Annotated in this window: 46 protein-coding genes (1 of these 46 running past the window's edge); 23 read left to right on the plus strand and 23 right to left on the minus strand. The window is 63.7% G+C overall.

The window, feature by feature from the left end:
* The 3 genes from FRC96_RS22115 to FRC96_RS11560 form a co-directional block, all read left to right on the plus strand.
* Positions 1-432 (plus strand): hypothetical protein (locus tag FRC96_RS22115; protein ID WP_230470169.1); only part of this gene is annotated, 432 nt, incomplete at its 5' end.
* Positions 433-546: 114 nt separating this feature from the next.
* A complete protein-coding gene (locus tag FRC96_RS11555; protein WP_146974650.1) occupies positions 547-1,938 on the plus strand; it encodes a sigma 54-interacting transcriptional regulator in 1,392 nt (463 codons plus the stop codon).
* A gap of 52 nt (positions 1,939-1,990) precedes the next feature.
* Entirely contained in the window at positions 1,991-2,716 is a 726-nt protein-coding gene (locus tag FRC96_RS11560) for a polyprenol monophosphomannose synthase (RefSeq protein ID WP_146974651.1), read from the plus strand.
* Between the two features lie 62 nt (positions 2,717-2,778).
* On the opposite strand, the gene FRC96_RS11565 is transcribed toward FRC96_RS11560, so the two are convergent.
* The 3 genes from FRC96_RS11565 to FRC96_RS11575 form a co-directional block, all read right to left on the minus strand.
* Positions 2,779-4,344 (minus strand): aldehyde dehydrogenase family protein, encoded by a 1,566-nt coding sequence (locus FRC96_RS11565; RefSeq protein WP_146974652.1) that lies wholly within the window; start codon positions 4,342-4,344, stop codon positions 2,779-2,781.
* Positions 4,345-4,477: 133 nt separating this feature from the next.
* Positions 4,478-6,079, minus strand: a complete 1,602-nt coding sequence (locus FRC96_RS11570) for a vWA domain-containing protein (protein ID WP_146974653.1) — start codon at positions 6,077-6,079, stop codon at positions 4,478-4,480.
* A 58-nt stretch (positions 6,080-6,137) separates the two neighbouring features.
* Complete coding sequence (locus FRC96_RS11575) at positions 6,138-6,824, minus strand: hypothetical protein (RefSeq protein ID WP_146974654.1); 687 nt, start codon at positions 6,822-6,824, stop codon at positions 6,138-6,140.
* Positions 6,825-7,204: 380 nt separating this feature from the next.
* Between FRC96_RS11575 and cheB the strand changes: the two genes are divergently transcribed.
* The 3 genes from cheB to FRC96_RS11590 all read left to right on the plus strand — a co-directional run bounded on the left by cheB (position 7,205) and on the right by FRC96_RS11590 (position 11,429).
* A complete protein-coding gene (gene cheB / locus FRC96_RS11580) occupies positions 7,205-8,275 on the plus strand; it encodes a chemotaxis-specific protein-glutamate methyltransferase CheB (RefSeq protein WP_146974655.1) in 1,071 nt (356 codons plus the stop codon).
* Positions 8,272-9,672, plus strand: coding sequence for a CheR family methyltransferase (locus FRC96_RS11585; RefSeq protein WP_146974656.1), 1,401 nt, complete (start codon positions 8,272-8,274; stop codon positions 9,670-9,672). Before cheB ends, FRC96_RS11585 begins: the two co-directional genes overlap by 4 nt.
* A gap of 314 nt (positions 9,673-9,986) precedes the next feature.
* Positions 9,987-11,429 carry a hypothetical protein gene (locus FRC96_RS11590; RefSeq protein ID WP_146974657.1) on the plus strand — a complete coding sequence of 481 codons (1,443 nt, stop codon included), beginning with the start codon at positions 9,987-9,989 and terminating at the stop codon, positions 11,427-11,429.
* A 90-nt stretch (positions 11,430-11,519) separates the two neighbouring features.
* On the opposite strand, the gene FRC96_RS22120 is transcribed toward FRC96_RS11590, so the two are convergent.
* A complete protein-coding gene (locus FRC96_RS22120) occupies positions 11,520-13,565 on the minus strand; it encodes a hypothetical protein (protein ID WP_230470170.1) in 2,046 nt (681 codons plus the stop codon).
* A gap of 180 nt (positions 13,566-13,745) precedes the next feature.
* A complete protein-coding gene (locus tag FRC96_RS11600; protein WP_230470171.1) occupies positions 13,746-14,105 on the minus strand; it encodes a PEGA domain-containing protein in 360 nt (119 codons plus the stop codon).
* 278 nt (positions 14,106-14,383) lie between these two features.
* Between FRC96_RS11600 and FRC96_RS11605 the strand changes: the two genes are divergently transcribed.
* Positions 14,384-14,794 (plus strand): TraR/DksA family transcriptional regulator, encoded by a 411-nt coding sequence (locus FRC96_RS11605; protein WP_146974659.1) that lies wholly within the window; start codon positions 14,384-14,386, stop codon positions 14,792-14,794.
* Positions 14,795-14,878: 84 nt separating this feature from the next.
* Here FRC96_RS11605 and FRC96_RS11610 read toward each other — a convergent pair whose 3' ends face one another.
* Complete coding sequence (locus FRC96_RS11610) at positions 14,879-15,679, minus strand: GNAT family N-acetyltransferase (protein ID WP_146974660.1); 801 nt, start codon at positions 15,677-15,679, stop codon at positions 14,879-14,881.
* Positions 15,680-16,024: 345 nt separating this feature from the next.
* Between FRC96_RS11610 and FRC96_RS11615 the strand changes: the two genes are divergently transcribed.
* A complete protein-coding gene (locus tag FRC96_RS11615; protein WP_146974661.1) occupies positions 16,025-18,508 on the plus strand; it encodes an ATP-dependent helicase in 2,484 nt (827 codons plus the stop codon).
* 501 nt (positions 18,509-19,009) lie between these two features.
* Here the strand turns inward: FRC96_RS11615 and FRC96_RS11620 are convergent.
* The gene (locus FRC96_RS11620; protein ID WP_146974662.1) at positions 19,010-20,029 is read right to left on the minus strand and encodes an isocitrate/isopropylmalate dehydrogenase family protein; all 1,020 of its coding nucleotides are present in this window, start codon (positions 20,027-20,029) and stop codon (positions 19,010-19,012) included.
* Between the two features lie 365 nt (positions 20,030-20,394).
* On the opposite strand from FRC96_RS11620, the gene FRC96_RS11625 reads away from it, so the two are divergent.
* Both FRC96_RS11625 and FRC96_RS11630 read left to right on the plus strand, forming a co-directional pair.
* Entirely contained in the window at positions 20,395-20,907 is a 513-nt protein-coding gene (locus FRC96_RS11625) for a hypothetical protein (RefSeq protein ID WP_146974663.1), read from the plus strand.
* 353 nt (positions 20,908-21,260) lie between these two features.
* A complete protein-coding gene (locus FRC96_RS11630; RefSeq protein ID WP_146974664.1) occupies positions 21,261-22,838 on the plus strand; it encodes a tetratricopeptide repeat protein in 1,578 nt (525 codons plus the stop codon).
* A gap of 97 nt (positions 22,839-22,935) precedes the next feature.
* Here FRC96_RS11630 and FRC96_RS11635 read toward each other — a convergent pair whose 3' ends face one another.
* A complete protein-coding gene (locus FRC96_RS11635; protein WP_230467689.1) occupies positions 22,936-23,733 on the minus strand; it encodes a M48 family metallopeptidase in 798 nt (265 codons plus the stop codon).
* A gap of 217 nt (positions 23,734-23,950) precedes the next feature.
* Here FRC96_RS11635 and FRC96_RS22125 point away from each other — a divergent pair, with 217 nt between their 5' ends.
* The 7 genes from FRC96_RS22125 (at position 23,951) to FRC96_RS11665 (ending at position 34,179) form a co-directional block, all read left to right on the plus strand.
* Positions 23,951-24,109, plus strand: a complete 159-nt coding sequence (locus FRC96_RS22125; protein ID WP_230470172.1) for a hypothetical protein — start codon at positions 23,951-23,953, stop codon at positions 24,107-24,109.
* Positions 24,110-24,391: 282 nt separating this feature from the next.
* The gene (locus FRC96_RS11640) at positions 24,392-24,814 is read left to right on the plus strand and encodes a BlaI/MecI/CopY family transcriptional regulator (protein WP_146974666.1); all 423 of its coding nucleotides are present in this window, start codon (positions 24,392-24,394) and stop codon (positions 24,812-24,814) included.
* Positions 24,807-25,811 carry a M56 family metallopeptidase gene (locus tag FRC96_RS11645; protein ID WP_146974667.1) on the plus strand — a complete coding sequence of 335 codons (1,005 nt, stop codon included), beginning with the start codon at positions 24,807-24,809 and terminating at the stop codon, positions 25,809-25,811. Before FRC96_RS11640 ends, FRC96_RS11645 begins: the two co-directional genes overlap by 8 nt.
* Before the next feature lie 12 nt (positions 25,812-25,823).
* Positions 25,824-27,209: a TolC family protein gene (locus tag FRC96_RS11650; RefSeq protein ID WP_146974668.1), complete on the plus strand. Its 1,386-nt coding sequence runs from the start codon at positions 25,824-25,826 to the stop codon at positions 27,207-27,209.
* Positions 27,210-27,247: 38 nt separating this feature from the next.
* A complete protein-coding gene (locus tag FRC96_RS11655; protein ID WP_230470173.1) occupies positions 27,248-28,492 on the plus strand; it encodes an efflux RND transporter periplasmic adaptor subunit in 1,245 nt (414 codons plus the stop codon).
* A gap of 7 nt (positions 28,493-28,499) precedes the next feature.
* The gene (locus FRC96_RS11660) at positions 28,500-31,670 is read left to right on the plus strand and encodes an efflux RND transporter permease subunit (RefSeq protein ID WP_146974670.1); all 3,171 of its coding nucleotides are present in this window, start codon (positions 28,500-28,502) and stop codon (positions 31,668-31,670) included.
* A 25-nt stretch (positions 31,671-31,695) separates the two neighbouring features.
* Positions 31,696-34,179 carry a heavy metal translocating P-type ATPase gene (locus tag FRC96_RS11665; protein WP_146974671.1) on the plus strand — a complete coding sequence of 828 codons (2,484 nt, stop codon included), beginning with the start codon at positions 31,696-31,698 and terminating at the stop codon, positions 34,177-34,179.
* A gap of 133 nt (positions 34,180-34,312) precedes the next feature.
* Here the strand turns inward: FRC96_RS11665 and ettA are convergent, their stop codons facing one another.
* Positions 34,313-35,986, minus strand: coding sequence for an energy-dependent translational throttle protein EttA (gene ettA, locus FRC96_RS11670; protein ID WP_146974672.1), 1,674 nt, complete (start codon positions 35,984-35,986; stop codon positions 34,313-34,315).
* Between the two features lie 135 nt (positions 35,987-36,121).
* On the minus strand, positions 36,122-37,321 hold the full coding sequence (locus FRC96_RS11675; RefSeq protein WP_146974673.1) for a cyclic nucleotide-binding domain-containing protein: 1,200 nt from the start codon (positions 37,319-37,321) through the stop codon (positions 36,122-36,124).
* 97 nt (positions 37,322-37,418) lie between these two features.
* On the opposite strand from FRC96_RS11675, the gene FRC96_RS11680 reads away from it, so the two are divergent.
* Entirely contained in the window at positions 37,419-38,018 is a 600-nt protein-coding gene (locus FRC96_RS11680; protein ID WP_146974674.1) for an HAD-IA family hydrolase, read from the plus strand.
* Here FRC96_RS11680 and FRC96_RS11685 read toward each other — a convergent pair.
* Positions 38,009-39,712, minus strand: coding sequence for a sigma 54-interacting transcriptional regulator (locus tag FRC96_RS11685; protein ID WP_146974675.1), 1,704 nt, complete (start codon positions 39,710-39,712; stop codon positions 38,009-38,011). The genes FRC96_RS11680 and FRC96_RS11685 overlap by 10 nt on opposite strands.
* Positions 39,713-39,758: 46 nt before the next feature.
* Complete coding sequence (locus tag FRC96_RS11690; RefSeq protein ID WP_146974676.1) at positions 39,759-41,201, minus strand: hypothetical protein; 1,443 nt, start codon at positions 41,199-41,201, stop codon at positions 39,759-39,761.
* 191 nt (positions 41,202-41,392) lie between these two features.
* Here FRC96_RS11690 and FRC96_RS11695 point away from each other — a divergent pair, with 191 nt between their 5' ends.
* The 5 genes from FRC96_RS11695 (at position 41,393) to FRC96_RS11720 (ending at position 43,808) form a co-directional block, all read left to right on the plus strand.
* Positions 41,393-41,803: a hypothetical protein gene (locus FRC96_RS11695; RefSeq protein ID WP_146974677.1), complete on the plus strand. Its 411-nt coding sequence runs from the start codon at positions 41,393-41,395 to the stop codon at positions 41,801-41,803.
* A 200-nt stretch (positions 41,804-42,003) separates the two neighbouring features.
* Positions 42,004-42,447, plus strand: coding sequence for a phage holin family protein (locus FRC96_RS11700; RefSeq protein ID WP_230470174.1), 444 nt, complete (start codon positions 42,004-42,006; stop codon positions 42,445-42,447).
* 322 nt (positions 42,448-42,769) lie between these two features.
* The gene (locus FRC96_RS11710; RefSeq protein ID WP_146974680.1) at positions 42,770-43,036 is read left to right on the plus strand and encodes a hypothetical protein; all 267 of its coding nucleotides are present in this window, start codon (positions 42,770-42,772) and stop codon (positions 43,034-43,036) included.
* Positions 43,037-43,088: 52 nt separating this feature from the next.
* Positions 43,089-43,397, plus strand: a complete 309-nt coding sequence (locus FRC96_RS11715) for a hypothetical protein (RefSeq protein ID WP_146974681.1) — start codon at positions 43,089-43,091, stop codon at positions 43,395-43,397.
* Positions 43,398-43,460: 63 nt separating this feature from the next.
* A complete protein-coding gene (locus FRC96_RS11720) occupies positions 43,461-43,808 on the plus strand; it encodes a YtxH domain-containing protein (protein ID WP_146974682.1) in 348 nt (115 codons plus the stop codon).
* A 104-nt stretch (positions 43,809-43,912) separates the two neighbouring features.
* Here the strand turns inward: FRC96_RS11720 and FRC96_RS11725 are convergent, their stop codons facing one another.
* The 11 genes from FRC96_RS11725 to FRC96_RS11775 all read right to left on the minus strand — a co-directional run.
* Positions 43,913-45,379, minus strand: coding sequence for a serine/threonine protein kinase (locus FRC96_RS11725; protein ID WP_230470175.1), 1,467 nt, complete (start codon positions 45,377-45,379; stop codon positions 43,913-43,915).
* A gap of 281 nt (positions 45,380-45,660) precedes the next feature.
* Positions 45,661-46,263, minus strand: coding sequence for a polysaccharide biosynthesis/export family protein (locus tag FRC96_RS11730; RefSeq protein ID WP_230470176.1), 603 nt, complete (start codon positions 46,261-46,263; stop codon positions 45,661-45,663).
* A 79-nt stretch (positions 46,264-46,342) separates the two neighbouring features.
* On the minus strand, positions 46,343-47,602 hold the full coding sequence (locus tag FRC96_RS11735) for a hypothetical protein (protein ID WP_146974685.1): 1,260 nt from the start codon (positions 47,600-47,602) through the stop codon (positions 46,343-46,345).
* A gap of 112 nt (positions 47,603-47,714) precedes the next feature.
* Positions 47,715-48,314 carry a hypothetical protein gene (locus FRC96_RS11740; RefSeq protein ID WP_146974686.1) on the minus strand — a complete coding sequence of 200 codons (600 nt, stop codon included), beginning with the start codon at positions 48,312-48,314 and terminating at the stop codon, positions 47,715-47,717.
* A 195-nt stretch (positions 48,315-48,509) separates the two neighbouring features.
* Complete coding sequence (locus FRC96_RS11745; RefSeq protein WP_146974687.1) at positions 48,510-49,904, minus strand: AgmX/PglI C-terminal domain-containing protein; 1,395 nt, start codon at positions 49,902-49,904, stop codon at positions 48,510-48,512.
* A 179-nt stretch (positions 49,905-50,083) separates the two neighbouring features.
* Positions 50,084-50,695 carry an ExbD/TolR family protein gene (locus FRC96_RS11750; protein WP_146974688.1) on the minus strand — a complete coding sequence of 204 codons (612 nt, stop codon included), beginning with the start codon at positions 50,693-50,695 and terminating at the stop codon, positions 50,084-50,086.
* A gap of 55 nt (positions 50,696-50,750) precedes the next feature.
* Positions 50,751-51,413, minus strand: a complete 663-nt coding sequence (locus FRC96_RS11755; protein WP_146974689.1) for an ExbD/TolR family protein — start codon at positions 51,411-51,413, stop codon at positions 50,751-50,753.
* A 118-nt stretch (positions 51,414-51,531) separates the two neighbouring features.
* Positions 51,532-52,173 (minus strand): MotA/TolQ/ExbB proton channel family protein, encoded by a 642-nt coding sequence (locus FRC96_RS11760; RefSeq protein WP_146974690.1) that lies wholly within the window; start codon positions 52,171-52,173, stop codon positions 51,532-51,534.
* Positions 52,174-52,435: 262 nt separating this feature from the next.
* Complete coding sequence (locus FRC96_RS11765; RefSeq protein WP_146974691.1) at positions 52,436-52,684, minus strand: hypothetical protein; 249 nt, start codon at positions 52,682-52,684, stop codon at positions 52,436-52,438.
* Positions 52,677-54,008: a tetratricopeptide repeat protein gene (locus tag FRC96_RS11770; protein ID WP_146974692.1), complete on the minus strand. Its 1,332-nt coding sequence runs from the start codon at positions 54,006-54,008 to the stop codon at positions 52,677-52,679. The genes FRC96_RS11765 and FRC96_RS11770 overlap by 8 nt, the downstream gene beginning before the upstream one ends.
* Positions 54,005-57,671, minus strand: partial view of a tetratricopeptide repeat protein gene (locus FRC96_RS11775; protein WP_146974693.1) — the 3' portion only. The gene runs 80 nt beyond the window's last position; 3,667 of the gene's 3,747 nt are visible here — the last part of the coding sequence; the start codon falls outside the window, past its right edge; it ends in the stop codon at positions 54,005-54,007. Before FRC96_RS11775 ends, FRC96_RS11770 begins: the two co-directional genes overlap by 4 nt.

Genomic DNA, 57,671 nt, shown 5'->3' on the forward strand with positions numbered 1-57,671 from the left:
GTGCGCCTGGTGCCCTCGCCAGCGCGGGCCGAGCTCTCGCTCAACGGGCGCGCGCTGGGCCCGGGCGCCCGTCAGGTGCAACTGCCCCGCGGCCGCACCGCCATCATTGAGGCCCGCGCGCCCGGCTACACCCCGCTTCGCCTGGAGCTCAACCCCGCCTCCATCCAGGGCGATGAGCTCGCGCTGAACCTCGAAGAGAGCCCCCGCGGATGCCTTAACTTCCGGGCGATCTACCCCGCACATAACGAGATCGCCATCGACGGCACCTGGCTCTCCGGGCGTCATATGACGCTGCGCAACCATCCATTGAGCGCCGGCCCGCACACCCTCACCGTGCGCAACCCCGAGGCCGGTCGCGAGGAGCGCTTCGAGGTGACCATTGAGCCCGGCGAAGACTGCGCCCACCTGGTCGTCTGGGACGAAGAGCGCTGAGCGCAGCACACCCACAAGAAGAGCGCCGGCTGGCTTGTGACGCGACGCCCCCCTCGCTATGGTAGCGGCCCTCTGGAACCGATTTTCGACACCACGTCTCCCGGATCTATTGCTATGAGCGACGCAACACGCACCATCTTTCTGGACGACGGCGCCGAGCAGCTCGAACTGCAGCGCTTCCGCGTTGAAGTCATCGAGGGCCCCGACAAGGGCCTCTCCCGCGCCTTTGAGCGCGCCGAACTTCTGATCGGAAGCTCGCCGGACTGCGACATCTCGCTCAACGACCCGGCGGTGAGCCGCGTGCACGCGGCGATCGTCGTCGATGAGAGCGGCTACCGCCTGGTCGACCGCGGCTCCAAAAACGGCACCTTTGTCGAGGGGCTGCGCACCGTCGACATCTTCCTGGCCGACCGCGTGCGTTTTCAGCTCGGCGACACCACCCTGCAGTTCTGCCTGACCGACGAGAAGGTGGAGGTGCGCTTCTCGGGCAGCGACCGCTTTGGCAACATGCTCGGCAAGAGCCGCGCGATGCGTGAGATCTTCTCGATCCTCGAGCGCGTCTCCCCCACCGACGCCACCGTGCTCATCGAAGGGGAGTCGGGCACCGGCAAAGAGCTCGTCGCCGAGGCGATTCACCTGAACAGCCCTCGCAAAGACGGCCCCTTTATCGTGCTCGACTGCTCGGCCATCGCCCGTGAGCTCATCGAGTCGGAGCTCTTCGGCCACGTCAAAGGGGCGTTCACCGGCGCCACCGGCTCGCGCAAAGGCGCCTTTGAGGCCGCCCGCGGCGGCACCCTCTTCCTGGATGAGCTCGGAGAGCTCGCCGTCGACCTGCAGCCCAAACTCCTGCGGGCGCTGGAGAAGCGCGAGATCAAACCGGTCGGTAGCAACCAGAGCGTCAAGACCGACGTGCGCATCGTCGCGGCCACCAACCGCAACCTCTTAAGCGAGGTTAAAGAGGGCAACTTCCGCGAAGACCTCTACTACCGCTTCGCGGTGATTCGGGTGAACCTGCCCCCCTTGCGCGATCGCCCCGATGACATCCCGCTTCTGGTCGAGCATTTTCTGCGTCAGGCCAACGAGATGACCGGCCGCGACGACGTCGACATCGCCTACAAGACGATGGAGAAGCTCAAGCGCCACCGCTGGCCGGGCAACGTGCGCGAGCTCAAGAACTTCATCGAGCGCGCCGTGCTCCTGACCCAGGGCGACGCCATTGAGACCCGCTACCTCAACGCCGGCGAACCCTCCGCCACCGAGGTGCCCGAGGCCATCGAGGAGTCCAGCCTGCCCATGGTGGAGACGGCGCTCCAGGAGAACCTCCCCTTTAAAGACGCCAAGAACCGGCTGATTGAACATTTCGAGAAAGAGTACTGGGGGCGTCTGCTTGAGCGCACCGGAGGCAACGTCTCCAAGGCCGCCCGCATCGCCGGGGTGCACCGCAAGAGCGTCGAGTACATCCTCAAGAAGCTGGATCTGACCCGCGAAGATCTCGGCATCTCCTGAATACCGTTGTTGAGCCTCGCCCCGCGTTTCCCCCTATGCTTTGAGCTGGTTGATGTCTGAAGTCTCACCGACGCCTGCGCGCGACACTCTGATCTGCATCCCCACCTACAACGAGGCCGGCAACATCGGGCCGATCACCGAGGCCATCTTAAGCCGCTGCCCCGAGGTGCACATCCTCGTGATCGACGATGGCTCCCCGGACGGCACCGGCGAGCTGGCCGACGCGTTGGCCGCGGGCGACGAGCGCATTCATGTGATGCACCGTACGGCCAAAGAGGGGCTGGGCCGCGCCTACATCGCCGGCTTTGAGTGGGCGCTGGCCGAGGGCTTTGAGAAGATCGTCGAGATGGACGCCGACTTCAGCCACCGCCCCGAAGATCTGCCGGAGCTGCTCAAGCAGCTCGACCACTTTGATGTCGCCATCGGCTCGCGCTACGTGGCCGGCGGCGCCACACAGGACTGGGGCCTCTTCCGTCGGCTGCTCTCACGCGGCGGCGGCTTCTACGCGCGTCTTGTGCTCGGCGTGGACATCCGCGACCTGACCGCGGGCTTTGTGGGCTGGCGACGCAGGGTGCTCGAGACCATCGATCTCGATCGCATTGAGGCCTCGGGCTACGTCTTCCAGATCGAGCTCAAATACCGCGCGCACCAGAAGGGCTTTCGCATCGTGGAGGTCCCCATCATCTTCCCCGACCGCCAGGTGGGCGACTCCAAGATGACGCCGGATATCGCGGCCGAGGCGCTCACGCGCGTCTGGAAGATCCGCCTCAAACGCTGAGTATGCCGCAAAAAAAAAGACCTGCCCCCGGCAGGTCTTTTTTTCGTACTACCGCTGTGACCTTAGCCGCGGCGCTTCGTGATCTTGTGCATCTCAAAAAAGTTCGTCAGCGCGCGCACCATCTTGCCGCCCATCAGGTTGCGGAAGGTGCCCAGCATCGCCTCATATTTTGGCGCGTAGGGGTACCAGAAGGGCTCCACATCGAGCAGGCCGCGGTCCACCATAATGGCCTTCTGGTTCATGAAGGCGTAGAGGCCCTCCGGCCCGTGGTAGCGCCCGAAGCCGCTTCGTTTGACCCCGCCGAAGGGAAGCGCCGGGTTGCCTACCGAGAGCACCACATCGTTGACCGAGCATTGCCCTGACTCCATGCGGCTGGCCAGCTCAAGGCCGCGGGAGACATCGCGCGTCCACACGCTGCCGGTCAGGCCGTACTGGTGGTCATTGGCCATGCGCAGGGCCTCTTCTTCGTCCGGCACGCGAATCACCGGGAGCACCGGCCCGAAGGTCTCTTCGCGGTAGATCTCCATCTCTTCGGTGACGTCGAGCACCAGCGTGGGCTCAAAAAACTGCCCGGGGCCCTCCATGGGGCGACCGCCCATGGCGATGGTGGCGCCGCGCTCCCGCGCGTCATTGAGGTGACGCACCACCGTGCCCATCTGCGCGCTGAAGGTCAGCGGTCCCATATCGGAGCCCTCATCAGGGCCGCCCACGCGCATCCGCTCGATCTCGGCGCGCACCAGCGCCAGAAACGCATCGTAGACCGCGTCGACCACAAAGAGTCGCTCCACCGAGATGCACATCTGGCCGCAGTTCAAAAAGCCGCCCCAGACCGCCGCGCGCGCCGCGCGCTCTAAGTTGGCGTCGTGGCAGACGATCATGGCGTCCTTGCCGCCCAGCTCCAGCTCCACCGGGATGGGCTTCTCGGCGGCCGCCGCCATCACCTTGCGCCCGGTGGCCACCGAGCCCGTAAAGAAGATCTTGTCGATGTCGGCCTTGCACAGCGCCGCGCCCGTCGATCCATCGCCCTGCACCACCGAGACCACGCCCTTCGGGAAGCCCGCGCGCTCAAAAATCTCGCGCATCAGCTCACCCGTAAGCGGCGTGACCTCCGAGGGCTTGAGCACCACGGTGTTGCCCGCCACCAGCGCCGAGAGCACCGGGATCATCGAGAGCTGAAAGGGGAAGTTCCACGGGGAGATCACCCCGATCACGCCCATGGGCGAGTGCTCGACGTAGCTGGTCTTGGTGGGGAAGAAGAGCTGTCGGGAGAGCTTCTGGCGCTTGAGCGTCTTCGGCGCTTCTTTTTTGTAATAATCGATGAAGAGCGGGATCGCCATCAACTCGGTGAGCAACGAGTCGAGCAGCGGTTTGCCGGTGTCATCGCTGATGATCTTCGCAAAGGCCTCACCCTCGGCGCTGACGATGTCGCGGAGGCGATCGAGGTAAGCAAAACGCTGGTCGAGCGAGAGGTCGCGCCAGGCCGGAAACGCCTCGCGGGCCGCCTTTACGGCGAGGTTCACGTCGGCCGGGGAGGTGATGGGAAAGTTTCCCAGGTGCGAACCGTCGACCGGGCTAAACTTCTCGATCACATCGGCGGAGACTTCGGCGCTGGAGGCTTGAGCAGACATAGGCGGGTCCTGAAAACGACGTCGAAAACGAAGGGGGTGAAGGCGCGCCCACACCCCGCAAGAGGTCGAGCAAGCGCGCGAGACAATAAGCACCGGGGCGGCCTCGTCCAGCACGGTGAGGCGGCCTCAACACTCAGGGTAGAAGTATGGCCGGGCGGCTGTCGGCGCTCACCCGTGACTCCAGGGCCGGTCGCAGGCGATCGCCCAGGTGCGCCGGGCCCACCCGCGCCGAGAAGACCCCGCTGAGCCGACCAAAGCCCGGCCCCTGCAGCGCGTCGAGCGTAGGCAGCGTACCCTCCACCGACCAGGTCGACTGGAGGGCGGGCGCCAGCACGTTCCAGGCCCCCACCATAGCGTCGAGGTCAGCGGCGTAAACGTACTGACCGCCGCTGGCACAGGCGAGCTCCGCGTACTCCTGTACGGGCCCCACCCGACCCTCGGCGTCGCGCTCGGGAAGGCAATACGACGCGTCGGTCTGCGTCACCGCCCCGCCGGCGTCGTCGGCGTAGAGGGTGGCCGGGCGGCAGCGCTCATGGGGCTGGCAGCTCGCCTCGCTCTCACAGGTCGGGGCGCTGCAGCTCGCGTCCTCGCGGCAGGCCTGGTTGCCGCCCCACTGGCTGGGAAGATCGCGCAGCAGCGAGGCATCGAGCGCCGGGTCCAGGTGCACGATCATCAGGCGCACTCCGGTGGCCTCCAGGCGCGCGCGCACCGCCTCGGCATCGGCCCCGGCGTCGTAGACCTGGTTGGGGCTGTCGGTGAAGACGACGAGCATCTTCTCGGCCTCGTCATACGCCTCAAGCCCCAAATCGCGATCGAGCACCCGCAGGATCGCCTGATAGACATTGGCCTCCCGCGGAATCAACGTGGGAAGCTCGGCCAGTCGCTCGGTGAGGCTGTCGAGGTCGCGGGTCAGGTAATTCGTGAGTTCGCCGCCCTCACTGGGGGTCAGCGGCCGGGTCTGCGCGCCCACGTCACCGCCGTAAAACCAGAGGCTCACCGCGGCGTTCTCACCGCTAAAGCGCCCGCCCAGGGCGATCAAAAAGTCCTGGATCATCTGCCGGTGACGAAGGCCGGTGTCGGTGGCCCGCGCCGCGTTGGCGCTGAGCGCCTGCGCGCCGCTCGCGTCGTAGAGCGCGCCCACCGAGACGGGCAGCCGCCCGTCGAAGCTGGCGGTGTTCTGAATGAGCACGCTCAACGCGAGCTCCTTTGAGCCCTCGCGCCCCAGGCTCCACTCCTGACGCACACTGCCGGGAGCAAAGCTCACGCGGGTCGCCGCGGCGCAATACCGTTCGCCATCACCCACCTCAGCGGCGGTGCAAAGCAGCCCCTCCGGGCACTCCTGCGAGCTCTCACACCCCGGACCTGAGCGGGCCAGATAGGCCGCATCCAGGCTCAGCTGCCCGGCGCGAAGGGTCTCATTGGGCCAGATCATCTGCCCGTCGATGAGATCCCCGGCGGCGACTGCGGGCCCCTCCTGACTGAAGATCACAAAGGGGAAACGCGCCTTCCTGCTCCCTTCACAGCTCAGGGGCTGCGGGGGCAGAAGTCGCAGCGCGCTCGGGCTCAACGCCAGCCCGGGCTCGCGCGCCACATCGGGCTCCGCGCTGGCATCGTCACGGAGCCCGGCGTCATCCTGCGGCGCGGGGGCACCGTCATCATCGCCGCAGCCGGCGATCACCAGGGCCGCCCCCAGCCCCAGCGCGCAACGTATCCATCGGTCGAACGAGCGAGTCATGGCCGCACCTTAACGCAGGCGTTGAAAAACCTCCCCGGGGGCGACGTATGAGGCCGCCTCACAACCTGAGGAAGATGATCACAATCAGAAGAATCGTGGCGAAGAGGGCCACAAAGATCCACATCGAGAGGCGCGACTGCGGCGCGGCCTCCAGGCTCTCTAAGAGCGCCATATTGCGCTGAAAGCGCCGACGCGAGTAGTCCAGCCGCGGGAAGGTGTAATAGAGCGCGTCGGCGTCTTCATCGACGGTGACCTCGATATAACCTTCGGCCCCGAAGTCATTGAGCAAGCTCTGAACTTTGGCCGAGGGAAGATCGGTGCGGCTGGTCAGATATCCCAGCTCTACGCGCGGATCACGCGCGGCCGAGGCGATGCGCAGAAGCTCGTGCTGCTCGCGGACCTTTTTGACCCAGTCGGTGTCCTGCTTGAGGCTGGCGACCGCTCGCATAAACGCCGGCGCCTTCTCCAGATGGGCCTGCTCCTCGATGTCCAGCGGCCCGGGCAGAAAGCGCTCCGGGCGGGCGATCTCGTAGGCGGCGAGTTTGTCGAGCTGAACGCGCTCGACCCCGTCGAGCTCTTCGATGCCTTCGAGCACCCGGGCGATGCTGTCGACGTCCATCGGGAAATAGGTCGTCACGCCCAGCACGGTCACCGGAGCCTCGTCGCGCCTGGCGAGCTCGGCGGCGACCTCCGAGATCAGCTGAATGCCTTCGGGTACCGAGCGCAAGCGTTGACTGTCAGCCATAAACGAGATCCATCGGGGGAAATCCATATGCCGCCGCCCGCAAAGGGCGGGGGCCAGAGGCGGCGCAATCTAACGATCTCTTATCGAGTCGACAACCACCGTTGTCCTCCGGCACTTCAAGCCCGAAGTCGGGCGGATCATACGCCAGCGCTCCGGCCCTGTCATCCAACCCGAAGGGGGGGAGCCCGCACGCCCCCGCCCACTGCATCTTGCCCGCGCCCCGGCGCTCTGCCGACGCCGGGGTGAGGCCGAGGCATGCCCCGGCTTGGTGATTCACGTAGCCGGAATGAGCGGGTATAGTCACACGTCTTTTAGCGCGGCGTTGACGTTGCGCATTGCAGCATGCGCCTAAACGCCCCATCAAATTCCCAAGAGTTTTCATGAGCTTACGCATCGTCATCGCAGAAGACAGCGCGATCTTCGCCGAGGTCCTGGTCGACGTGCTCCGCGCCGAGCCGGGCATCGAGATTGTGGCCATGACCGATAACGGCGTCGATGTGGTCAACCTCTGCGAGGAGCATCGCCCCGACCTGGTGCTGATGGACATCCATATGCCGCGCCAGGATGGGCTTGCGGCCACCGAGGCGATCATGGCGCGCTGCCCGACGCCGATCCTGGTGGTGACCGCGGATCCCCACCGCGGCGGGGTCGACCTCTCGTTTAAGGCGCTCTCGGCCGGGGCGCTCGACCTGATGCCCAAGCCGCAGCGTCTGCCCTTCCCGGAGGTGGAGCGCGAGGCCCTTCTGCGCAAGATTCGGCTGCTCTCCCAGATTCCGGTGGTGCGCCATGTGCGTGGACGAAAGCGCCAGCGTGTCGAGGGGCCTCGGCGCGTCGACCCGGGCAGCGACGCCCCCGCAGCCAACCGTCCGGTCGCGGTGGTCGGGGTGGTCGCCTCGACCGGGGGCCCCAAGGCGCTGGCCCGCATTGTGGGCCAACTTCCTGCCGACTTCCCGGCAGCCGTTGTGGTCGTACAGCACATCACCCACGGCTTCTCCACCCACCTGGCCCACTGGCTCGACAACCACAGCCCGCTCAAAGTCGTCGAAGCCTATGATGGCACCGAGCTCAAACGCGGCCACCTCTACATCGCGCCCACCGAGCGCCACATGATGCTGGAGCCCGAGCTCAAACTCAGCGTCACCGAAGGCCCCCCGGTCGGCGGCCACTGCCCCAGCGGCAATCGCCTGCTCACGAGCCTGGCGCGCCACGCCGCCCCCCGGGCCATCGGTGTGATCTTAAGCGGCATGGGCGATGACGGCACCGTCGGCCTCACCGCCCTGCACCACACCGGCTGCACCACGCTGGCCCAGGATGAGGCCAGCTCGGTGGTCTACGGGATGCCCCGCTCGGCCATCGCCCACGGGGTGGTCGATAAAGTAGTGGAGCTCGATCAGATCGCCGAGGCGCTCATCCGCGAGGTCGACGCCATCGAAGATCGGGAGTCGCGATGAACCAGGGCCGCTTTCAACGGCGCCAGGTCATCACCCAGGCCTGCGAGCTCTTCGAGCGCTGGACCGGCTTCGCCCTGCGCGGAGCTGCGCCCACCCGCATCGCCGAGACCTTCGCGCGCCGGGCCGAGGCGCTCGGCTACGACGACCCCCTCACCTATGTGGAGGCCCTCCAGGATCTCTCCTCGACGGCCGCCGAGCCCCAGCGCCTGGTGAACCTGATTACCAACGGGCTCACCGCCTTCTGGCGCGATGAGCCGCAGCTGCTGGCCCTGCGCTCGATACTGCGCAACCTCGGCGCCTCCGCCACCCTGGAGCGCCCCCTGCAGATCTGGTGCGCCGGCGTCTCCACCGGCGAAGAGGCCTACACCGTCGCCATGATCGCCAGCGAAGAGAACATCCCGGCCGACGTCCTGGGCACCGACGTCAACACCGAGTTCTTAAGCGTGGCCCGCCGTGGACACTACGGCACCTGGAGCCTGCGGCGTCTCGATGAGACGCGCCGCGACACTTTCCTGCGACCGATCGATGAGCACACCTATGCCATCGCTCATCCCGACCTGGAGAGGGTGCGCTTTGACCATCACAACCTCTTGCACACCGCGCCGCGCTCGCGCCGCGCCGACATGCGCTGGGACGTGATCTTATGCCGCAACGTCCTGATCTATTTCACCCCGCGGGCCTCCGCCACCGTGGTCGGACATCTGGCCGACGCGCTGGCCTTCGACGGCTATCTGATGCTCGGCTCCTCCGAACAGATCCACGTGGAGCAGCTCAACACCGAAGGCCCTCGCCTGCGCGCGACTCGCCACGGCGAAGGTTTTTTGTACCGCCGTTACGAGACCAAACCCGGTCAGACCATCGAGCCGGGCGCCTGGACGCTCAGCGAGAGCGCCCTCGACGAGCTTCTCGAGCCCCCCGCCCCCGAGTACAGCGGGCTCGATGAGACCACCAGCGACGTCGGCCTCAACGACACCGTCGTCGATCTTCTTGAGACCGCCGGCGAACATATGCGCCATGGCGAGCTTCGCCTGGCGATGGCCTGCCTGGAGGCCGCCACCAGCTACGATCCTTTTGTGGTCGAGGGCCACTGCCTGCTCGGTCAGGTGCTCGATCAGCTCGACGCCGGCCACTCCGCCCTCAAAGCCTACCAGAAGGCCCTCTTTCTGGAGCCTTTTCACTGGGTGGCCGCCTGGGGCGCGGCGCGCATCTACGAGAACTTCGGCGAAGACGACGCCGCGCGCCGCGCCTGGCGCCAGACGCTGGAGGGCCTGGCCGCAAAACCCGATCCGCTGCGCCACTCCCGGGTCATCCCGCGGCTGACCGGCCCCCTCGACGACGCCCGGCAGCATGCCCATCAAGAGGCACATCGCGCCCTCTCGGTGGTCAGCGTGTTGTAACTTTTCTCGCCAATGATGGAATGACTTCGCCCCCTGAGCAGTTATTTAATTACCTCGGCAACGAGGTCGGAGCTTGCGCCGCCTGTCCGCGATCTCAGGCGATGCGGCTCTAACGCATGGCACCTCCTTTCGGCCAACAGCGCCCTGTCGGGATGACAGGGCGCTGTTGGCTTTTCTTGCCTCGCCATACCAGCACATGCCCGAGCAAGACCCGCCTCCCTTTGACAAGCTCCGGCGCGAAAGGCAGAGAAGGCCCGGGGCGCGCGCTGCGCTCGCCACTCACCTCTCCTCACTTTTTGACCCGCGGAGGCTCCATGTCGGACGCCCTTTCCCCGATCTTCTCCACGCTGCTCCAAGGCACGCCCCCGACGCTCTCGCCCGAAGAGCTCACGACGCTGCTGGAGAGCCCCCAGGATGGCCCGGTGCTCGCCGCGCTCCTACTGACCCACACGCCTCTTCGCGACGCCTGCGGCAAAGCCCTGAACGCCCTCGACGCCAACCGTCCCGACACCCCGGCGTGGATCTGGGCGCTGTATGCCTCCATCGAAGATCCCACCCACGAAGACGCCATCGACGCCGCCCTGGCCGATGAGAACCTCGCCCCGGCCGTCGCCCGCGCGCTCTTTCTGGCCGGCGCCGACTGGTACCACGACGCGCTTGTCGAGCTCCTCGACGAGAGCGACACCGGCCTGGCCGCAGCCGCCCTGCTCGCCGCCGTCGACCCCGAGGAGCTCCTTGAAGCCCTCGAAGAGCTCGCCAGCCCCGAGGAGCTCATCACCGTGGCCCGCGCCTCGGCGCTGGCCCACGCCCCGGAGCTCTTCGACGCCATCGTCGAGTGGCGCCAGGAGCTCCATGACGAGCTCAGCCTGGAGCACCGCGCCGCCATCGACGGCGCGCTCGCTGCGCTCGCGCCTCATCGCTTCGCTCGCCAGCTGATGCTCGGCGAGCTGGAGCGCACCTGGCTGGGCGACGATCGCGCCGTGGCCGACTTCCTGAGCTGCTATGGCCTGACCTCCTGGGTCCACACCCTGGCGGTGATGCGCACGGTGCGCGACCGCGACGGCTTCGACATGGCCGCAGCCCTGGCTACCAGCGCCGCCCTTCTGGCCTGGGAGAGCGAAGAGCTCGAAGACGACGAACTTCTCCTCGACGCCCCCGCCCTCATCGACCGCTACCCCGCTGAGCTCGCCTTTCAACTCGCGCTGGGCGAAGACGACAACCTCCCCGAGCTCCTCGTCGAAGTCGGCCAGCATGAGTCGTTGCTCGACCGCGGCCTGGCTTCTCCCGGTATCAGCGGGCTGCCGCTGAGCGCGGCGGTCGACGATCGCTTAAGCCCCGAGCATATCGCCCGCGGCCTGGAGCGCTTCGCCCCCGACCGCGCCGCCTCCATCGAAGAGCGCGTCGCCCTTGTGCACACGCTCATCGAGATCCGCCAGGCCACCGAGCTCGACGAATTGGAAGCGACGACCGCCCGGGAGCTTATCGCGCCCTTCGCCGCGCACCCGGACGACGCGGTGCGCCAGCTCATCGCCAGCTTCAACGACCCGGCCGCCTTCGCCTCGGCCGACGACTGGGGCTGCCGCGGGCTGGCGCACCTGCTCCAGCAGTTCGCCCCCGGCGATGATGAGGCCCACCTCCGCGCCCTGGCCCACGCCTGGTTCACCGGCCCCATCGCCCGCGCCACCATCGCCCGCGACGCCTTCGCCGGCGCCCTCTTCAACGCCACCGGCTTCGCCCGCCCCGACTCCATGATCTGAGGCGAACGGCGCTACCCACATCCGCAAGACACAAAAAAACGGCCCCGAACCCGGGGCCGTTTTTTTATGCTCGAAGAAGCGATCAACGCATCACTGCGCCCCGGCGCTCCCGGGCTTGGAGTTCACCTGGAAGTGACGGTAGGAGACCGACACGTAGTTGATCGGTGCGTCTTCCGGATCGTCATCGCTGGGACGGAAGTCCCCGAAGAACGCGATCGAGTTGGTCGACGCAAAGTAGTCAAACCCGTTGATCCGGCTGCGCGGCACCCACTGCCCGTCCTTAAAGACGCGCAGCGAGCTTGAGAGCGGCACATCCGAGAGCACGTAGTTCGCCGCCCGACCGGTCGCCGCGATGATGATGTCGTTGATCGTCTCCTCAATATTCGGCGACCCCAGCGAGTAATAATTGCCGCCGGTGGCCGTCGCCACCTGACGGTAAGCCTCACCATCGTTGGTCACGATCGAGAAGATCGTGGTGCGCCCGTTAAAGTATCCGATGAAGTCACTCATCAACGCCTGGCCCTGTGGCGAGCTCAAGGAGGTGTTCTGGAAGGTCTGCGCCTCCTCATCGCTCATCATCACGGTCACCACCTCGGCGTTGGGCCGAATACGCTCCTCGGCCGGCGCCAGGTTGCTGCTCATAAACTCCAGCCCGCTGCGCGCGTTTTGAATGCCGTACTCCGCGCCACCGGCGCTGGTGCCGCACCCCTGACAGTCCACAACCCACTCCTCGATCTCGTCGAGAAAGCTGGACTGATCGCGGTGCCAGGCCGGCGGGCTACGCAGCTTGCCCTCCCCACCCTCCCACATATTGGTCACACCCAGGCGGTAATCGAGCGGCGTATTGCGCAACTCCGCAAAGAAGCCCTCGGCCACCTCACGCACGTCTTCAAAATGTGGATCCATGGATCCCGACTGGTCGAGCACCCACAGAAACTCAACCTGGGGGATCTCATCGGCCGGCGGAAAACGCGTGCAGCGCAGCACGTCGTTGGCCGTCGCCGTGGCCAGCGCGGTGGTATTGGTCAGATCATCCATGCGGAACTTCGTCTTATCCTGAAGCTCGTACTTGTCGGCCGGCGCCAGCGCCACCAGCGTGATGAGCTGACCGTCGCGAAGCACCGTCGTCAGGTAGACGCGGTAGTCGGTGTAGGTGTTGCCGCTGGTGGCCGGAAGCCCGCTGATGTCCGCGCTGCCAAAGGGTGCCGCGGCCACCAGCAACGCGTCGCGCATCGCCCGTGCCGAGCGCAGCTGCGGCGAACGGATCAGATAACGGCTCACCGCCGCGGTGTGGTAATCGTGGGTATTAAACTCACCACCGATCACCTCCTGCACGAGCGTCCCCACCCCGCTAATGAGCTGACGTTTGGACTGCACCGCCTGCACCGCCGAGCTGACGCCATCGGGGGCCTGCGCGAGCACAAAGCCCGCGATCTCATTGGCCGGGTCGTCGTAGACCGCCGCCGCGTGGCGGTTCTCCACACTCGCCCCGGCGATCGTCAGGTTGGTGTAGTTCGAGTAAGCCGGCGGAAGCCCCAGCCCCCAGTTCCCCACCCCGTTCACAAAGAACTCGGTTGGCTCACTGGCCGGCTCGTCACACGCGCTGATCACCCAGAGGTCGCCATCGGAGCAGGCCGTCGGATCGGGATAGTACTGCGGCGGGAACGAGCAGGCGTTCAGCGGATCGAGCTCCAGAAGCTCCTCCTCATCGTCGTTGACCCCGTCGCTGTCACTGTCTGCCGAACACGGATCGGTTCCCAGCTGCAGCTCCTCCAGGTCGCTGAGCGTGTCGCCGTCGCTGTCGTGGTCGAACTCGTCGGTGCAGAGCTCCCGCTCCTCGCAATCGGAGAGCCCGTCCTGGTCGGCATCGCGCTCCCAGCCCTCCCCTTGAGGATCGCAGTAGCCGACCTCGTCGGCGTCTGGCTCTACATCCGGGGCAACGTCAGGCTCTTCCACGTCCGAATCGTCGCCGTCGGGCTCGTCCGTATCCACATCGCCCGCATCCCCGGTGTCGGGAAGCTCCACATCGCTGTCGGGAAGTTGGCCTTCGCCGTCCGGATCGGAGCAGGCCGGCGAGAGCGCGACAAGCGCCAGCGCAAACGTCAGATACGTCAACCGCTTTGAGATCGTGATCATAGAACTTCCGCGTGCTGGAGGGCTGCGAAGAGGAGTGCAGCAGGAGGGAGAATGCAGGAGGGAGCCCGTTACAGGCCAGAAGAGTGCTACCAGAAACCTTCAATCTTTTCAAAAGGATCGAGGGCTCTGAAGGCGCCGCGCAGGGAGCGGCATTCCGGCGTGGGAAGCCGGCCGGAAGACTTAGAGAGGAAAGTTCACCGAGGGCTCCGGTGTAAACGCCGCGCGCGCCGGCGCTTCGATCGGACTCAAGCGCACCACCACGTCCGAGGGGTAGCGACCAAAAAAGACCAGCGGCCACATCGTCCCCAGCGTGCACACACACGTCACCCAGCTCTCGGAGTTGGCCGACGCCTCAAGCTCCACCACCCGCGGGTGATACCCTTCCATCGAAAGTTGATAGGTCCGTGTGCTGAACACCCAGGGCAGATCGCGAATCTGGACCGGCGTCTGACCGGCATAGCGCTCCCCATCAAGAATCAGCGTGGCACCGGCCGGCTGCGACTCCACAAGCGTCGTCGACGCGCACGCGCTGGTCATCATCACCAACGCCATAAGCCCAGTCTGTAGTACCCGCTTCGGCATACCAGCCCTCATCGACAATCAGGTTCATCGCGGGCGCGCCGAGCCTCCAGCCGCCCTCAAACGCCGGCATCGTGGCATGATTCGACGCCCGCTTCAACTTCCTCCCTCCGCGCCACCCGCCGCTGGGATCCCGAGCATCTTTGCAGTACGCTCACCGCGTCTGCTGCCTATATTCGGCCTGAGCTGGACGGCCGCCGCTCCTGGCGCCGCCCCAACGACGTAACGACGAGGTCACCATGAGCCAAAACGACGACTACTCCGAAGCGTTCCTCGAAGAGATGCGCCTTGCGCTGGAGGCCCAGCGCCAGGATCTGGTGCGCAGCAACAACCTCACCCGCAACGAGCTGCGCGATAACGACCGCGAACCCCGCGACTCCATCGACGAGTCCACCGACGAGCAGGGCAACGCCACCGAGCTGCGCCTTCAGGACCGCGAGCGCAACCTCCTCAACAAGGTCAACGACGCCATCTACCGCCTCGACACCGGCGAGTATGGCTACTGCGATGAGTGCGGCGAGCCCATCGGCAAACCTCGCCTTCGGGCCAGACCGATGGCCGAGCTCTGCATCGAATGCAAAGAAGACCAGGAGCGCGAAGAGCGCCGCCAGCACGCCGCACGCCCCGGTATGTTCTCGGCCATCGAATAGGGCTGCCTGACCGGACGCCTCAACGAAAAAAGCCACCTCTCGCAACACGAGAGGTGGCTTTTTTGATGACCGGGGCGCCGCGCCTCAGGCGCCGGCGCGCTCGGCCGCCTTCGACCACCGCCCTTCATAGAAGCGGTTGTTGGCCCGAAACCCGAAGTTCTCGTACATGCGAATCGCCGGGGCGTTCTCCACCTGCACGTTCAGCGCCACCAGAGAGACCCGCTCAAAGAGCTCCTCCAGCAGCCGCGCGGTGCACGCCGTTGCCAGGCCCTGCCCCCGGCGCCCGGAGTGCGTCACCAGGTTGCCGATCACCGCGATATCATGCGCCTCGCTGACGACATGCACCCCGGCGATGCTCACCAGATCCCCCTCCTCATCGCGGATCCCGAAATAGAGCCCGGTCTCCAGCTGGTAGGGCTCAAAGAAGTTGTCGGGATAATGCTCATAGAGCGCCATGATCTGGGCCGTGTCGCGATGTCCAAGCCGCTCCACCCGTTCATCGCGCCCCCCCGGCTCAAAATGCTCCCGCTCAAGCCCCATGCGAATCATGGCCTCGGCCTGCCCCACCTCGAAGATCGAGGTCAGATCGGCCATCTGCGTCTCGAGCACATGAAAATGAAAGCGCTCCGGCACCACCTCGTAGCAGGCACTGAGAAAGTCCGGCAGATCTTCGCCACGCCCGCTGGTAAAGACCACCGGAAGACTCAGCCCACGGTAGACCAGCATCAAGTTAGCGATTTCGCCCCGCTCATCGCGTGAGCCGTACCAGCGACAGAACTGAAAATAGGAAGGATCGAGATTTCCCAGCAGGTAGGCATTTGCCAGTCGATCCTGAACCAGAAACTCTCGCAGCTCGTCGCGCTCAGTCAGCTCTTCGACAGCCATGGGGGGCACCTCGGTTGCACGCCCGCCCCGCCGCGCTCCATCGGGGAGCGGGCCGGGGTTGCGGGCGAAAAAAATCGCGGCGCGTGTCGCCTCTCAAGGCGCTCGCCGCGTCCGTGGTCGCACGCACACCGTCAGCCACAAAGGCGGGTGATTGTCGACGACCAGACTCAAGTTTACGTGGGGCGCCCGACGACGACAACTCGCCGCGAGCGCTTCAGTGGGGAGCTTTCCCCCGGGTAAACATAAGCGCCGCGGCGTTGCATTCCCGCGCGCCTTGCCAATCCTCAGGTCAGAGGTCATAACACCAACGGAACAAATTTGCAGCCCCTAAGTTCTCTGGATGTGATGACAATGACTCAGGACTGGCTCCAACATCTCAACCCCGATCAGCGCCAGGCCGTCACCCACCCGGCCGGCCCCCTCCTGGTGCTCGCCGGCGCCGGCAGCGGTAAGACACGCGTGCTCACCCACCGCATCGCTTTTTTGATCGCCGAGCAGGGGGTCGCGCCGCATCAGATCGTGGCGATGACCTTCACCAATAAGGCCGCTCAGGAGATGCGCGAGCGCGTCGACCAGCTCCTCGACGGTCAGGGTCAGGCAGGCCAGGTCACCATCAGCACCTTCCACAGCCTGGGCGCGCGCATCCTGCGTCGCCACGCGCCGGCCGCCGGCCTGGAGTGGAACTTCTCGATCTACGACGACGCCGACCAGCGCCGCCTGATCACGCGCATCCTCGATGAGGCCGGCGATGAGCGCGCACGCGCCGACGTGCGCCGCCTGCAGAGCTATATCGACGCCTGCAAAAACCGCGGCTGGACGCCCACCCAGGCCCACGAAAACGCCCACGACGCCCGCGCCGAGGCCGACGCCGAGCTTTATGCCAACTACCAGCGCGCCCTCCAACAGGCCGGCGCCGTCGATTTTGGCGACCTCATCCTGGGCGTGCTCGTGCTCTTTCGCGAACATCCCGAGCTCGCCAGGCAGTACAGCAGACGCTGGCAGCACGTGCTCGTCGACGAGTTTCAGGACACCAACCCCGCCCAGTATGAGCTGCTCGACCACCTGACCGTCGCGCATAACAACCTGACGGTGGTCGGCGACGACGACCAGGCCATCTACCGCTGGCGCGGCGCCACCGTGGCCAACATCTTAGGTTTTGAAGACGCCAACGAAAAAGCGGCGCGCGTCAAGCTGGAGCAGAACTACCGCTCCACCTCCGTGATCCTGGAGGCCGCCAACGACGTCATCGCCCGCAACGATCGCCGCCACGCCAAAAAACTCTGGACCGAGCGCCAGGGCGGCGAGCCGATCGTGGCGTTCACCGGCGCCGACGATCGGGAGGAGGCGGCCTATGTGGCCGAGACGATCTTCGACATGGCCCGCCAGGGCGGCGACTTCGACGATGTGGCGATCTTCTACCGCACCAACGCCCAGGGTCGCCTCTTCGAGGAGCAGCTTCGGCAGTGGGGCATCCCCTACCGCATCATCGGGGGCTTAAGTTTTTACGCCCGCGAAGAGATCAAAGATCTGCTGGCGTACCTGCGCTGCGCGCTTAATCCCCGCGACGACGTGGCCACCGCGCGCGTGATCAACACCCCGCGCCGCGGCGTCGGAAAGACCACCCTTGAGAAGTTAGCCGCGGCCACCTCGGTGCCCGGCGTCGAGAGCCTGCAGGGCGCGCTGCTGCTCGCGCTCGAAGATCGCCCCGCCCAGAACGACCTTTTTGCCGCGCGCCGCCCCCGGCCTTCCAACCCCACCGAGCGCCTGCTCATTGAGACCGTCGAAGAGCTCAGCGGCGTCTCTCGCCGGGGCATTGAGGACTTCTGGACGATCCTGGAGGCGACCCGCGACGATCTTCTGCATTACGACGAGCTCACCCCGGTGCTGGAGCGCCTCATTGAGCGCATCTCCTACTTCGAGCACCTGGAGCGCACCGACTCCGAGAGCGCCGAAGATCGCACCCGCAACGTCGGCGAGCTCTTGAGCGCGATTGAGGAGTTCGAGCAGGATCCGAACAGCGACGCGCTCATCGCCTCGGTGCAGGAGGCGATGCCCGACGACCTCGACGACCTCCTGACCACCGCCCCGGCCTCCCTACGGCTGCGCGCGTTTCTGGACCGCTCCGCCCTGGTGCAGTCCACCGACGGCGACAACGGCCCCGGCCAGGCGGTGACCATGATGACCATCCACGGTTCCAAGGGCCTGGAGTTCCCCACGGTCTTTGTCGCCGGCCTCGAAGAAGAGACCTTCCCCAGCCTGCGCGACCCCGGCGACTCCGAGGAGCTCGCCGAGGAGCGCCGCCTGGCCTATGTGGCCATCACCCGCGCCGAAGATCGCCTCTACATGACCAACGCGCGCCGCCGGCGCGTCTACGGGCAGTTCAAAGACACCGAGCCCAGCCGATTCTTGCTCGACATCGATCCGAGCCGGCTGATCATCGATCCGCGCAGCGCCGCAAAAGAGCTCGATTACGCGCGCGACCGCCGAAAACGTCTGGGCGCGCCCCACGGCGAGTTTCCCGAGCCGCAGGTCCCCTCCCAGGGTGCGGCGGCCTACGACTTCAACCAGGCCCCGGCCTCCGACGATCACCTCGCCCAGGACACCCCGGACTGGGAGTCGAACTTCTCGCAGAGCCCGCAGGAGTGGGACGTCACCCACACCCCGGCAGGCGACGACAAGCTCGTCGGCGTCACCGTCAGCCACACCCGCTTTGGCATCGGCGAGGTCGTAAGCGTCTCCGGCTCCGGCGACAAGGCGCGCCTGACGGTCGACTTTCCCGCCGTGGGCCAGCAAACCGTGATCCGCAAGTTCTTGAAAGTGCTGGGATAACCGCCCTCACGAACCGACCCACGGTCAACTTTGCGACCGACCCACGGTCACCTTTGCGACCGACCCACGGTCAACTTTGCGACCGACCCACGGTCACCTTTCTAATCGACCCACGGTCACCTTTGCGACCGACCCACGGTCACCTTTGCGACCGACCCACGGTCACCTTTGCGACCGACCCACGGTCACCTTTCTAATCGACCCACGGTCAACTTTGCGACCGACCCACGGTCACCGATCGATGAGGACTGACGTCATAAAAAACGCCCACCCGGAGCTCCGGGTGGGCGTTTTCTATACCTTCAAAAGCCGCGTCACAGAGGCGACCTTCGCACTTCGTACCGCGTCACAGAGGCGACCTGCGCACTTCGTACCGCGGCACAGAGGCGACCTTCGCACTTCGTACCGCGTCACAGAGGCGACCTTCGTACTCCCTACCGCCTCACACACACGACCCAACCCGGCGACCTCGCGCAACCAACATCGCCGAGCCCGGAGGCCTTAGCCTTCCTGAATCGCCGAGATCAGCGCCTGGGTGTAGGCCTTGGTGTTGGCCGTGCCGCCCAGATCGCCGGTGCGCGTCGAGGGGCTGGCCAGCGCCTTGGTGATCGCCTTCTCCAGCAACTTCCCTTCCGAGACGTAGCCCAGGTGGCCGAGCATCATGCCCGCCGAGCGCATCAGCGCGGTCGGGTTGGCGATGCCCTGCCCGGCGATATCCGGCGCGGTGCCGTGCACGGCTTCAAACATCGCCGCGCCCTCACCGATATTGGCGCCCGGGGTCAGTCCCAGCCCGCCGATCAGGCCGGCGGCCAGGTCCGAGAGGATGTCGCCAAAGAGGTTCTCGGTGACGATCACATCGAAACGCTCCGGACGAATCACCATCTGCATGCAGCAGTTGTCGACGATCATGTCTTCAAACTCGATGTCGTCGTACTCACGCGCAATCGTCTGACCGACCTCCAGCAGAAGCCCGTTGGACTCCTTGAGGATGTTGGCCTTGTGCACCAGCGTGACCTTCGAGCGGCCCTCGCGACGCGCATATTCAAACGCGTAGCGCACGATGCGCTCACAGGCCCAGCGCGTGATCAGGATGATCGTCTCGGCCGCCGCGCGGTTCGGCGGAATCACGTGCTCGATGCCCGCATAGGCACCCTCGGTGTTCTCACGCACGATCACCATATCCACGTTGGTGTCGGAGAAGCGCGTGGTCATCGCCGGCGAGATCTTGGCCGGACGCACGTTGGCGTACATGTCGAAGTGCTTGCGGATCGCCACGTTGATGCTGCGGAAACCGGTGCCGATCGGCGTCTCCAGCGGCCCTTTCAACACGCACTGGTTGCGGGCAATACTCAGGAGCGTCTCTTCGGGGAGCGGAGTGCCCAGATCCTTGTAGGCCCCGGAGCCGGCGCGCACCTCTTCCCACTCCAGATCGACCCCGAGGGCCTCGATCACCGAGACCGTCGCATCGACGATCTCCGGTCCAATCCCGTCACCGCGAATCAGGGACACTTTACGGCTCATGACAACTCCCTTGACGTGATCGCCGCGTTCTCTACGCGGCGTCATTGACCTTATTCGATAGCTTCATCGCGCGCGCCTGATGCGTCACAGCGCCTTTTTAAGGGGCGCGCGGCGGCGACACCATAGAAGAGCCCTGCCATCGGGGTCAATAGCCCCGAAAAAGCGCGCCCCGCGCGAACTTACCCCGGGCTCCCACACCCTCGCTCCTGCGGCATCCGAGCCGACCATGCGGCACGGAGTTTTTGGTGATGTGCGTCTCGGAATTACATTCATAGTATGAATAGTGATCTCGGCTCAATTCGGGGGGGGACCGGTTCGCGGTGCGCCCCGTGCGCCGACTTCTCACGCCGCAAAGGAGGTCCACCATGGCATGGTCCTGGGCACCCCGATGGCTGGTGATGCTGAGCCTGGTAGCGCTGGCCATCACCGCGTTCTCCGCACACGCACGCGCCGCCGAGCCGGCGAAACCCGATAAAACATCTGAGGCGCAGATCCAGCTGGTTGAAGACCGCGTCATCGAAGAACGTGAAAGCCAGACCCAGCCCAACGAAGGCACGCAACAGAGCGAACAAAAGACGATCATCACCGAGCCCGAGTCACCCAACTACATGGGCGTACTCGCCAGAAACGCCTTTCTGGGCGGCGTCACCGGCGGTCTGGTCGGCACCGGCGTCTACCTGCTCTCGGGCCGGGAATACTCCCCCTGGACCATCGCCTACTTCGCCGGCGGCGGCATCCTCGTCGGCACCGCAGCAGGTGCCGTCGAACTCATCGTACGCGAGGAGCGCAACGCCGACGCCCTGGCCGCCCGCCGCTACATGCTGGAGCGCGAACTTCCCAAAACGGTGCGCGTGCCCCTCTTACGCATCCAATTCTGAGACGCGCCAGGCACACGCCTGACCACGATCTTCTCGCCGGGCCGGGTCGCGCTCGCGCCACATCTCGGGCCCCGCCCCGTGCCGACCCGCCCGGCGCGTCGCCCTTGCTGACGTTGGAGGTACCCATGGCAACAACTTCTCTGGTTCGACTGCTCATCTCGCTGGTCCTGCTGCTCACCCTCGCGCTCACCTCGATCTGGACCTGGGCGCTACCCTCCTGATGGGGCGCCTCTCAACCTGGCGGCCGCAGCGATGGTTGTTTTGAGCCTCACATCGGGTTAGATCCGCGCGAAGATACGCCAACGCGCCCCCTCCCCGGGGCACTCACTGCGCCTGATCCCCCGAGCCCTTCGATGACCAAGCTTCCCATTGACGCCATCGCCCAACTCATTGAGACCGCCCAGCAGGAGCACGCGCTCAGCGACCGCGCCCTGGTCGCCGCCATCCAGCTCTTCTCGCGCACCGGCGATCTTCCGGCCGCCGCGAAAGAAGAAGAGAAGGTGGCCCGCGCCGTGCTCGCGGCCTCCTGGCTGCTCTTTGTGGCCGCGCCCCGCCGCGCCCCCCGCGCCTTTGTGACCGCGTCGATGCACCTGGAGCTTGTCAGCGCCGATGAGCGCGACTTCGACGCGATCTTTCCAGAACTTCGGGCGCTGCTCGCCGAAGACGCCCCGGCGCTTGATGAGACCTCGGGCGAAGCCTGGCTGAGCGCCTTTAGTAAGGCGGCCGACACCGACATCGACCTCCACGCCGATCTCGACACGCTGCAGTCCCGGGTCGATGCGCCGCTGGCCGTACTCCGAGAGCACCACGAAGCCTTCACCGCCTTTGTCAGCACCCAGATGGACGCCATCGTCGCCGGCTTCGACGAAGGCGTGCGCCGCGGCGAGCTCAGCGCGCTCGACGCCATCGACCTCCCGGAAGGCTTTGATCGCGACGACCCGAACGCCCTTCGCAACCTGGCCGATGAGCGCATGCAGCTTGGCGACGTCCAGTCGGCCGAGGCCCTGCTCTCCCGCTTCGTCGAGCTCAACCCCGAGGACATCGACGCGCTCGTCGAGCGAGGCATCGCCCGCGGCGCCCTCGAAGATCTGCGCGGCGCCCAGGACGACTTCGATCGCGCCCTTAAGCTCGACCCGACCTCGGTGGCCGCTCGCATCAACCGCGCGCTCACCCACCACGCGCTCGGCCAGGTCGAAGCCGCCATCGCCGACTACGACGCCGCCCTCGAACAGGTCGACGACGACGCCGACCTCTGGACCAACCGCGCCGTCGCCCGCTTTGCCAGCAACAACTTCTCCGGAGCCATGGCCGACCTCAACCGCGCGCTGGAGCTCAACGACCGCCACCTCATCGCCCTCTTTCAGCGCGGCAACGTGCGCCGGGTGCTAGGCGAGCTGGGCTACGCGCTGCAAGACTACGAGAAGGCCATTCAGATCAAGCCCGACTTCGTCGACGTCTACGCCGCCCGCGGCTACCTCTACCTCCAGCTCGAGGAGCCCCAGAAAGCCGCCGCCGACTTCGGGCTCGCCATCGGTTTTGAGCCCTCCGAGCCGATGCACTACTACAACCGCGCCCACGCCCGCCTGCTCGACCAGGACTTCAAAGGCGCCATCGCCGACTACGACGCCGCCCTGGAGCTCGCCCCCGACGATGTCGAAGCACTGGCCAACCGCGGCGGCGCCCGCATGATCGACGGCGACCTGGAAGGCGCCATTGAGGATTGGGAGCGCGCCATCGAGATCGATCCCTACTACCCCACGCCCTACCTCAAGCGCGCCGCGATGTGGATCGCTGCCGAAGAAAACGAACAGGCCGCAAGCGACCTGGCCGCCGCCCTGGAGTGCGCCCCCGAGAACTGGGAGCACCGAAAGGACGTGCAGGAAACCCTCGACGAGATCCTCGCCGAGCTGGGCTTCGACGCGCCTAACTGAGCCGGGTAAACGCCTCAGTCACAGCTCGCCACCCGCAAAAAAGCCGCCCGAAGGGGCGGCTTTTTTGATCAGCAAAACGCGTCGTACGCAGACGCCATCAGAACTTCGGCTTCATCGCCTGAAACGCCTCTCGCCCATCGCGGGTCGGCGTCTGCGGCAGCTGAGCGATGAGCGCTTCGATGCGCTCAATGCGATCATCGGCGTGAGGGTGGGTGAGCAAAAACTCGGGAAGCTGCGGCCCGTCGCCCTCGAGCTTTCTGAAGAAGGTCACAAAGCCGTGCGGGTCGTAATCCATACGCACCATATAACGCAGCCCCCACTCATCGGCGTCGCGCTCATGATCACGGCTGTACTTGAGCATAAAGCCCTGGGCGGCCACCGCCCCCACCAGCTGACCGAGCAGCCCGGGGTTCTGCCCCAGCGCGAGCTGCGCCAGCGCGTCGATGCCATAGGCCGTCACAAGACGCTGCGCGATATGGCGGCGCGTCACATGCGCCACCTCATGGGAGAGCACCGCCACAAGCTCCGACTCGCTCTCCATCGCCCGCAAGAGCCCGGAGTAGACGTAGATACCGCCGCCCGGGATCGCAAACGCGTTGATCTGCGAGGGGTCGTCGACCACCTTAAACCTGAACGCCAGCCCGCTTGGGCGGTTGGGCACCGCGCGCACCACCTGCTCACCGAGCTGCTGCACATAGCGCTGCACCTCGGCGTCCGGGTGCATCGTAAGCTCCTTCTCCAGCTCATCGGCCATCTGGCGGCCCATGGCCACCTCATCGCTGATCGGTACCAGCGCATCGGCCGCCGCCCGCCCCGGGGTGGTCGCACAACCCAGCGCGTTCACGCCCGACCCCAGCGTGAGCACCATCAACACCATCGTCATCCATCGTCGCATTGCTTCCTCCAGCCTCATCGAAGCCCGCTCCCGGGCCACACAGTCATTTAAAGACGCATCAAGCGCGTATAGATTTAATCAAGCAACGCGCGCCGACAACCTCGAAGGCCACTGGCCGTGGAATGCCGCCGCGTCTACCCTGCGTTTCTTACTCGCAACCCCGAGGTGCGCTTCCTCACACCGAGACGCGCCTCAACGCCCAACTTCGGAGAGAGCTATGTGTCTGATCTGCGTAGAGTTCGCAAAAGAACGCATGACCCCGCTTGAAGCCCGCCGCGCCCTTGGCGAGATGATCGAGGGCATGGAGCCCGAACACGTCGCCGAGGTCGAGGCGATGCTCACCGAGGCCGAAGAGGCTCAGGAAGACGAGGACTAGCCTCACCACACCTTACGGATCTTCATCCGGTGAACCTCCAGTCGCCAAAAAGCGCCGCGAAAGCGGCGCTTTTTTGTCGCACAAGCGTAAGAGCGTTGACGGGTGCAACGTCTTTCCCGTGAGTAGATTCTGTCCCTGCGCTGGTGAGCGTGCCCTCGATTGCAAGCGAACAGACGGACGCCCATCTACTACCGTCAATCGTATTTGACATCTACTATCGCCGCTCGTAAGATATGGGGCGGCACAGGTGACCGCCCCTCGTACCCTGATCTGGAGTTCATCGTGAAAGGCATCCGAATTCGACCCGAGCAACAGGGGCTTCGCACCTCGCTCTTCGACCTCGAAGCCGAGATTATGGAGATCGTCTGGGACGAAGGCTGGGAAGAATTCGCTGTAGCGGACGTCCACCGAATCCTCGAGACCCAGCGCGAGATCGCATACACGACGGTCATGACGACCATAAGCCGACTCTACGACAAAGACCTTTTAACGCGCCGCAAAGAAGGACGACGCTACCTCTACACCGCGATCATGAGCCGTACCGAGTTCATTGAGGCGATGACGCGAGAAGTATTGGAGAGCCTTCCACCGGTTGGACAGAAAGCGGCCATTGCTCTTCTCGTGGAGCGGGTCGCCCAGGCTGACCACGATGAGCTCGACCGCCTCGAAGCCTTGATCCGCAAGCGGAGAAAACACGATGAATGAAGTGTATTTCCCGCTGGCGGCAGTAGCGACGACCTTCTTTGTTGTGATCCCGTTGTTAACGCTCCTCTGCCGTGGAGCGCTGGCCTGGAGCCGTCGACGCACGTCGTCCTGGGCGAATTTTGGCTCCGAGACAACCTTTGGCTGGCTCGTTGCGCCAACTCTTCTGCCGATTTTATGGCTGACCTCGTCTGCATTGCATCAGAGTGAACCGGGCATCGCCGCAGATCCCTGTCTGATGGATCATGTGGCAACGACCTGTGTCGACACGTTTATGCTTCTGGGATTCATGCTGGCAGGCATCGTTTTGACCGTCGGCCTGCGGCTCTGGCGAGAGTGGCCACAAACACCGTTGCACCGCCTCGGTGATGCGCATGAACTGAGCCAACGCATTGGCTTGATCGCCAGAAACGATGCGTATTTGCGCTCGCTTCGCATCGCCGTAGTCGAACACTCCACCGAGCCCATTTTCACGCTCGGGCTCTTGCGGCCCATCGTCGTGATGGATGCGTGCTTTGTCAGAGACGCGGACGCCTCGATGTTGCGGGCCGCGCTCCTGCACGAGTATGCGCACATCACCGGGCTCGATACTCTGCGCAGCTTCATGATCAGGCTGTGTCTGAGCGTTAATCCAGCGGGATCGTTGCTCCAGGCAGACTTCGCTCGTTGGCGCAGCGCTCGAGAGGCGCTCTGCGATACAGAGGCCGTTCATCACGGCGGAGAACCCCTGGCGCTTGCCGAGAGCATCGTCAAGGCCGCCCGATTTCGCTGTGGCGCGCTGCTCCCAAACGCCGCTGCCTTATGCGGTGACAATGCGATCGCGCTTCGACTCCGAGTCACACTTCTACTCGACGGACCGCCTGCACCTGTAAAGACGTTGGGACATATCATCCTCCTGCTTACGGCCCTCGCCATCTTCGGCGTGCCTCATCTGGAGGGCTTCGGCCTGCTCGAACACTTCCACTTCGAAGTGGAGCGCGTGCTCCATCTCCACCAGTGACCTGAGGTTTGAATGCTCGACCTTTCTTTCGCGAAAAAAGTTGCGCGCCTTACTACTATCGCCGGTAGTACTTTACTCTTTTCGTGCGCCACAATCGACGCCGAAACCCAACTCCCTGAGCCCGGCAAATTCGCCCCGGCCGAGCTTACCCGGCCCTACGTACCGACCGGTGAGCCCGTTGATCCGTCTGCGGCCTCCGCGATGACACTTGAGGAGCTGCTCGTCTTCGCCGACAGCGAATCGCCGGCAATCCAAACCGTGTTGGCCCGCATGGGCATCGCTGATGCGCAGGTGAGCGGAGCGAAGATCCTTTTCCCGGACAATCCCGAGTTGAGTTTTGGTGTGGGGCAACGCCGCGCGGCTGGCGCGAGCGCTTTTGAGTTTGAAGCCTCCATTCAGCAGCGCCTCGAAATCGCCGGCGAACCCGGTCTTCGACTTGACGCTGCTCGGGACCAACAGAAGCTGCGAGAAGCCGATGTCCAAGAGGTTCGTTGGAGCGTGCATGTCGAGGTGCACAGACTCTTTGTGGATATTCTGCTTGTTCGCGAGCGACTGGAACAAGCCGAGCGCTTCGTCGAATTTGCCGAGTCCATGCGAGATATCGCCGCGCGCCAGGTCGAAGCGGGAGAGTCATCGCCACTGATCCTGCTCGTGGCCGAAGCGGACCTGGCGCAGACGCGCGAGGCCGTAATCGAAGCCAGACGCTCGCTGGAGGGGCTCACCACTCGCCTTGCCGCCGTGATCGGGTGGCCGCAACTCGAACTCCCCCCTGTTGAGGGCACACTGCCACCGCTCCGTGCCGCACCGAATCCCTCCGACTTACTCACGTTGATGGCCGAGCATCATCCGGAGCTCCGCACACGCGAGCTTGCGGTGCTCGCCGAGCAAAGTCGTCTGGCGCTCGAGCATCGCGAAGCCTGGCCCGAGCCCACGCTCGGACTTTCGTTCGGTCGCGAGGCCGCACTCGGCCCGGAGGCGGGCACCAACCTGTGGCTCATTAACATGAGCCTTCCCCTTCCCTTCTGGCGCAGAAATCAGGAGGGGCGAGCTCTGGCTCAAGCCAGACTTCAGATCGCCGACAGCGAGCGCGCTGCCACCGCAGCGAGATTGCGCGCGGAGCTGACCGAAGCGGCCATCGCAATGAACGCTGCGGCCGAACGCGTCACGCTTTATGAGACCAGCGTGGTTCCTCAACTCGAGGAGAACCTCGCCTTGCTGCAGCGCGCCTTCGAGTTGGGCGAGGTCGACGTGCATCAGGTCTCGCAAACCCGGGAGCGACTCCTTAACGCCACCGGTCAGTACATCGATGCGCGCATCACCTATTACGAAAGCGCCGCGATGCTTGAAGGACTCGTAGGCACAGAAATCTGGACCAACGACACCGAGAATACCCCATGAAAACACACCTACTACCCCTCATAGTATGTGCTCTGGTGATGGGAACGGGATGCGATACGTCCGTCCCCCCGGAGCACCCCGAGGAATCACATAAGTCCCACGCCGACCACGATGAGCACGAGGGTGAGGAGCACAACCATCAAGAACACGGCGCCGGCCATGAAGAGTCGGGCGCTGAAGCCGGTCATCCGGAAGAAAATCACGACGATGCGACCCACGACGAAGCATCGCACGCCGACGAAGAGTCCGTCGTCACACTATCGCCCGAGGCGCTGGAATCGAGCAGCATTGTCATAGGAAATGCAACAGCCGGCGTCGTAACGGGGGCCTTCGAAGTGCCCGCCGAGGTGCAACATAACCCCGACCTGGTGGCCCATATCAGCCCCCTTGTCGAGGGTCAGCTTCTCAGTGTGGACGCCCTTCTGGGCGACCGAGTCGACTCCGGAGACAAACTCGCGCGGCTCAGAAGCGTCGAGCTCGGACAGGCCCGCGCCGAGCTCAGCCGCACAACCTCCATGCGCAACGTCGCTGAGGAGAACCTCGCACGGCAGCGCCAACTTCGCGCCGAGAATATCAACTCCCAGCGCAGTCTTCTGGAAGCGGAGCTGGCCTACGAGCAAGCGGACGCCGAGCGCGACGCCGCGCTCTCTCGTCTCCGTGTCTTTGGTCTGGAAGGCGGCTCGGGACCGGATATGGCGCTGCTCAGCCCCATTGACGGGGTGGTCGTTGAGCGCCACGCCACCCGTGGTGAAAACGTCTCCCCTGACGACACCCTTTTTATCGTCGCGAACCTGTCACGCGTCTGGGTGATCGGGCGTGTCTACGAGCAGAACATCGCAGAAGTTGCCGAAGGCATGAACGCAACCCTCACCCTGAACGCCTATCCCGGACGCACCTGGACGGGAACCGTCGACTTCGTTGGAGCCCGACTCGATGAGGCCACACGCTCGTTGCCGATCCGCGTTGAGATCGACAACCCCAACGGGCTGTTGCGGCCAGGCCTCTTTGGCTCGTTACGGCTGGCGTCAGGGGAACCCAAGGGATCCAGCGTCGTCGTGCCGCTCTCGGCGGTGCAAACGCTCGACAACCGCACGGTGGTTTTTGTCTTTGGTGACGCTGAGGGCGAATTCGAGGCGCGCCCGGTCACGCTCGGCCGAGAAAGCGATGATCAAGCCGAGGTACTTGAGGGGCTCCAGCCAGGCACACCCATCGTGGTAGACGGAGCCTTCATCATCAAATCACAGCTGATGCGTGGCGAACTGGGTCACGGACACGCGCACTGAGGATACCATGGACCGCTTTGTAGCATTCTGTATACGGCATCGTTTCCTGGTCATCTTCGGCGTCTTGCTCGTCGGCGCACTCGGTGTGCGCGCCGCACAGCAGCTTCCGATCGATGCCGTGCCTGACGTCACCAATGTGCAGGTTCAGGTGCTTACCAACGCACCCTCTCTCGGACCTGTCGAAGTTGAGCACTACGTCACGGTCCCCGTGGAGACGGTGATGAGCGGGCTACCGCGGGTGGAGGAAGTACGCAGCCTCTCGCGTTTTGGCCTCTCCGCCGTCACGGTCGTTTTTGAGGAAGGTACCGATATCTACTTCGCCCGGCAGATGGTCTCCGAGCGACTCACTGAGGCTCGTGAGGCGATCCCGGAGGGCTATGGCTCGCCGGAGATGGGGCCGATCTCCACCGGGCTCGGCGAGATCTACCAGTTCGAAGTTCGTGGCGACCCGATGTGCCCTGAGGGAGGCCCTGACACCGAGTCTTGCTACACGCTGATGGAGCTGCGCACGATCCTCGACTGGTACGTCGCCTTTCAGTTGCGGCCGATTCCCGGCGTGGTGGAAGTCAACTCCTTCGGCGGCGAACTCAAGACGTATGAAGTCCAGGTCGATCCGGCGCGCCTCAATGCCCTTGGTCTGGCCCTGGGCGACGTCTTTGAGGCGCTGCAGGCCAATAATGCCAACGCCGGCGGCGGCTACATCGTTCGAGGCGGCGAGCAACGCGTGATCCGCGGTGAGGGCCTCATCACCAGTCTCGACGATGTTGGAAACGTGCGCGTGACAACGCGGCGCGACGGAACCGCCATCTACATCAAAGATATCGCCGAGGTGGCCTTCGCCCCGATGATTCGGCAGGGTGCGGTTACTCGAGACGGGCGCGGAGAGGTCGTCACCGCCTCGGTTATGATGCTCATGGGGGCAAACTCTGGGGAGGTCTCCAACGCGGTGCGCGAGCGTCTCGACGAGCTCGCGCTGGGGCTTCCCCCCGGCGTCACCATCGAGACCTACTACGACCGATCTGTGCTGGTAGACCGCACGATCCGCACCGTGGCCACGAATCTCATCGAAGGCGGCATCCTCGTCATCGTCGTGCTGCTGTTGATGCTGGGTAACCTGCGCGGTGGACTGCTGGTGGCCGCCGTCATCCCCATCTCGCTTCTGGTGACCTTTATCTCCATGCGCTACTTCGGCGTCTCGGGCAACCTGATGAGCCTGGGGGCGCTCGACTTCGGTCTGATCATCGACGGTGCCATCGTCGTCGTCGAGAACGTCTCCCGACGACTCTCCGAGAGCGGCGCAAAAGGCGACGAGGTCAAAGGCGAGGTAAGACGCGCCACCTCCCAGGTGATCCGACCGGTGCTCTTCGGTACGGCCATCATCATGATCGTCTACATCCCGATCCTCACATTGCAGGGGATTGAGGGGAAGATGTTCACCCCGATGGCGATCGCGGTGCTCTCGGCTCTTGCGGCAGCGCTGGTACTGGCCGTCACCTTTGTGCCGGCCGGAGCAAGCTGGCTCTTCCGACGAGGGTTGTCCGAGAAAGAGCCTTTCCTTGCCCGTGTCGCGCGTCGCCTCTACGACCCGGCGCTGCGCTTCGCGCTTCGCTTTCGCGCCTGGGTCATCGCAGGCGCGATCGCCGCGATGGCGCTCGGTGGCATTGTCGCGTCGACGATGGGGGCCGAGTTCATCCCCACCCTCGACGAGGGGGCCATCGCGATGCAGGCCGTTCGCCCCCCCTCCGTATCAATCGAAGAATCTGTGCAGGCCACCGGCCGCATTGAGCGTGCTCTGACTGCGGCCTTCCCCGATGAGATCGAAACGATCATCTCGCGCACCGGCCGCGCCGAGATCGCCACCGACCCCATGGGCGTGGAGATCTCCGATATTTACATCATGCTCGACCCCATCTCGGAGTGGACACGCGTTACATCCAAGACGGAGCTTGTCGCCGCGATCGAGGAAGAGCTTGAGCTACGTGTGCCCGGCCAGAACTACTCCTTCTCGCAGCCCATCGAGCTACGCACCAACGAACTTATCAGCGGCGTGCGCTCAGACATCGCGGTCAATCTCTACGGCCCTGACTTCGAGGAGCTTGAGCGCACCAGCGCCCGCGTCATGGAGGTGATCAACTCCATCGAAGGCGCCGCCGACGTGAACGTCGACCAGGTGGCCGGTCTCCCGGCGCTGCGAATCATCGTCGATCGCCAGGCGGCCGCGCGCTACGGCATCAATGCTGCCGAAGTGCTCGACGCGGTGTCTTCTATTGGCGGGCGTCAGGTGGGCGTGGTCTTTGAGGGGCAGCGGCGCTTTGCTCTGCAAGTTCGCCTCAAAGAGAGCGCTCGCGAGAACCCCGACGCCATCGAACGCATGCTCATCTCGGCCCCCGGCGGCCAACGCATTCCCCTGGGACAGGTCGCCCGGGTGATGCTCGACGAGGGCCCCGCTGTCGTCAGTCGTGAGAGCGCGCAGCGGCGCGTTACCATCCAGGTCAACGTGCGCGGGCGCGATATCGCCAGTTTTGTCAGCGAAGCGCAGGAGCGCCTGCGCGAAGAGGGCAACCTGCCCCCCGGATACTTCGTGACCTGGGGAGGGCAGTTCGAGAACCTCCAGGCCGCCACCTCTCGCCTGGCCCTCGCAGTACCCGCCGCGCTCCTGCTGATCTTCCTCCTCCTCTACACCACGTTTGGCTCCCTTCGCCCGGCGTTGATCATCTATTTGAACATCCCCATGGCGGCGGTCGGCGGGGTCCTCGCACTCTGGATACGCGGGATGCCCTTTTCGATCTCGGCTGCGGTCGGCTTTATCGCCCTCTCGGGCATCGCCGTGCTCAACGGCGTCGTGATGGTCACCTACATCCGCGATTTGCAACGCGAAGGACTCTCGTTGATGGACGCCACTGAGAAAGGTGCGCGACTTCGCCTCCGAGCCGTTCTGATGACCGCACTTACCGATGGTATCGGTTTCTTGCCCATGGCGATCTCTTCTACCGCCGGCGCAGAAGTGCAACGCCCCCTGGCCACAGTCGTGATCGGTGGCCTGGTGACGGCCACCGTGTTGACCCTGCTCGTACTCCCGGCAGTCTACAGTTTCCTCGGCGGCGACGTCCTGGATGAGGATGACGCTACGGACCACGATGACTTGGAGCGCCGAGCCACAAACACACCTCCGGCGTAAGCCTCGGTGATGAACAGGAAGTCCCATGACGGAAAAGTTGCGCCTGAAAATTCCCGTGTTGCTGCCCGAGGTCACCGATGAACGCGATCAATGCCTCACACGCATGGAGACCATGCTCGGCGACCAGGACGGCATCACCGAAGTTCATGTTGTCACCGATACCGCGCCCTCGACGTTGTGTATCCACTACGAGCCCGGCCGAATAAGCCTCCAGCGAGTTCGCGAGCTCGCGGAGGCTGCGGGTGCCCGGTTAACGAAAAAGTACGGGCATTTTCTGGCAAAAGTCTCGGAGACCTCCCATGTGGGGCGAGCGCGCAGCCGTGCTGAAAGACTCCGTAGCATCGAAGGGGTGCTGGAGGCCGAGGTCTCCGGCGCCGGTGGGCTCCGCGTCGAGTATGACCGCGATCGGGTTTCCGAGGAGGCTCTACGAGCGGCCATCGGTGAGCTCGGCCTTCATCTGAGTCACGAGTACGCCGAGCGCCGTCCTGGATCGCGACACGAACGTGCCGAGCACGTAGAGCACGACCACGGCGAAGACGCGCACCCGGAGCAAGAGTCCGAACACGCTCACCGGCACGGAAACTCGCGCGCCGAGCTCGGATTCGCCATCGCCTCGGGTGTCTTTCTTCTCATCGGATGGTTGCTCCCCAAACTCGTGGCTCTTCCTGCGGAATGGATGAACCTTCTTCCGCTCTGGGCGGCCTATGGCTTCGGGGGTTTCTTTACGGCGCGAGAAGCCTTCGAGCATATCCGAAACCGCACGTTTGAGATTGACTTCCTCATGCTCGTCGCTGCCATCGGTGCGGCGATTCTGGGCCAATGGGTTGAGGGTGGGCTGCTGCTCTTTCTGTTCAGCCTGGGCCACTCGCTGGAGCACTTCGCGATGGCCCGGGCCAGGCGCGCAATCGAGTCGCTCTCCGATCTGACGCCCCAGGACGCGACCGTGATTCGCAATGGCAGCGAACAGGTCATCTCGGTCGATGATCTTCAGGTCGGTGACCGTGTCCGCATCAAACCCAACAAACGCGTTCCGGCCGACGGCTTCGTCGTTGAGGGAGAGAGCGCAATCAATCAGGCGCCGGTCACCGGTGAGAGCGTGCCGGTGGACAAGCGACCGGTCGACGAGCCCGAACGTGCCGCAAAGCATCCCGAGAGCATCGCTCCGGAGCATCGTGTGTTTGCCGGAACCATCAATGGTGAGGGCGCGTTGACGGTTCAAGTGACCAAACGCTCCACAGATTCCGCGCTTGCCAGAGTGGTGCAAATGGTCACCGAAGCCGAGACGATGCGCTCACCCACCCAGGAGTTCACCGCAACATTTGAGCGCTACTTTGTGCCCTCGGTGCTCGCCCTTGTCGTCCTGCTACTCTTTGCGTTCATGGTGCTGGATGAGACCTTCTCCGAGAGCTTTTACCGCGCGATGGCAGTACTCGTTGCCGCAAGCCCCTGCGCGCTGGCCATCGCGACCCCCAGCGCGGTTCTCAGTAGCGTGGCTGCCGCTGGAAAGTCGGGCGTTCTCGTCAAAGGCGGCGCCCCGCTTGAGCATCTGGGACAGCTCAGCGCCATCGCCTTCGACAAAACGGGAACGCTGACCGAGGGCGAACCCCGAGTGACTTCGGTTGAGCCCTACCGTGACACAACCTCCGCGGAGTTGCTCTCCGTGGCCGTGGCCGTCGAACGGCTCAGCGACCACCCTCTGGCGGCAGCGATTGTTCGCCACGGTGAAGATAGCCCGGGTCAGGTGACATATGAGGCTCGCGAGCTCAAGAGCGTAACCGGCCGTGGTGTCCGCGCGCGTATCCAAGACGAGTGGGTACTCGTTGGCAAGGAAGAGCTCTTCGACGAGGCCGAGGGTGAGGCACTTCCCGACGATCTTCGCCAACGCGTGCGCGAGCTCGAAACATCCGGTCAGACCACGATGATCGTGCGACGTGGCGAGCGCTACCTCGGAGCAATTGGCCTGATGGATACCCCGCGTGAGACTGCGGCGGCCATGATCACACGACTTCGGGAACTGGGAATCACCCGCATGATCATGATCTCCGGTGACAACCAGTCCGTCGCCGATGCCGTCGCCAAACACGTCGGGCTGGACGAAGCTCGAGGCGATCTGATGCCCGACGACAAAGTCAGGTTCATCAAAGATCTCGCGGAGCACGGGAAGGTCGCTATGGTTGGCGACGGTGTCAACGACGCGCCCGCGATGGCCAACGCCACCGTGGGCATCGCCATGGGCGCCGCCGGCTCAGATACCGCCCTGGAGACCGCTCAGATCGCGCTGATGGCCGACGACCTGAGCAAACTTCCCTACGCCGTGGGGCTTAGTCGAAAGACCAGTGCCATTATTCGCCAGAACTTATGGATGAGCCTGGGCATGGTGGCCTTCCTGATCCCCGCCACACTTCTGGGATTGAACATCGGACCTGCTGTCGCGTTGCATGAAGGCTCGACGGTCGTTGTCGTCTTCAATGCGCTGCGACTGTTGGCCTACCGCGATTCACATTCCTGAAACTACACGGCAATGGCCGGTGCTTCGTTTGGGCGTGAGGCTAGGCTAGAACGAAAAAGGCGCCGCTCTCGCGGCGCCTTCTGGCGTTGCACGTGGATCACACACGTCGTTCACACGACATGCATGCTCGATCTTAGTCGCGCTTGAGCTTCTTGTACTTGATGCGACTCGGACGCAACGCCTCGGCGCCCAGGCGTTTGCGACGGTCGGCCTCATACTCGGAGTAGTTGCCGTTGAACCACACCACCTCACTGTCGCCCTCAAAGGCCAGAATGTGGGTGGCGATGCGGTCGAGGAACCAGCGATCGTGGCTGATCACCACCGCGCACCCGGCGAAGTCCAGCAGCGCCTCCTCCAGCGCACGCAGCGTATTCACATCGAGGTCGTTGGAAGGCTCATCGAGCAAGAGCACGTTGGAGCCCTCCTTAAGCACCTTCGCCAGATACACGCGGTTGCGCTCCCCACCGCTGAGCACGCCGGTCTTCTTCTGCTGGTCGCTGCCACCGAAGTTAAACCACGAGACATACTGGCGAGAGTTTACCGTGCGGTTGCCAAGCTCAATGACATCCTGACCGTCGCTGATCTCCTCCCACACCGACTTCTCCGGATCCAGCGGGCGGTTCTGGTCGATATAACCCAGCTTAACCGTCTCGCCGATGGAGATTTCCCCTTCATCAGGCGTCTCCTGACCGGTGATCATCCGGAAGAGCGTCGACTTACCGGCGCCATTAGGCCCGATGATGCCCACGATACCCCCGGGCGGCAGGTTGAAGCTCAGGTCTTCATAGAGCAATCGATCGCCAAAGCCCTTCATGATGCCTTCGGCGCGGATCACCGTATCACCCAGGCGAGGCCCCGGCGGAATGGAGATCTCCAGCTCCCGCTCTTTGGTCTGCTGCTGCTCGGCGACCATCTTCTCGTAGGCACTGATACGCGCCTTCGACTTGGCCTGGCGAGCCTTCGGCGAGGAGCGAATCCACTCCAACTCGGCGGCCAGCGCCTTCTGGCGCTTCGACTCGCTCTTCTCTTCCTGCGCCAGCCGCTTCTGCTTCTGCTCCAGCCACGAGGAGTAGTTGCCCTCAAAGGGAATGCCCTGGCCACGATCCAGCTCCAGGATCCAGCCGGCGACGTTGTCCAGGAAGTAACGATCGTGGGTCACGGCGATGACCGTCCCCTCGTACTGCGCCAGGTGCTGCTCCAGCCAGCCCACCGACTCGGCGTCGAGGTGGTTGGTCGGCTCGTCGAGCAGCAGCACGTCGGGCTCCTGCAAGAGCAGCCGACACAGCGCCACACGACGACGCTCCCCACCGCTGAGCACCTCGATCTTGGTATCGCCCGGCGGGCAGCGCAGCGCGTCCATCGCCATCTGCAGCTTGCTGTCGAGATCCCAGGCGTTGAGATGCTCGATCTTGTCCTGAAGTTTGGCCTGCTGCGCCATCAAGGCATCGAAATCGGCGTCGGGGTCAGCGAACTGCGCGCTGATCGCCTCATAGGCTTTGAGCAGGTCGACCGTCTCCTGAACGCCCTCCTCCACCACCTGCCGCACCGTGAGGTTCGGATCGAGCTCCGGCTCCTGATGCAGGTAACCAAAGCTGACGCCCTTATCGCGGTGAATCTCCCCCACGTAGTTGGGATCCTCACCGGCGATGATCTTCAAGAGCGTACTCTTACCGGAGCCGTTGAGGCCCAGCACACCGATCTTCGCGCCGTAAAAAAACGAGAGGTAGATATCTTTGAGAACCTGATGGTTCGGCGGATGAATCTTGCCAACACCGACCATCGAAAAAATGATCTTATTATCGCTCACCGGTCCAACCCTGGGCTGTAGTGATATGGCATGAACAGTCGGCTCGTCAGCGTGCGGCGAGCCCTCGAAGTTGGGCGGATTATGTGCGGGGTTCTTCGGCCTCGCAAGCCCCCAACGTCATGGTCGAGGTTGGCCTTACTTTTTGAGCCGCGCGGCGATCTCGGCGGCGCTCATCACCCCCTCGCTCTTGACCACCCGCACCCGCTTGAGCTCCGAGGGCGAGATGTCCCAGTTCTGCAGGGTGGTCTGCAAGTAGGCCGCGGCGATCGCCTCCACATCATCAGTCTCATCGATGGTCTCGGCGACCTCCTTGCGCACGATGCGCCGCGCGATGTCCGGGATCTGACGCTTGGCCTCGCGCCCATCCAGATACCCAACCAGATCGTTGGCCATGCGAAGCTGCTGAATGCCGGCGATGGTCACAATCTCCTGAAACGCGATCGCCAGCGGGCTCTGCGCAGCCAAAAGCGCCTCGAAACGATCGCGCGCAAGCCCGAGAATCACCACGTCATCGACCGCCCTCAACGTCGCTGAGCGCCGCGCGTCACGCAAAAGCGCAAGCTGCCCGAGCAGGCTCCCCTCTTCGACGCGGGCCAGCTGATAGATCTTCTCGTCCACCGCCCGCAGCACATCCACCCGCCCCGACGCCACCACAAAGGCCGCGCGTGCGGGCTCGCCCTGAAGACAAATGATCTCACCGGGCGCAAACTCCCGCGCCACACTCACCGTCTTGAGCACCTCCAGATCTCTGGCCGAGAACGGCTTGAGCGACCCGACCGCCTGCAAGGTCACCGCGCCCTGATGCGGGCGCCCCCGACTCATGTCGCTCTGCAACTGCGCCAGGCTGGGCTGGCGTGGCTGCGTGGGCGAGCGCTTAGTCGCCAGAAGATCCTCAATGCGCGCGTTCGTCCTCTCCAGCCGCTCCGCGACCCGGTCGGCCACCCCGCGCACCACACCCGAAAAAAGCGCCGGGGCGTTGGCATGCAGCGCGTTGAGCATGGTGCGAGAGAGCACCTTCACCTGGGAGTCGACCCGCGCCACCACACTCGCCGAACGCGGCGCCGGATCCAGGCAGCTCATCTCGCCAAAGACCTCGTGCAAGCCCAGCACCTTCACCTCGGTCTCATGGCCGCCGCGCACCACCCGCACGCTGAGCTCACCGGCGCTCACCACCGCCAGGTAGTCGCCGGCATCCCCCTGCTTGCAGACCACCTCGCCAGCCTTCAGGTCGCGAGTACGGAAGACCGGGGCCAGCATCGCGCGTTGCTCTTCGGTGAGCCGGAAAAACACCTCTGCCCGCGCCAACCACGACGTCTCTTGCGCTGAACCTGCCATGACTTCTCCTCTGCTTACCGGTCTGTGTTACGGTGCTGCCTCATCGTAGAGCGCGCGCGCCTCAACGTAAACAATTGTAACCCAGCGAGCCCAAACCATGTCCGACTCTCCGATTTTGCTCCTCGATGTGATGAGCACGCTTGTTTACGACCCTATCGCCCACGAGATCCCGAACTTCTTCGACCTCCCCCTGCCCAAACTCTTCGAGGTCAAGCACCCGACCGCCTGGGTGGACTTCGAGCATGGTGAGCTGGAGGAAGACGACTTCTACGACATCTTTTTGCCACCGCCCTACGGTCCGGTCGATGGTGAGCGCCTCAAAGCGGTGCTGCACGACGCCTACCGCTGGCTCGACGGCATCGAAGGGCTGCTCACCGATCTGCGCGAGGCCGACATTCAGATGCACACCCTCTCCAACTACCCGGTGTGGTACGAGGTCATTGAGTCCAGCCTCAACCTCTCGCGCTACCTGCCGTGGACGTTCGTCTCCTGCCACACCGGCGTTCGAAAGCCCCACCCCGATGCGTACCTGGGCGCGGCCTCGACCCTGGGAGTCGACCCGTCTCGCTGCATCTTCGTCGACGATCGCCTCAATAACTGCGAGGCCGCCCGCCGCACCGGCATGCGCGCCATCGTCTTTGAGAGCGCCTCACAACTGCGTGACGAGCTCGTGGCGCACGGGGTGCTTCAGCGCTGATCGCCCACGCGCAGCACCTGCTCATCGAGCTCCTCATCATCGCGGGCCATCAGCACCGCAGACTCCATAAAGCTCTGCAGCTGACGCACGTTCCCCGGCCAGCGGTACGTCTCCATCCAGCTCGCCAGGCTCGGGCCGATGCTGCGGCAAGCCGCGCTGTGGCGGTGCGTAAACTTCGCCAGGAAGATGCGCGCCAACGGCAGAATATCCTCACGGCGCTCGCGCAGCGGCGGGACCTCGAGCACTCCGGGCTTCAACAGCTGGTAGAGATCTTCGCGCAACACACCGCGCTCCCGAAGATCTTCCAGGTCGTGATGGGTGCTGGCGATCACCCGGGTCTCAATACGCCGACCCACGCCCTCACCGATACGTCGCACCTCCCGCTCCTGAATCACCCGCACGATCTTCCCCTGCATCATCGGCGAAAGCCGGTCGATCTCATCGAGGAAGACGGTGCCGTCGCGGGCCAGCTCGAAGATGCCCTCCCGCGGGGCCACCGCCCCGATGAGTTCGCTGGCCACACAGCCAAAGAGCTCAATATCGACAAGCTCCCGGGGCACCTCGGCGCAGTTCATACGAATGAGCATCCCGCCCTGGCGCCCGCCCAGATGATGCAGCGCCCGCGCCAGCAGCTCTTTGCCCGTTCCGGCCTCCCCGGTCATCAGCACCGGCTCACAGTCATCGACGCGCGCGTTCACCTGCTCGTAGACCTCGCGCATCGCCGCGCTCTCACAGACCAGATCTTTAAAGAGGTAATGACGCCGCTCTCGCTCACGGAAGTAGCGGTTCTCCTCGATGGCCTCGGCCAGCTCCTGGCGCAGCCGGCGTCGCTCCGCCAGCACCATCGCCGGCGCACCAAAAAGCGCGGCGTGCGGACTCAATGAGGCGCGCAGGGTCTCAATCGACGCCCCCACATGCCCGGAGGCAAAGAGCACCCCACAGCCCTGCTGACCATGACCAAAGGGCAGAAAGAGCTCCGCGCCCTCATCGTGATGATGGCGCCAGACCGCCTCCCCAAGCGTGATCAGATGCTCGCGCAGCTGTGGATCGCGCGCCAGAAGACTCGATAAGGGCGCAGCCATAGGCCCACCAGGGGCGCTCGCCACAACGTCTTCGGCGCCGTCACACCAGATCACGTCATGAAAGAACGTCTCCTCACCGGCCCACAAGATCGCCGCCGACGCGTCCACGCGTTCAAAGGTGTTCTGCTGCACCAACGCCTCCTCAAACGCGCGCAGCACCACGGCCCAGCCCGCGCCTTCGGCGATCTGGCGATGGAGCGAGAGCGAGGCGCGCGCGTCCGAGTCACGCAGGGTCTCCCCGGGGCTTAAGCTCACAACCTCCAGCTCACGTTGCCCCCCGAAAGAGGTCGCCACGATCTCCAGGCTGACGCCGGCATCCTGAAACTCCAGGCGATCACCAGCCTGCACCTCCCACCGCGCGACCTCGTCGTCGGGCAACGCCGGGGTCGCCAGCCTGTCGTCACGGTACAACGCCACCGCCTCGGGGGCGTGCCGCCAGATCAACTGTGGGCCTCCGGTTCCGTCATCGACCAGAGCCGCCCACTCCCAGCCCTCGGGACCACGCTCAATCGACACCCCGCCGGAGGCATCTGTCCAGAGGGAGACGCGCTCGCCCATCATCGCGTAACGCTCCTCGTGCCCCTCGCTCACCCATCGAAGTCGCCACGCCATCGCATCCACCTCATGCCAGGTTCACCGGGCGTCAGCCCGATCCTCATTACAAATCGTCAGCGTGCCGGGGGCCGGGGCCGGCGCTTAACTCAAACTCCTCCAGAGAGGGCACCGGCGCGACCTCGGGCATCGGCGCCTCCGGATCGTTGCGCCTGGCTTGCACGCTGGCCCAGGCCTGCAACCGAAAGGCGTCTCGGCTCTCGGCGCGCAGCGCAGTCACCCGTCGCATCGTCGCCTCACAGGCCTCATAGTCGCGCTGCACACAGCTCTGATACCCGATGATGTAGAGGCGCTGCGCGCGCTCTTCCTGGCTCATCGTAAACGCAGCTTGCTCCTCGGCGAGCGCCTCATGCGCCTGATTGGCCGCAAGGAGGGCGGGCTCAAGCGCCTCGTCGACCTCCACCACGGCGACATCGATCATCGCCGCAACCAGCTCGCGCTCGGCGTGTTGGCGGGCCTGCTCGCGCTGCGCCTCGACCAGACCAAACGTGTACATCGAGAGGGAGGCCACCAGCCCCACAGCAAACCACCACTTCAGCGCAAAAACGGCGGCGCGGCGCGTCTCTCCGGGCTCGGGACGCGGCGCATAATAGCGCCGCACCTGCTCGCCATAGCTCCAGGCGTCACGCACCGCGCGGACCCAGGGCACGAGCAAGAAGAAGGTCAGCGCATAGCGCTGAGCCTTCTCGGGCTGGCCGTTGAAGATCTGGCCTGCACCGGGGGCGAAGGCGCTGAACACGGCGGCCAGAAGCGGCACATGATCCGGACGCGGATCGTAGCCGCGGGGGGCGTACGGGGGCCGCTCTTCATAGAACTGCATCGCCTCTGCCAGACGCGCGCGGTCGGGCCCGGCGGGCAACGTCTCATGCGCATCGGCGGCGGTCGCTCGAAGCTCGGCGGCCCGCGCTTCGCGCTCAGCCCCCACGGCCGCCTCGGCCCGACGCTTCGGCGACGAGACACCTTGCCCCGGCGTTGCGACGGCCGCACCGACAGCTGCACCCGCTGGCGAGTCGTCGGCCTCACCACTCCCAACATGTGCGTCCTCGCCGGCCTGAAGATCGGGGAAAAACTCCGCCCAGGGATTCTCAACGTCGGCGCGACGCGAGCCCGGCACCTCGGCGCTATCGGAGCTCGGTGGTGCCTTGCTTGCGCGGCTACTTCCCTGCGGAACGTCCGAAACCGCTTCAACGACCGCGCTCTCCTGCGCGGGTCTCGCGTCATGTTTGCCGCGCTGCAAAAGCGCCTCCCCCTTGCCGCCCCCGACCTCCGAGACCACCTTCGAGGGAATCTTCAAGCGCATCAGCTCGCGCTGCAGCTCCAACGACTCGCTGTAGCTGAGCGACGCTGCGATCGCCACATCGCCCGACTTCAGCATCCCCTCAATCTCAGCCGCACCTCGCCCCGAAAGTCGCGCCACCCGCGCGGCCAACTCCCCTACCTCCACCGAGGCATCTACGGCGGATACTTTGACGCAGTACTGTGCTGCCATCGCGCTCGTCGCTCTCAAGAATGTTCCGCAGGATCCTTCGCGATCAGCTTAACCCAGCTCCCCGGCTGTGGCCAACCCCGCCACCCACGCTTGGACCGGCCCCCCAAAGCGTGATACGTCTTCTGGGCCTCGCTTTGACCACCTGATACCCGCCACACCACTGTGTTGAGGCACCTGCGCTGGAGACCACTATGCTGCGATCTGTGCTTTCCCGAGCTTCGGCTCTTCTTCTCGTGCTGACCCTTGTGACGCTCTCAGGCTGCCTGCTCGACCCGACCGAACCGGGCATCGTCTCAATGACGATCACCCCCGACGTCATCTCGGCCTCCGACACCGGCATGACCGACGAGTTCTTCACCGTTGAGATTACGATAATCAACTTCGCCGATGAGATCGACCAGGTCACCGTCTTCACCCAGGACCCGCGTGTCGAAGCCGAGCCCCAGAACGTCGTCGTCGAAGGTAACGTCGTCGTGCTCAGCGGCATCGCCAAGAGCTGGTTCAGAGACTTCGATCCGGGCCTCCACAACATCGGCGCGACCGTTGAATCGGCGACGGCATCGATCACCGAGAACAACCTGGCGACGGTCACCATCGAATAATCGTCGCGCGTGGCGAACTCGCGCCACGTCGCCTCGCGCTCGCGCGCATCGGCTCGCCAGCCACGGCCGCATCCCGGGGGGGCGGGTAGACCCGGCACGCTTTGCGCTTAGAGTTTGCCACACAAACCTGCCCGTCCGAGACGCTCGCGAACGCCACAACAATCGAGCGCCCGGGCATCGTCTTTCCCACCGGAGGTTCCGTGCAACGCCAACCCGACTCCCCATCGGCGGCCGGATTTAACGCGGCGATCCAGGGCCTCTCCGAGGGGTTCTCCAACCTGGTCCGCCAACACGTCGAGCTCGCCCGCCACGAGGCCAAAGACGAGCTCAAGCAGGTCGCCACCCAGGTCATCGGGCTCGTGGTCTTCGGAGCCATTGCTCTGGTGGGCTACCTTCTGCTTCTGGCCGCGATCGTACTGCTGGCATTGTGGCTGGGCGGCGTCGGGCCGATGTTCATCACCTGCGCCATCCTGGCGGGCCTGCACCTCGCAGTATCGGGCGTGGCCATCGCCCGGCTCTCCGGCCAACTCAGCGACAGCGGCGTGAACATGCCTCAGATTTCGGAAGAGCTTGAGAGGAACAAGCAATGGATAAAACAACTTCGCAAGAGCTCATCCCCGCAACTTCCGGCGGAGCCCTCGTAAGCGCCCGCCGCCCGGCGAGCACCCCCGAGGAGATCCGCCAGGAGATCGAGGCTTCGCGTCGCCAGATCGCCTCCAGCCTCGACATGCTTCAACACGAGGTCCGCTCCACGATGGACCGCGCGCTTGACTGGCGTCAGTGGGTCCATGATCATCCCCGAAAAGCGGTTGGCGTCGCCTTCGGGGTAGGCCTTTACTTTGCACTACGCTGAGCTCAGTTGAAGTTGGAGCATGCGTGTGCACATTGCAGCACGCTTCTATTTCTACTTCTACGAACCGATGTCGCGCCCACCGGCGCGTTTGATCGCGATGAGGACTTCCCGTCATGACTGAGGCAAAATCCACGACCACCTCGCCACAGCAGCCCCAGACTGAGCCCGGTGTCGGCGAGCGCGCAGCCGAGGCCCGCGCCCGCATTGAGGCGCAGTACCACGACATCGAGCAGAGCTACGATCAGACCCGCCAGCGCCTCCAGGAGTTTAACGACCAGGCCGTCGACTTCATCCGCACAAACCCCGGGCTGGCGATCGCCGGCGCCGTCGCCGCGGGCTATCTGATCGGCCGACTCGCCAGCCGTCGCTGGCTGGCCTGACCTCTGGCCTCTTCTCCGTATTTGCGCTGACCTCGCTGCTGAGAGCTTTGTTATGTCGGAACTTAAGCAAGACCTCGAACAGACCCGGGACTACCTCGATGAGTCGCGCCGCATCGTCGACGATGCTCGCCATCTCTACGAGGATTTTCGTCGCGATAACCCGCTGGGCCATATCTATGAGCGTAACCCATACGCCATAATCGCCGCTGCCGCCGGAGTCGGCTACGTCCTCGGTGGGGGGCTCTTTACCCCCTTTACTCGCCGCCTGATGCGGGTCGGTATCAAGGCGATGGTCTTGCCTGTCGCCGCCTCACACTTACGTTCACTCACCAACACCGAGAGCGATCCCTCAACGCACTGAGCCGACCCCGCTCGGGCTTCCGGCGCTCTCGCGCCCGAACTCTACGCCCCTAAGGAGAGCCACATGGACTGGAAAAAAGTGATCAACGACGTCAACCGAAATGTCAGCACCACCTACGACGCCTCCATCGAAAACGTCCTCGACCGCCTCGGCCTGGAACATCGGAAGAGCACGATGGATGTCGTCCTGCCGATGCTCGGCGTTTTCGGGGCCGGCATCGCCGTGGGCGCCTCGCTGGGGTTGCTCTTCGCCCCCAAGCGTGGCAACGAACTGCGTGACGAACTTCGTCACTCAATCGAAGACCTGCGCGAACGCGGCTCCGAGAAGCTCAACGAAGTCAGCCGTAAGACGCGCGAGAGCGCCGAGGCGGCGCTCCCTCAGGAAACCGATTCCTCGGCCGCTCGTGGCTAATCCGCGGGGCTCACAGCCCTGTTTCACGAAAAAAGCGCCTTCGTCATGATGACGAGGGCGCTTTTTCTTGTGCTCTATATACTGACCTAACCTTCCGGCGAGACTCAGCCTTCGACCGCCAGCCGACGTTGCGAGTTCTCCTGGCGCTTCGACCACGTCGACGGCACCGCGTACATCACATGCTCCTCGGGCTTCTCAGGCATATAGATCACCCCGAGCGGGTCACCCGGCTTAAGATCGCGGAACGCCCGATCGCCTGTGGCCAGACTCCCGTACACATAGCTCCCCTCCACCGGGTAACGGTACGTCAGATGCACGCCGACCGCCCGCTCACCACCGATATCCGAAAAGCGGCCCGTCACCTCACCAAGCGTATAGGTCCCTGCCCGATACACCGAGATATCGTGAAGGGCTCGGCCACACGCCGCCAACGCCATCCCCAGCGTACAGAGGAACACAAAGGCACCGAGCACCGCGAACCCCGCCATCCCTGCCATCCACACCGCGATCGGAAGACTCAATGTGGCCAGACACGCGATGATATTTACCATCACCACGCCCAGGTGACTGTGCCCCAGGTAAGCGTCCCTCAAAAAGAAGCCCGGAAAGGGGCGAGGAGCCGGCAAGATCTCATGTGGCACCGGAAGTTGTCCCACGACCGTCTCGCGCGGGATCATCAGGAACTCGTCCTGCAGGGCCTTGAGCACTTCCGCGGCGCTCTGCATGCGACGATCGACCTCCGGCTCGGTCATCGCCAGAAGCACGCGCTCCAACCCTATCGTGACCGGAAGGTCGTCAGGCAATCGAAACGTATGCAACCCATCAAAAAGCTCGCCGGGTGGCGTACCACTTAAGAGCTGAACAGCACTGGCACCCAGCGCAAAAATATCCGTCGCCGCCCGCGCCGCGCCGGCATACTGCTCGGGTGGCATGTACCCGAAGGTTCCCACAATGGTGGACCCAAGGCCCTCGGCCGTCACCGACTCACGTACCGCTCCAAAATCAATCACCACCACCGAACCGTCCTCGCGCACCATCAGGTTCGCTGGCTTGATATCGCGGTGAATCACCGGCGGATTGAGACCGTGCAAGTAGTCCAGCACCGCGAGCGTTTGATTCAAGATGTCGCGAACCTCGGCTTCGGTAAAGCGATAGCCCTCATCAAGTCTGTCCTGAAGGTTTCTCCCCTCGATATAGCTCTGCACCAGAAAGAGGCGTTCAGGGGCGTCCCCCTCCTCGTCCTCGATCGTAAAATGCTCGTAGTAGCGCGGGATCCCGGGATGATCGAGGCTGCGAAGCATCTCGCACTCACGATGGAAGAGCTCGAAATCCTTCCAGCGCTTCATGCGGCTTGGCAGAAGCTCTTTGACCGCGACAAGCCGCTCCCCGGAGTCCAGATCGCGCGCCAGGTAGGTTCTGCCCAACGCCCCTTCACCCAGAACTCGCATCAGCCCGTATCGTCCCCGAATCACCTCGAGGAAACTCGCCTCACCGGCGACCTCATGTTTCGCCGTGTCTTCCAGCTCTTCACCCATGGCTCGACTCTCAATACCGGCATCCTGTTCTAGCATCGACGCCCCTGAGACTAATTCACGAGCCGACGAGCAGCAACGCCCACAGAACGCGCTCGAGACGAGCCCTTCCTTTCGCGGTGTTTCACTCCTGCCTTCATCTCCAGCGGCGACCACGGCGACTGCACCGTGCCGACAAAGGGGCACGCACATGTTGCCGCTGCCCTCACCGCACGCAACGCAGGCATGCACCACAAACGCTCCCCCCTAACAATGAATGGTATTGAAGAATCTCTCAGCGCACGGCAACTCACCCATAACGCGCCCTGCGCCATCTTCTCTCAGTACGCAGACTCAGGCACGAAGATGATATCCCCGGGGAGAAGCCTGAGGTTTCGCTGGCGCCCCTCAACGATCTCCTGGAGCGGCACACGAACCTGTATCTCAACACCGTCAACCACGCGCGTCAGCTTGGTGTTGTTGGTGCTCGCGCGTTCGTTAAATCCTCCGGCAAGAGCGAAGGCTTCAATGATGCTGATGTTGTTTTTGTAAGGAAACGTCCCGGGCTCCCGCACTTCACCAAAGATGAAAATACGTTTGGAGTTGTACTCCACGATGGTGCACTGAACGTTGGGCTCTTTCAGGAACTTCTGGCCCAGGCCAAGCGTCAGCTCGACTTCGACGTCCGTACAGGTCAGCCCCTCCGCCCTGAATCGACCGACGTGAGGATAGTTGATGGTCCCATCGGCACCGACCGTGAACTCACCGCTGAGAGCCTCCTCGCCATACACACGAAGCAAAAACCGATCCCCGGGACCAAGCTCGCCGGTCGGAGGCAGCTCGGCCTGCTGTTCAACCAGCGCGAGGTACGCCGGGTCCACCCGCTCGTGAGCACATCCACCAAAAAGTCCCACCAGCAGGAGACACACCGCCAGAAAGGGCACACACCCCATTACCTTTCTCACAGGACACTCTCCCGGGTTTCGAGACTCCGGGGCGCACATCCAAACCAAAGCGCCCCGATCAGTACGTCAGCGTCGTCGTCAACACCACATGATGGCGCTGGTAATCCCTCACCGAGCTCTCCCCGGGGCCATCGACCTGGACGACGTCTTCCGTAAAGTTGGACACAAAGCGGTACGACAGGCCCAGATCCCAACCTCGACGAAGCTCCATCGAAGCCTCGCCCTTCACCCCTACAAGAAGGTCGGAGAGGTTCTCGGGAATCGTGATCACGTTGTCCTGGGTCTGAACCTGACGAACACCGAGATCAGCGTAGTCGCGCATCTGCGCATCGGCCTCCACGCCCAACTTCAGACGCCCTCCCACAAGTCCCTGCTGAAATCCGACGAGGGCACGATGGTAGGTGTAGAAGTTACCGATCGTAGAATCCGCAAAATCTCGCTGGTAACCCGCGCGAATGCGGCTATCCAGATCCACGGGGCCAAACTGGTAGCTGGCCTCCGCCTTGACGAGAAGCCCCTGGAAGTCAGGACCGTTCGGATCCTGATAGAAGCCCCAACCATAGCCCGCCTGAAGCCCCACGCTCACGCGCTGGGTGATCAGACCTCGGAGCCCGCCCAAAAGCCGCAAGGGGTTGCTGTTGGTGTTCAGAAGGCGCCCGTCCGCGCTGATTACCTCGCCAGAAGGACCGCCCTGAACCGGGCTGGAGTAGTTGATACGACGGTAGTCTGCCGACGCCACAAGGGCCGTCTTAGGCAGGAAAGACCAATGCCCATTCCAACCGAAGTGATGGGTGTAGCGGTCGAGCTCACGGTAAAGATTGTGGCGATATAGCGAGAGGTCGTAGCTGAGATAGGTTTCCAACACCCGACCACCCGGATGAAACCCCAGCATCGCACCGGCGCGGTTAAAGATGCGATTGACCGATTCCGCCGACTCGTAGCTGGGCGCCTCGTTGGTCCGAACGAAGGTCTCGGAGAGTCTAAAGCTGACGGCGCCGCGAGGGTTCCACGTAAGGTTGGCGCCCAGATTGGCCGACAGGCCACTCTGAGAGGCGACCGTCTCCTCGGAGCTCAAATACTGTCGCCACCCCACCGAAGCGTCGCCGCTCAGATCCCACATGGCCGGATCCGGAGTCTCCAGCCTCAACCCGGGCTGTACAAACCCCTCCGGGGCCTGACGAATACTCGAGTTCTCCCGACTCGATGAGTAATAGAGGTTGGAGTCAAACCCCGCCCCCAGTGTTACCCCGGGGTGCAGGCGCAGGTTTCCTCCCCCCACGCCATCCCCCCACTCCGCCGCGGCGGAGGGAGAAGTCAAGAGAACTGCACTAACCACCGCGCAGAGCGCGGCCGTTTTCATCCATCGTCCCGTCATGGGCACACTCATCTATCGGGATGTGAGGCGCGGCACACCATGCGCCTCCACTGGCTTATTGATAGGGGGTCAGCTCGGGCAGGCGATCGAGCACGTCCCGCTCATCGCCAAGGAACTCCTCGTCGGGAGAACCGATACCGGGGTCAACCGAGACCTCCAGCACCGCGTCATCCGCGTAACGAAGCTCCTGACCGGCACACACCCGCGCCTCCTCCCCCAGGCCGGAGACACGCTGACCGGCAATGCTGATCAGCGTGTAGTGGTGCTTGGACGCCTCCAGGTCATTGGCCGCTACGCTATCAGACAGGCTGACGTAGCTCTGCTCGCTGACCTTCACAAAGCCCCTGATCGAAGCCAACTTCTCATTCACACAGTTAATCTTCAGAATATCGCGCTCCTCATCGCGAGCGCTCTCCAAGAGCTGGTTCGTGCTCTCCAGAGTGACGCGCATCGCGTCGATCTTATTCGCCGCGCGCTCCCCCATCTGACCGGGCGAGAGCGAATCGAGATCCTCATCAATCACCCCCCCGCCGTTGCGATCGTTGAAATCGGTCAACAGGCGCTCGCCGTCGCCATTTTGCTGAGCCAGAGCGCTCGGCCCGGCCAGCAGCAACGTGAGCCCTACCATCGTCGCCCATCGCATCGTGGTGTTCATACCAAATCCTGGGATCAAGGGTCGGGAGGCGCCTCACTTCACACTAACGTTGCGCGGCCCGACCGGTTGCGACGGCTCCCAACTCTCTGCATGAGCAGAGCGGGTTCCCCCGTCGTCGTGATCGTCTCCACTTAATTATAAGATCGCCAACGCGCACATCAAGAATGGGCGCTCCCCCCCGACCCGGGCCGACGATCAGCCCCCGGGCGAAAATACAAAGGGCAGGGTAAACATCGAATCGCCACCTTCGGGGGCCGGCACGCGCAGTCGACGCTGAATCTCCTGGGCCACACACTGGCCCACGCCGCCACCGACACCATCGGCGGCAACCTTCGCGTCGCTCACGCGCCCACGGGAGCCCGCGGCCGAAACCGTGACCAGGACGCGAACCGTACCCTGCGCGCTATTGTTGCGCCGCAGCTCGCGCTCGTAGCAATCCTGGATGTTGCGCTGAATCTGACGTAACGCTCGCGAGACTGCAGCCTGGTCGAGGGTGCCCCCGATGGCGTCATCGGGGTTCTGAATCTGCACCGGACGTGCGCGAACCGTGGTCTCTTCACGCTTACCGGTATCGACACCACCCTTAGCTTTCGATGCCCCTTTCGTGGAGCCAATCTCACCGATGTCGGCGCGCGTCCCGACACCGTCGGCCTCGCTGTCTCCCCGACCCAGGGCGAGGCGATCGCCTCCTCCGGCTTGGTATTCCACCCGCGAGGAGCCGGCAAACGCCTCATCGGCACCCAGATTTCGAAGGCTGTCGGTCACGCGCGCAATCGCCGACTCCCCACCTTCACCGTCGGCCTGAAGCACGCGGAGCACGGTCGCATCACGGACCTCTTCGGTCAGGCGGAGACGCTCTTCCTGACGAGCGTCCGCGACCTCTTCGGGCGTGCGACTCGGAGCGGGCTCCGCCGGCTCCGGGGCCGCCTCACCCTCGTTCTCCCCTTCGCCCTCCTCGGTCTCTTCGAGCTCAATCTCTTCGGGCTCAGGCTCCTCCTGCTTCTCCTCCACCATGATCCGCGCGATGCGATCCGGGAATTGGAACTGGGTCTCTTCCGGGACCGGCCAATCCTGGTTCTCTACGAAGACCACAAAACCGATCTGAATCAGCGCGGAGAGAAGAAGCAGCATCGCCAGGGGTCGGTCGATGCTCGACATAAACCCGCCCCGCATCGACGCGGGCAACACGGGCGCCGGGCGTACCGGCGGCGGCGTCACAAACTGGAAGAGGACCGTCGCCTCGCCGATCACCACGCGTCCACGCATCGTGACGTCGAGCTTGACCTGGTAGACGTCGCCCTTCTTCTTGGCCACGCCGCTGGCGCGCAGCTCCTCAAAGGACTGCACCGACCCGCCGCGAGAGACGCGCCCCTCCATCTTGTCGGTAAATTGAAGCGTATAGCTGCCGCCCGAAGGCTCGAAGAGCGCAAAGGACTTCGGCAGATTGGATGCCGGTAGAACCAGCAGATTGCGTTTGTAGTCGGATCCGATCGAAACCGTCTCTTCCTTTCGGAGGAGACGTTCTTCCAGAACTTTCTCGTTCTGGATCAATCCAACCCGCAAGATTTTTCGACCGGATGCTTTTGCCATGGTGCGTTTCCTCGGAGCCTGACACCTCGGTGGGCTCTGAGAGCCCCCGTCAAAGCCACCAATTTTCCTACGCCAAGTCTCGCGAACCTAAACGACGAGGTCCATCCGATCCATCCCCTGCCCCCCTCATACTCACGGCGATGCCCCGATAGAGAAAGGGCAGGAGATTAAATCTGGCCTCATTCTGCGGGTTGACCACCCAGAGACGAGAACGTCGACTTGATGACCGCAAAGCGGAACTGATTGAGCTGAGCCTGCGATGCGGTGAAGAGCACCTCCAGCATAAGTCGGTGCGGCGTAGTCTGGTCGGCGATGATCGTCGCCTCCGGAACATAGTCCTCTTGAAGGAGGCGCTGCTCGTTCTTCTTCTGCTCCACCGCTTTGTTCAGCTCATCGAGCAGCGGCGTGATGCTCATGCCCGACTCGCCACCGCCACTCTTCTGGCTGGGATCAACCGCGCCGTCTTTGACATCGACGGCCAGGTTGTCGTTCACCAGAATCGCTGTGCGCGTCACCGTGACGGTCGTCGCATCCTCCGGAGCGAGCTGCGAGGCACTCTGCGGAACCTTAAGGTCCTCGTCGATCGCCTTGAGCGGCTCTTCACCGTAGCTCTTGAGCAGGAAGACGAGCATGATCACCAGGATGTCCATCAACGAGTTGATGTTCAGTCCGGGCCCATCGCCATCCTCGCGGCGAGCAGCGCTTTTGGCGCGCTTGGCTTCGCGAGCGCGTTGCGCCTTGATCCACTCTTCGTCGTCGTGACCGAAGCCACCTTGTTGATTATCTGCCATGGATCACACTCGTAAGATGAGTTCTTCTTTTGCGAGTTTTCGAGTCAACGCTCTTTTAGAGGACACCGAACGCCGGGTCGCCAAAGAGAATCGAATAGGTGTCGCCTTCCGTGCGCGGCTTGGCGGCCCAGAAGTCCTCGTTGTTATCGTACGAGTCTTCTTCCAGGCGGAAGCGCACCACGTCCATCACGCGAGTCGTCAGCGCGAAGGGAAGCTCCGCGTCGGCGGTCAGTGTGACGGTCGTCTCTTCCGGGAATTCATTCTTGATGGTGGAGAGACGGTTGTAGAGTTCACGGTAGTTGTAGGCGCTGAGACCCTCCAGCAGCACTTCTTCACCGCGAATCTTGTCGCCCGATGCGTAGAGTCGACGTGACTCTTCAAATCGCGCGGCCGGGTCGATGGAGTCATCTTCGAGACAAATCGAAGGCCCACCCGTCGGACAGCCAGGCATCGGCTGCATCTTCGTGCCAGCGGCAGTGATGTAGAAGCCCTGAGCCGTCATACTGATCGCCAGATTGAGCGGCTGTTTGTCATCTTCGGGTTCTGTACGATCCGAAGTGGTCGCACCGCCCAGAGGCATCGTCACGTTGATGACGCTGACCTCCATAAAGACGACGGAGAGCAAGAGCATGGGAATCAAGATGATGACCAGGTTCATCATCGGCGCCAGGTCGATATCTTGAGGTAGCTTGACTTCCTCACGCTTTCGACGAGCCATCTGGCCTCCTTAACGAAATCGTAGACGTACTTACTGATGCGAGCTATCTGCCGCAGGCCGGGAAAGCACGGGGCGCCAGCTGCGGGCGCCCCGTCACTCTACCGAACACGGAGGTTGCTCACTCGACCGGACCGCCTTTACCGCGGGTCACAAGGAGGTTCTCGAGCTTGACGCTGTACATATCGACGTCATCGAGAATCTTCTTGGTCACACCGGAGAGAAGAAGGTGCGCGACCATCGTGGGGATCGCGACGATAAGGCCGAAGGCGGTGGTGTTCATCGCCATGGCGATACCGCGCGAGAGCATGCGCTGGCGGTTCTCGGGGGTGGCGGTCTCCAGGGCTTCGAACGCCTCAATCAGACCGACAATCGTACCGAGAAGACCCATGAGGGTGGCGACGTTGGCGATGGTCAGCAGCGCGTTGGTGCGCTTCTGAACTTTGGGCACGATCTCAAGAGTGGCCTCTTCCATCGCGTTCTGAATCTCGACCTCGCCTTTGTTGGCGCGGGTAAGACCAGCCTTGATGACATGGGGAACCACGCGGGAGGGCGCGGCGTTGCACAACTTGATCGCGCGGTCGACGTTATCGGCCATCACCAGCTTCTGGATCTGGGCCATAAACGCCTGCGCATTCATGTTGTATTTGAAGAAAAGGAAGAAGAAACGCTCAAGAGTCACGCCCAGCGCGACGACACTGACAAGAAGGATGGAGTACATCCAAATCCCACCGTCGCGAAAGGCTTCAGCGATCGCAGCCATGTCCGATTACCTCCGTACGTGTTGTGATTGTAGCTTGCTCGGCAATACTTTTAACGAGTGACCTACGTGCGAACTTTGGTCTCGGAAACCCTGTTGGCTTGCCGAGCCTTGACGCCCCATGGCGCCGGTGGACCTGCTTAAAAGCGCCCACTGAGGGAAGAAGGTATAACACAAAGAATTTGGGCCAGCAAAGCGCTTTTTTGCGCCTCGATAACGCGAGAATCCCGCGTGAATTCGCCACTTAACGGCTTGTTACGATCCCTTAAAATGGCTCCTCCTCTACCGATTCCAGAAGCTCCGGGAGGAAACTCGGTTTGGGATCGACGGGCTCGTAGCTGAGGTTGGCCGCCTGGATGATGTAAAAGGCCTCCGGCTTCTGGATTCGACCTTCAACGACGATCTCGTCGAACTCGAAGATCGCCTGTTGCGCCACGGCTTCTTCAGGCGACGCGACCAGCGTCAGGGCGCCGGCCAACACCGTACAGGCCATCAGGGTGAGCATCTTACGCATCATCGCCTCCTTCCTCGGTGGTTTCGGCGCCATCCTCAGGCTCCGACTGTTGTTGTTGAAGCATCTGCTGACGGCGCAACATCTCTTCGCGCGCGCGGGCCTGCTCAATCGCGCCGTTGGCTTCGTTGATGTAGGCATTGACCGGATCGCTATCGCTCAAGCGATCCCGCGCGGCGGTGCGGTAGGCGTTAAAGGACTCGATGGCCTTTGTGTAGCGCTCGATCTCCTCATAACCCGGCACCTCGCTCTCCAGGTAGAGGATCCCCAGGTTGAAGTGGGCGTCAGCGAACCCGCTGTCGAGGGCGATCGCTTGTTTGAAGGCCGCTTCAGCCTCACCATACTTGGCGGCGCCTTTCAGCGAGTTGCCCAGATTGACGTACGCCTCTTTGAACTCGGGGAAGTCTTCCACCGCCTTCTGCAGATGGGCGATCGCCCCGGGGTAGTCGCCGGCCTCATGCAGTAAGACCGCCAGGTTGTTGCGGGCTTCCGGGAAGAAAGGCTGCAGCTCGACGGCCTTCTCGAAGTTGGCGATCGCCCCGTCGGTGTTCTCAAGCTCCCACTCAATCACGCCGAAGAGGTAGAAGAGATCGGCCCGCTCCGGAGCCAGCTTGAGCGCACTTGTGAGGATCGAACGACCCAACTCGTAGCGCTCAAGGCGGTAGTTGGCGCGGGCCATCTGAAACATCGCCTCCACATGCCGCTCATCCTTGCGCAGGATGTCACGGGCGCCGCGCACCGCGTCTTCGAAGCGTCCCTGCGCGATCGTGACCTCGAGCTGGGCGGCGCGATGGTCAAGATTGTCGGGGCGAGCATCGATCATGCGTCGTGCGGCCGCGTCGGCCTCCGAGATCTGGCCGGCGCGGATGTAGAGGCGGATCAGGTTAACCAGGGCCGGCGAGAAGTCCGGCTCAAGCTGAAGCGCCTGAACGTAGCGACGCACCGCGTTTTCGCCGTCGCCCTGCCGATCATAGAGGACGCCCAGATTAAACGCCGCCAGATAGCCTCCCTCCGGCTCTTCAACCAGCTCGCTGAGGATATCGATCGCCGTGGCGTGATCGCCTTCATCGATACGCGAGATCGCCGCATCGATTCGGGCCTGAACATGGCCGGCGACCTCCGCGGGTTCGGGCTGTTGCTGACGACTCTGCGCCGCTTGCTCCGGGCGCGACGGATCGTCGGACTGAGCCCCGGTCGGTCCGGGAACCTCGGTCTCGACAGGCACGTCGTCGGGTTGAGGCTCCCCCGTGGAGCAACCACTCATTGTGAGCAGGCAGATCCCCGCGATGCTGAGGGCCCGTCGGGTGGTACGAGGCAGCTTGATCATGGTGCGTCCTCCTCAGCGGCAGGTTGCTCGTTGGCAGGAGTCGCTTCTTCGGCGCCAGGCTCTTCGCGCTCCTGACGGGCTTGATACGTCGCTTCGGTCAGGTACGGGATTCCCTGCTGGGCGATTCCTTCGCGCATACGGCGCTCTTCTTTAAAGAGCGGATAGTCTGCAGGCCGATAGCGGTTGAGCTGCTCAAGCGTGCGCTTAGTCCATTCGTTGACGACCCGGGCACTTCGAGCCTCCGCGATCGTTCGTTCGTAACGCTCAATGGCCTGCTCCTCCAGCGGATACGCCACGTTCTCCAACTCGCCCTGGTAGATGTAATACTCGTCGGAGTCTTCATCGAAGGGGATCGGGACCTCGTAGAGCGACTCGGCGAGGCTCTGCGCCAGGTAGCCAATGCGGTAGTTGGCGGCCAGCGTCCACTCGAAGCTGCGGTAGCCGAAGACTTTTCCGTACTCGGCGGCGAGCTCCTGAAGCTCCTCGATCTTCTGCTGAAGGATGCGTCCCTGCTGAGCGACGGAGCCCTGGATCTTGACCTGCTCCCACTCTCGGAACTCGTGCTCGACCAACATAAACTGAGCCTGAGCGGCATAATAGTTGGGGGCTTCCAATCCGAGGCGCTCAAAGGTCTCCAGCGCGTCGTTGTACCAGCGGGCAGACTGGCGCGTATCGCCGCGATCTTCATAGACCTGGGCGATGCGAAGACGCGCTTCCATCCCGCGATCTTCCTGTCCTTCGGCCCCGCCATAGGTCTGAATGTAGCGCTCCAGGGTGCTCACCATGCGATCGAGCTGGTCGTTCTTCTCCCAGACCTCGGCCGCTTTCCAGAGGGCGTCGGCGGCGTTCTCATCCTCGGAGTAGGCGCGCGCGTATTCCGAGTAGGTCTGCGCGGCCTCTTCGTAGTTCTGCAGACTTTCGTTGAGCACGGCGATGCTCATCAACGAGGTCTTTCGGCGGTCCTCGATATCGAAGCCCATCCCGGCGAGCTCCGGCGGGCTCTCGCCACGGTAGCGATCGTAGAAGAGCTGGTAGTGCTGGATGGCCTTCTCATACTCGAAGAACTGCTCGGAGTTCACCGCGACGCGGTAGATGGCGTAGCCGGCGAGGTTATCGTCGGGGTATTCGCGGTAGACACGCTCGTAGAGGCGCAGCGCCGAGTCGAACTTGCGGATCACCTCGTAGGCGACCGCCGCGTTGTTCAACGCCTTGGGCGCGTACTGGTGATCGGGCGCGTCGTTGACGAGGCGCAGGTACTCCTCGGCGGCCTCTTCGTACTTCTCAGCTGCGTAAAGATCTTCGGCAGACTTAAAGAGTGCTCCCAGACGGAACTCGCGCACCTCGGCACGCACCGCTTCAGCCTGATCGCCACGGATGACCTCGGCGAGGCGATCGGCCCACTCGGCCATGGCCGCGTAGTTGTTTTCATCGCGGAAGCTCTCCAGGATCAGGCTGCCCGCAAGGTAGGCCACCTCGTGCTCCGGGTAGCTCTCCACGACCCAGGCGAAGCGCCGGCGGGCCTCCTCATAGTTTCGGAAGTCGTAATAGACCTTGGCAGCCTGGAAGGCGAACTTCGCGCCCAAAAAGGCGTCTTCGCTGTTTTCGAGGCGCAACACCACGTAGCGGTCCATCGCGGTCACGAAGCGCTCGACCAAGGGCGGCACGGGCTCCCCTTCCACGGTGATCGCCTGCTCGCCACGGGACTCGTCGTACTCGCGCTGTTCTTCGAGTTCTTGTGCCGCCTGGCGGGCCTGATCGATGTTGGCACCGGCCATCGCCGTCGGCGTCAGCTCCCCGCGCTCGACCTGATCGCGAATCATGAACTCCAGGGCCTTGATCGCGTTGAACGCGCTGACCTCCTGGTACTCATTGTTCTCAATATCCAGCTCACGAACGACCTGATACTGCTGGAAGGCTTGCTCGTACTGCGCCGAGTAATAGAGACACTCTGCGTAGAAGAAGTTCCACTGGAAGACTTCGCGATCGTTGGGATAGCGGCGCAAAAACTGCTCATAGGCGTCGGCAGCCATCGCGTAGCGCTCTTCGGTGAGCGCAAGCAGCGCCGGATCGCGGCGCACCAACGCCTCATTGCGCAGATTCTGGGCCTGCTCGTGGTACCAGGTCGCTGCGGTCAGCAGGTTATCGCGCACCAGGGAGTCAGCGCCGCGCAGCGCCTCCTCGTTGCCCAGGCGCTCGTGGTAGGCGAACCAGGTGCTCTCCGGCCCATAGTACTCAAGCATCTGCCGACGCACCGCGAAGGCGGCCTCGGGCTGACCATCACGGTGCAGGGCGACGATGATACGCTCGTGAATCTTGGGATTATCGCGGTGCTGCGGGTACTGCTCGAGCATGTACTCGTAGAGCTCCACGACCTGGGTGAAGTTCGAGCGCTCAAAGACGTAGTCAGCGAGCTGTGCCAAGACCTCGCGCTCATAAGGCTGACCGCTGGAGATGTACTGGCGCACCCGATCCATCATCGGATCGGCGTCTGGATCGAACTCCTGGGTGTAGTCTTCTTCCCCCAGATCCCAGTCTTCTTCGGCCAGGCTGATGGCGATATACTGCACGGCCTCCTGGCGGAGCGCGGCGCCGGAGCGACCGGTGCGACGCTGGACCTCATCGCTGTACTCGACGAGCTCTTTGAAGTTGGTGATCGCCTGGTGGTAGTCGCCGAGCCGGTAGTAGGTCCAGGCCAGCTTGTAGAGCGCCTCGGAGTAGAAGGCGCTCCCCTCGGTGTCCATGGCGTTTTCATAGGCCTGACGCGCCAGGTTGAGGTTCTCCAGGATCTGGTCGGGGCCTTCGGCTTCGGCGTATTCGAAGTGGTACTCACCGATACGCAGCCAGGACTCGTTGACGAAACGACTCTCCGGGTACTGAACGATGAGCTCCGCCCAGAGGTCGCGCGCCACATCCGGACGGCCCATCTGAAGTTCGACGTAGGCCAGCAGGTAGTACGCCCCGTCGGCCGAGCGGTACTCGGGCCAGTCGGTGATCAGGCGGCGAAAGAGCGCCGCGCTGGTCTGAAAGTCCCGCTGTGGTGGGTCAGGCTCGTCGGCGATCTCGCCGCGATCGTAGCGCTCCAGCTCCGCCTGATAGGCCTCATCGGCCATCAAGTAGTCGTCGTTGGCCTTCTCAAACTGGAGCTCGGCCAGCCGAAAGAGCGCGTCGGGGGTGTATTCGGGATCGTTGGGAACATCGGACAGGAACTGCTCAAACGAGGCGATCGCCTCGATACGACGCTCGCGCTCGATCACCTCACCAGCACGGATCTTTGAGTCATAAGCGTTATTGATCTCGGCCAGCCGGCGGTTGAACTCCGCCTCGACGATGCCGTTGATGGTGTCCTGATAGTCCTGGATGGCGGTGGCGTAGCGCTCGTAAGCCTCGCTGTAGTCACTCAACGCCTGACGAAAGGCCGGATCGGAGGAACGAGGAGCTTCAAGCTCGCTCTGGGCCTCGAGATCTTCGGTCTCATCGACTGGCGCGCCCAGAGGGCGATCCTCGGACGTAGCCTCCGTCTCGCCATCGGCCGCATCAGCGGTCTCCGTGTCCGCCTCATCCTCGGGCGCCGCCTCGGAGTTCCCCTCGGCGTCGGGCGCCTCAACCTCGACGTCGGCCTCGCGCAGGTCCTCGTCGACCGGATCCTGGGCGCGCGCCTCCCCG

The organism is Lujinxingia vulgaris (assembly GCF_007997005.1).
GTDB lineage: Bacteria > Myxococcota_A > Bradymonadia > Bradymonadales > Bradymonadaceae > Lujinxingia.

Excerpts from the sequence above, each read along its gene's own strand:
- FRC96_RS22120 (WP_230470170.1), bottom strand. The coding sequence starts at position 13,565 with ATGATCACGATCTCAAAGCGGTTGACGTATCTGACGTTTGCGCTGGCG.
- FRC96_RS11585 (WP_146974656.1), top strand. The coding sequence starts at position 8,272 with ATGAACCAGGGCCGCTTTCAACGGCGCCAGGTCATCACCCAGGCCTGC.
- FRC96_RS22125 (WP_230470172.1), top strand. The coding sequence starts at position 23,951 with ATGTGTCTGATCTGCGTAGAGTTCGCAAAAGAACGCATGACCCCGCTT.
- FRC96_RS11680 (WP_146974674.1), top strand. The coding sequence starts at position 37,419 with ATGTCCGACTCTCCGATTTTGCTCCTCGATGTGATGAGCACGCTTGTT.
- FRC96_RS11760 (WP_146974690.1), bottom strand. The coding sequence starts at position 52,173 with ATGGCTGCGATCGCTGAAGCCTTTCGCGACGGTGGGATTTGGATGTAC.
- FRC96_RS11555 (WP_146974650.1), top strand. The coding sequence starts at position 547 with ATGAGCGACGCAACACGCACCATCTTTCTGGACGACGGCGCCGAGCAG.
- FRC96_RS11710 (WP_146974680.1), top strand. The coding sequence starts at position 42,770 with ATGACTGAGGCAAAATCCACGACCACCTCGCCACAGCAGCCCCAGACT.
- FRC96_RS11675 (WP_146974673.1), bottom strand. The coding sequence starts at position 37,321 with ATGGCAGGTTCAGCGCAAGAGACGTCGTGGTTGGCGCGGGCAGAGGTG.
- FRC96_RS11610 (WP_146974660.1), bottom strand. The coding sequence starts at position 15,679 with ATGGCTGTCGAAGAGCTGACTGAGCGCGACGAGCTGCGAGAGTTTCTG.
- FRC96_RS11660 (WP_146974670.1), top strand. The coding sequence starts at position 28,500 with ATGGACCGCTTTGTAGCATTCTGTATACGGCATCGTTTCCTGGTCATC.
- FRC96_RS11615 (WP_146974661.1), top strand. The coding sequence starts at position 16,025 with ATGACAATGACTCAGGACTGGCTCCAACATCTCAACCCCGATCAGCGC.
- FRC96_RS11630 (WP_146974664.1), top strand. The coding sequence starts at position 21,261 with ATGACCAAGCTTCCCATTGACGCCATCGCCCAACTCATTGAGACCGCC.
- FRC96_RS11770 (WP_146974692.1), bottom strand. The coding sequence starts at position 54,008 with ATGATCAAGCTGCCTCGTACCACCCGACGGGCCCTCAGCATCGCGGGG.
- FRC96_RS11620 (WP_146974662.1), bottom strand. The coding sequence starts at position 20,029 with ATGAGCCGTAAAGTGTCCCTGATTCGCGGTGACGGGATTGGACCGGAG.
- FRC96_RS11590 (WP_146974657.1), top strand. The coding sequence starts at position 9,987 with ATGTCGGACGCCCTTTCCCCGATCTTCTCCACGCTGCTCCAAGGCACG.
- FRC96_RS11745 (WP_146974687.1), bottom strand. The coding sequence starts at position 49,904 with ATGGCAAAAGCATCCGGTCGAAAAATCTTGCGGGTTGGATTGATCCAG.
- FRC96_RS11575 (WP_146974654.1), bottom strand. The coding sequence starts at position 6,824 with ATGGCTGACAGTCAACGCTTGCGCTCGGTACCCGAAGGCATTCAGCTG.
- FRC96_RS11605 (WP_146974659.1), top strand. The coding sequence starts at position 14,384 with ATGAGCCAAAACGACGACTACTCCGAAGCGTTCCTCGAAGAGATGCGC.
- FRC96_RS11690 (WP_146974676.1), bottom strand. The coding sequence starts at position 41,201 with ATGGCAGCACAGTACTGCGTCAAAGTATCCGCCGTAGATGCCTCGGTG.
- FRC96_RS11715 (WP_146974681.1), top strand. The coding sequence starts at position 43,089 with ATGTCGGAACTTAAGCAAGACCTCGAACAGACCCGGGACTACCTCGAT.
- FRC96_RS11755 (WP_146974689.1), bottom strand. The coding sequence starts at position 51,413 with ATGGCTCGTCGAAAGCGTGAGGAAGTCAAGCTACCTCAAGATATCGAC.
- FRC96_RS11695 (WP_146974677.1), top strand. The coding sequence starts at position 41,393 with ATGCTGCGATCTGTGCTTTCCCGAGCTTCGGCTCTTCTTCTCGTGCTG.
- FRC96_RS11740 (WP_146974686.1), bottom strand. The coding sequence starts at position 48,314 with ATGAACACCACGATGCGATGGGCGACGATGGTAGGGCTCACGTTGCTG.
- FRC96_RS11765 (WP_146974691.1), bottom strand. The coding sequence starts at position 52,684 with ATGCGTAAGATGCTCACCCTGATGGCCTGTACGGTGTTGGCCGGCGCC.
- FRC96_RS11650 (WP_146974668.1), top strand. The coding sequence starts at position 25,824 with ATGCTCGACCTTTCTTTCGCGAAAAAAGTTGCGCGCCTTACTACTATC.
- FRC96_RS11720 (WP_146974682.1), top strand. The coding sequence starts at position 43,461 with ATGGACTGGAAAAAAGTGATCAACGACGTCAACCGAAATGTCAGCACC.
- FRC96_RS11570 (WP_146974653.1), bottom strand. The coding sequence starts at position 6,079 with ATGACTCGCTCGTTCGACCGATGGATACGTTGCGCGCTGGGGCTGGGG.
- FRC96_RS11665 (WP_146974671.1), top strand. The coding sequence starts at position 31,696 with ATGACGGAAAAGTTGCGCCTGAAAATTCCCGTGTTGCTGCCCGAGGTC.
- FRC96_RS11560 (WP_146974651.1), top strand. The coding sequence starts at position 1,991 with ATGTCTGAAGTCTCACCGACGCCTGCGCGCGACACTCTGATCTGCATC.
- FRC96_RS11750 (WP_146974688.1), bottom strand. The coding sequence starts at position 50,695 with ATGGCAGATAATCAACAAGGTGGCTTCGGTCACGACGACGAAGAGTGG.
- FRC96_RS11685 (WP_146974675.1), bottom strand. The coding sequence starts at position 39,712 with ATGGCGTGGCGACTTCGATGGGTGAGCGAGGGGCACGAGGAGCGTTAC.
- FRC96_RS11725 (WP_230470175.1), bottom strand. The coding sequence starts at position 45,379 with ATGCTAGAACAGGATGCCGGTATTGAGAGTCGAGCCATGGGTGAAGAG.
- FRC96_RS11600 (WP_230470171.1), bottom strand. The coding sequence starts at position 14,105 with ATGATGACCAGCGCGTGCGCGTCGACGACGCTTGTGGAGTCGCAGCCG.
- FRC96_RS11565 (WP_146974652.1), bottom strand. The coding sequence starts at position 4,344 with ATGTCTGCTCAAGCCTCCAGCGCCGAAGTCTCCGCCGATGTGATCGAG.
- FRC96_RS11655 (WP_230470173.1), top strand. The coding sequence starts at position 27,248 with ATGGGAACGGGATGCGATACGTCCGTCCCCCCGGAGCACCCCGAGGAA.
- FRC96_RS11635 (WP_230467689.1), bottom strand. The coding sequence starts at position 23,733 with ATGCGACGATGGATGACGATGGTGTTGATGGTGCTCACGCTGGGGTCG.
- FRC96_RS11645 (WP_146974667.1), top strand. The coding sequence starts at position 24,807 with ATGAATGAAGTGTATTTCCCGCTGGCGGCAGTAGCGACGACCTTCTTT.
- FRC96_RS11625 (WP_146974663.1), top strand. The coding sequence starts at position 20,395 with ATGGCATGGTCCTGGGCACCCCGATGGCTGGTGATGCTGAGCCTGGTA.
- cheB (WP_146974655.1), top strand. The coding sequence starts at position 7,205 with ATGAGCTTACGCATCGTCATCGCAGAAGACAGCGCGATCTTCGCCGAG.